Here is a 56,554-nt window from a genome sequence, read left to right as displayed (position 1 = left end):
GACGGTGTTCATCCGGCAGGCCGATCCACTTCTTGATCGACCATTTGGGTACGGCAGGGAAAGGTTGATCCTGATCCACGCGGGCATACATTGGGCAGAGAATATCTGTTGCGGCACTGTTGGCTCCGCCACCTTCGTATTGTACCGGGCGGGTGGGATCCTGGCTTTTCACCCAGCGGTAGAGCGCGTCATGGTTGCTGCCGTGCCCAGACTCGTTGCCCAGCGACCAGATAATGATGCAAGGGTGGTTACGATCCCGCTGCACCATACGCGTTACACGTTCGCTCATTGCCGGTAGCCACAGCGGATCGTCAGACAACCGGTTCATTGGCTGCATGCCGTGGGTTTCAATATTGGCTTCGTCAACCACATACAACCCATAGCGGTCGCACAAGCGGTACCAAAGCGGGTGGTTCGGGTAGTGTGAACAACGCACCGCATTGAAATTGTGCTGTTTCATTAACAGAATGTCATGGCGCATCAATGCCTCATCCATGACCTGACCGTGCTGCGGATGATGTTCATGGCGATTGGTTCCGCGGATCAATAACGGCTGCCCGTTAAGTTTCAGCAGGCCATTGCTGATGTCTACCTGACGGAAGCCGACGTCGTAAGCTTCTACCTCGATGATTTCCCCTTCCGCCGACAGCAGAGCAAGCGTTGCACGGTACAGCGTGGGGCTTTCCGCGCTCCATAACGCCGGTTGTTCTAACGGCAAGCGCAGAGTGGTGCGATCGTCATAGGCACCCCGTTCGTCGATAATCTCGCTGCCGAACGCCTGGGTTTTCTCCCCCACGAGCTGGCCATTGCGCCACAGCTGCAACTGCACCCGGTGCTGCGTGGGTCGATTGACCTGTACTTCTGCCACCAGTTCGCCACGGCGAAAACTGTCGTAAAGCGGGGTGGTAATGCGAATATCGCACAGATGCGTGGCCGGCTTATGCAGCAGGGTAACGTCGCGGAAAATCCCGCTCATACGCCACATGTCCTGATCTTCCAAATAGCTACCGTCACACCAGCGCAACACCATCACCGCTAGCCGGTTTTCGCCCGCCTGCAGCCAGGGGCTGAGGTCAAACTCGGCGGGCAGGCGGCTGTCTTGTGAATAACCAACCCAATGGCCGTTGCACCACAGATAAAACGCCGAGTTGACGCCGTCAAAAACTATGCGCGTTTGTCCTTCAGCCAACCAAGCGGGTTCAACCGTAAAGAACCTGGAATAGCAGCCGGTCGGGTTCTGTTCCGGCACTAGCGGCGGATTAACCGGAATGGGATAACGCACGTTGGTATAGATTGGCGCGTCATAACCGGCAAGCTGCCAGTTGGATGGGACGTTAACCCGGTCAGCGTTGCTCAGATCCTGCCGCAGCCAGGCTTCGGGCACCGCCTGTGGGCGGGTGAAATAGCTAAAGTGCCAGGCGCCGTTCAGCGTTTTCTGGCTGTTGCTGGGGCTATCGTCACGCGCCGCGTTCAGATCGCGCCAGCTCGCAAAAGGCGGGTGCGCAGCCAGCCGTCGATAATGGGTGCAGGCCGGATTTTGCCAGTCACGGCGGGCAATAAGGTCTTTCAGGGAAGGCGGGGGCAGTGCACTCATCGGCGATCGTCCTGTCGGCGGTTTAGAGGGACATCATGCCAAATAAGATGCTGAGGAGTACCAAAAAAGTAAAGCGGTTACATTCAAGCTTGCAGGGCCGATCAAATAACCGCTTATTCAGGGGGCGGCAAACGGTAAATCCGCTGTGGGCGGCCCACCTTGCCGTAAATGATTTCTGCGCGTAGCTGTTGTCTGGCGGTGCAAAACTCCAGATAGCGGCGTGCAGTTGTGCGGCTTAACCCCATTTTTTGCGCAACGCTTTCAGCCGTGTGGCTCTCCGAAGGCGTCTCAAACAAGGCGCGGATTTTAACCAGCGTCAACTCATCGATGCCCGCTGGCAATGCCGTCTGAGGCTCACCACGGGCATAGGTATTGAACATCTGATCGATACGACGTTGATTAAGGCGTGCCTTATCCTTCAGCGCCTGGTGCCGCTGGCTAAAGCGTACCAGCGTGTGGGTCAGACGATCATAGGCCAGCGGTTTGATCAGGTAGTCAAACACCCCATGGCGTAATGCTTCGGCGACGGTGTCCATATCGCTGGCGGCGGTGATGAATACGATACCGCCGGTATACCCGTTCAGCGTCAGTTCGCGCAGTAACTCAATACCCTGGCCGTCAGGCAGGAAGTTATCCAGCAGGATCAGATCCGGTTTGAAGCGGTCGGTCATCATGCGGGCCTGCGCCAGGGTGCCGGCCAGCCAGATTTGCCGGCAACCGCCGTTCTGCCGGATAAATTCTGCATGCATCTCCGCCAACGGCGTTTCATCTTCAACGATCAGTATGTTCAACCATTCCATAGTCAACCTACGATTGAAATAAATATGCTAAGTAAATGTAAGTGAATTGCACCATCAAATAAAGATTTTCTCAGTAATAAACACCATAAAAATAATTAAGTAAATAAAGAACATTAAATAACTTATTAACCGAAAGGTGTTTGTGAAATAGGTCAATAATTCGCTATTTTTTTCTGTTTACCATTGTTTTATTAAATGCTGCTTACGATTTTATCTTCATGGTTTTTAAGGTTTTAATTGCCTTTAAAAATGTTAATTCACATTATTTTTTGTATTTATTTTGTTATTTAATAGTTAACCCAGAGAGCGTGTTATGTTGGGCGATACCGTATTTAATCGAGTCAAAAGGTCAGATCACAAAAGTATCGCGCAGATTAATGCTTTCCTGCGCAGTAACGATCTGAATATTGACACCACGGTTGAAATATTTATTACCGTTACGCAAAACGATAAGTTGGTCGCCTGCGGCGGCATTGCAGACAATATTATCAAATGCGTCGCCATCAGCCCGCAAATGCGCGGTGAAGGGCTGGGGCTGACGCTGGCAACCGAGCTGGTGAATCTGGCGTATGAACGCCATCACACCCAACTGTTTATCTACACCAAAATACAAAATGAGCCGCTGTTCCGCCAGTGTGGTTTCTACCCGATTGCCCAGGTGCCGGGCATCGTGGTGTTGATGGAAAATAGCCCGTGCCGTTTAAAACGCTATGCAGCACAGTTGGCAGAGCAGCGTCGGCCGGGCAATACCCTTGGCAGCATCGTAATGAACGCCAACCCCTTTACGCGCGGGCATCAATATTTGGTGCGCAAGGCGGCAGAAAAGTGCGACTGGCTGCACCTGTTTTTAGTGAAGGAAGACACCTCACGTTTCAGCTACGAAGACAGACGGCGGTTGGTGTTGGCGGGCACGGCGGACATTCCCAATCTGACCGTGCATGAAGGCTCCCAGTACGTCATTTCACGTGCCACATTCCCCTGTTACTTCATTAAAGATCAGGGCATTGCCGACGACTGCTACACCGAAATCGATCTGAAGATCTTTCGTCAGTATCTGGCACCCGCGCTGGGTATCACCCACCGTTTTGTCGGCAACGAACCCTTCTGCGCCGTCACCGCAAAATACAACCGCGATATGCGCTACTGGCTTGAAACCCCAGCCTTGCCCAGCCCGCCTATCACGCTGGTAGAAATTGAGCGTTTGCAATATCAGGGCGTGGCGATCTCCGCCTCTTGGGTCCGCAAACTGCTGGCCGCGGGCGACTTTCACGCTGCCGCGCCGCTGGTTCCGCCAGACACCCTTTACTACCTGCAAGATTTGCAAACGCAGCGCCGGGCCAAACCGACGGCAAAACCCTTTGAATCCGCACAATCAGGTGAAAGATGAAAATTATCCGAGAAGCAATGGCCGGCACGCTGGAATCCAGTGATGTCATGGTACGCATCGCGCCCGCAGAGGGGCCGGAACACGATCTGCTGATCGCCAGCAGCGTGGAAAAACAGTTCGGTGAAGCCATTCGACAAACGCTGCTGGAGGTGTTGCAGCACTACCAGGTGGAGCCGGTGCAGGTAATGGTTGACGACAAAGGCGCACTGGACTGCGTGCTGCGGGCCCGGCTGGAAACCGCGCTGATGCGCGCCAGTGACAATGGTCAATTGCCGTGGGGGGTGCGCAATGAAAACGCTGAATAAACACCGCGTGCGCCGCAGCATGCTGTTCGTGCCCGGTGCCAATGCGGCGATGGTAAGCAACGCCTTTATCTATCAGGCCGACGCGCTGATGTTTGATCTGGAAGACTCGGTAATTCTGCGCGAAAAGGACGCGGCACGGCGGCTGGTGTATCACGCGTTGCAACACCCGCTGTATCAGGAAGTGGAAACCATAGTGCGCGTTAATGCACTGGATTCTGCCTATGGGCTGGCGGATTTACAGGCGGTGGTACGCGGCGGGGCGGACATCGTGCGCCTGCCGAAAACGGACAGCGCACAAGACGTGGTGGACATGGACCGTGAAATTGCGGCTATCGAGGCCGATTGCGGCCGCCCGGTGGGCAGTACCGGTCTGCTGGCGGCGATTGAATCGGCGGCGGGTATCACTCAGGCGGTGGCCATTGCCCATGCTTCGCCACGCCTGATAGGCATCGCGCTGGGGGCGGAAGACTACGTGCGTAATTTGCGTACCGAACGTTCGCCAGAGGGCATTGAACTGCTGTTTGCGCGCTGCTCGCTGCTGCAGGCGGCACGGGCTGCCGGTATTCAGGCCTTCGACACCGTGTATTCCGACGCCAATAACGAGGCGGGTTTCTTGCAGGAAGCGGCGTTGATCAAACAGCTTGGCTTCGACGGCAAATCTCTGATTAACCCTCGGCAGATTGAACTGCTGCACAACCTGTATGCGCCTACGGCCAAAGAAGTGGCCCATGCCCAGCGGGTGGTGGATGCCGCTGCAGCGGCAGAACAAGAAGGGCGTGGGGTGGTGTCGCTCAACGGCAAAATGGTCGACAGCCCGGTGATTGAACGTGCGCGGCTGGTGTTGCAGCGCGCAGCGCTTTCCGGCATTCGCGAAGCGTCGGCTCAGCACGGGGAGGAAGCATAATGAAACGTCAACAACGACTGATGACTCTGAATAACCTGGCGGATCTTCGCTGCTATCAGGATGTCTCCAAGGCCAACCAACAGGCGCGCAAGCCGCGTGATATCAAACGCTGCGACACGCTGGAACAGGCGGTGCGCCGCAGCGGTTTGCAGGACGGCATGACCATTTCTTTCCACCATGCGTTTCGCGGCGGCGATCTGGCGTTGAATCAGGTCATGGAAACGCTGGCGGCGATGGGCTTTCGTAACCTGACGCTGGCCTCCAGCTCGCTGAGCGAATGCCATGCGCCGCTGGTGGGTCATATCCGTAATGGCGTGGTGAACCGCATTTACACCTCCGGCCTGCGCGGTCCGCTGGCGGATGCCATTTCGCGCGGCCTGCTGGCCGAGCCGGTGCAAATCCACTCCCACGGTGGCCGGGTAAACCTGATCGAATCCGGTGAGTTAACGATAGATGTCGCTTTCCTCGGCGTGCCGGCGTGCGATGAATTCGGCAATGCCAATGGCTACAGCGGCGAAGCCTGCTGCGGCTCGCTGGGCTACGCCAAAGTGGATGCCGACGCTGCGGGCACCGTAGTGCTACTCACTGAAAAAATCGTGCCGTACCCGCATCATCCGGCCAGCCTGGCGCAGGATCGGGTTGATCTGATCGTGCAACTCGAGCGAGTGGGCGATGCCGACAAGATTGGTGCTGATGCGACGCGGATGACCTCCAACCCGCGTGAATTGCTGATTGCCCGCCGTGCCGCTGAGGTCATCGCCGGCTCCGGCTACTTTACGGAAGGGTTCTCGCTGCAAACGGGTACCGGCGGTGCCTCATTGGCGGTGACGCGTTTTCTGGAAGACAAAATGCGCGCACGCGGCGTGCGGGCGGGTTTTGCGCTCGGTGGCATCACGTCGACCATGGTGGATTTGCATGAAAAAGGGCTGATCGCCAAATTGCTGGACGTGCAGAGCTTTGACCGCGCGGCGGCGATGTCGTTAGCGCGTAACCCGAATCATATCGAAATCAGCGCCAACCAATACGCCAATTTCAGCTCGAAGGGGGCCTCGGTCGATCGGCTTGACGTGGTGGTGCTGAGCGCATTGGAAATCGACACTGGCTTTAACGTCAACGTGCTGACGGGCTCCGACGGCGTGCTGCGTGGCGCCTCCGGCGGTCACTGCGACACCGCCGCGGCTGCGCGGCTGGCAATCATCGTGGCGCCGCTGGTACGTGGCCGCATCCCAACGCTGGTAGAGCAGGTGACCACCTGTGTGACGCCGGGTTCCAGCATTGACATTTTGGTTACCGATCACGGTATTGCCGTTAACCCGGCGCGACCGGAGCTGGCACAGCGGCTGCAAGAGGCTGGGCTGCCGGTGGTTGGCATCGACTTGCTGCGGCAGCGCGCGCTGTTGCTGACCGGTGAGCCGCAGCCGATCACCTTTACCGACAAGGTGGTGGCCGTGGTGCGCTACCGCGACGGTTCGGTGATCGACGTGGTGCATCAGGTGGCGGAGTAACCCTATGTCTCGTGTCCCGCCCGAACTGGCGGCCAACCGCGCAGTGAGCCTGCCGGAACTGCTGACCAGTCGCGAATGCCGCCAGGCCCGGCAACAGGCCTGGCTGTCGCAACATCAATCCACACTGCTGGTGCTCACGCTGGTGGTGCCTGGTGCGATAAAAGACAGCGGGCTGACGCGCAATATCTTCAACCTGGGGTGGCTGGCGCTACAGCAAATGTGGCGCCAGCAGGGTTGGCAGTGCCTGCATGCAGAAACGCTGGCGCTGTCTACCGGCTGCGAAGGTTTTATGGCGCTGCACGCCGATGCCCAACGGGTAAAGGACTGCGCCATTCAACTGGAGGTGCAGCAGCCTATAGGCCGCTTGTGGGATATCGACGTTCTGGACACGCAGGGACGCATTTTGTCGCGTCGCAGCCTGGGATTGGCGGAACGCCGCTGCCTGTTGTGCAGCCAACCGGCCAAAATCTGCGCCCGTCAGCGGCGGCACAGCAGTGACGAGTTACTGCAAGAAATGGAAAGGATGCTCAATGATGCGCTCTCACCCCGTTGATCACGCCAGCTGCACGCCTCAACCCGCGGTTAGCGGCTTCGCTCATACCGCCTACCGTGCGCTGTTGGTGGAAGTGAACCTGACACCCAAGCCGGGGCTGGTGGATCGCCATAACAATGGTGCCCACCGGGACATGAATATTGGCCATTTCTACCGCAGCGCCCGCGCTATCGGCATCTGGCTGCCGCGTTTTGTCCGTCAGGGGCGTGATGATGCATGTCGTCCGGTTGCCGAGCAGCTCCTACGGCTGCGCCCACTCGGCCTGGCCTGCGAAAACCACATGTTCCAGGCCACCGGCGGCGTTAACACCCATAAAGGCAGCGTATTTTCGCTCGGCCTGTTGTGTACCGCTTTCGGTCGCTTGTCCCAGCAGCAAAAAATCATCGACGCCGCCACTTTGTGCGCCGAAGTGGCGGCAATCTGCCGCGGTTTGGTGAGTAGTGAACTGCAACAGCACAACGCATTGCAGACCGCGGGGCAAAGGTTATTTGCCCTGCACGGCCTGAGCGGTGCGCGCGGCGAGGCTGAATCCGGCTTCGAACGGGTGATTAACGGCGCGCTGCCGTTGTATCTGCAGCGCCTGAGTGCCGGGTGCGATGAGCAGACGGCGCTGATGGACAGCTTGCTGTGGCTAATGGCCAACAACGATGACACCAACGTGGCCTCGCGCGGCGGTATCGAAGGCTTGCGCTGGTTGCAACAACGTGCCGCTGGACTGTTACAACAGGGGGGCGCGCAGGGTGAACAGGGTATGGCGCGTCTGCGGCAGTTCGATACGGACTGCATCGTACGCAACCTCAGCCCCGGTGGCAGCGCCGACCTGTTGATCGTCACCTGGCTGCTGGCTCAGTTACCGAACTAAAAACAATAACTCGTCTTCAGGAGGATCTTATGTCCGAAACCAAGGAAAAAATCTGGAAAGCGCTAACGCCTCTACTGGTGTTGGCGATCCTGCTATGGATACCCACGCCCGACGGTATGCCGCCGCAGGCATGGCGTTATTTTGCCATCTTCGTGGCGATGATTGTCGGTATGATCCTGGAGCCTATTCCGGCGACGGCGATCAGCTTTATCGCCGTGACCCTGAGCGTGCTGAGCGCCAACTGGGTGCTGTTTGGTGCGCAGGAATTGGCAGAGCCCGGTTTTAAAGCCGGTAAAGAGGCGCTGAAATGGGGGCTGGCAGGGTTCTCCAGTACCACCGTCTGGCTGGTATTCGGTGCGTTTATTTTTGCACTCGGGTATGAAGCTACGGGGCTGGGACGACGCATTGCCCTGTTTTTGGTTAAGTTTATGGGCAAACGAACGCTGACGCTTGGCTATGCGGTGGTGATCATCGATATCCTGTTGGCACCTTTCACCCCATCCAACACTGCGCGTACCGGCGGTACGGTTTTCCCGGTGGTGAAAAACCTGCCGCCGCTGTTTGACTCCTTCCCTAACGATCCCTCTTCGCGGCGCATCGGCGGTTACCTGATGTGGATGATGGTAGTGGGTACCAGCATCAGTTCCTCAATGTTCGTTACCGGTGCCGCACCCAACGTGTTGGGGATTGAGTTCGTCAGTAAGATTGCCGGGGTGCATATCAGCTGGATGCAGTGGTTCCTGGCGTTCCTGCCGGTTGGGCTGTTGCTGTTGATCATCGCGCCGTTGATCTCCTATTACCTGTACAAACCGGGTGTAACCCACAGTAGCGAAGTGGCGACCTGGGCGGATACCGCGTTGGGTGAAATGGGCAAGTTGACGCGCAAGGAATACACGCTGATTGGTTTGGTGCTGCTCAGCCTGTGCCTGTGGGTGTTTGGCGGTAAGGTGCTCGACGCAACAACGGTTTGCCTGTTGGCGGTCTCGCTGATGTTGGCGCTGCACGTGGTGTCCTGGAAGGAGATCACCAAATACTCCAGCGCCTGGAACACACTGGTTAATCTGGCGACGCTGGTGGTGATGGCCAACGGCTTAACGCGCTCCGGTTTTATCGACTGGTTTGCCCAGACCATGAGCACCCACCTGAACGGCTTTTCGCCCAATATGACGGTAGTGGCGCTGGTGCTGGTGTTCTATTTTGCTCACTACCTGTTTGCCAGCTTATCCGCACACACCGCCACTATGCTGCCGGTGATCCTGGCTGTCGGCAAAGGCTTGCCGGGGGTACCGATGGAGCAGCTCTCGATGTTGCTGGTGTTGTCGATCGGTATCATGGGCGTACTGACACCCTACGCGACCGGCCCAGGGGTGATCATCTATGGCTGTGGCTACGTGAAGTCGAAAGATTACTGGCGTATGGGCGGTATTCTCGGCGTGGTGTATATCGCGGCTCTGCTGTTGATCGGTTGGCCAATCATGCGTTTGTGGCTGTGATGTCCTAAATTCTCAGCGGCCATCGGCGTATGGCCGCTGAGCAGACCTGTGCCTGTGATGCCCATCACACACTTTCAGCGTTAACCTCTCCATCATAGCGAAGCAATAGCTAACACATTAAAAATAATCATAATCCTGGAGCCTCTGCGGATGAAAATAAAAACCTTATTGCTGTGCTTGCCGTTATTAATGACCGGGACTGCCCTGGCGGAAACCAACGACTATCAGCTGGAACAGGTATTGGTGATGAGTCGCCATAACCTGCGAGCCCCGCTGGCCAACAACGGCAGCGTGTTGGCGCAATCCACGCCTAAAGCCTGGCCAGCCTGGGAGACGCCGGGTGGCCTGCTGACCACCAAGGGCGGGGTGTTGGAAGTGTATATGGGGCACTATTTTAATGCGTGGCTGAAGCAGGCCGGGTTACTGCCGCAGGAAGGCTGCCCGACCGCCGGCAGCGTTTACGTCTATGCCAACAGCTTGCAACGCACGGTCGCGACCGCGCAGTTCTTTACCAACGGTGCTTTCCCGGGTTGCGATGTCGGCGTGCATCATCAGGACAAGATGGGGGAGATGGATCCGACCTTCAACCCGATCATCACTGACAATAGCGAGGCGTTTAATCAAAAGGCGCTGGGTGCCATGAATGCCGAACTGGCCTCGTTGAAACTGGACGCAGCCTATAAGCAATTGGAAAAAATCATTGATTATAAAGACTCCAGCGCTTGTAAAACCGACAAGCACTGCGATCTGACCAAAGAAGCCAGCAAAATGAGTGCGGTACCGGGTAAAGAGCCGGGCGTGGCCGGGCCGCTGCGAGTGGGTAACTCGTTGGTGGATGCCTTTATGCTGCAATATTACGAAGGCTTCCCGATGAAGGAGGTGGCTTGGGGCAAAATCACCACGCCACAGCAGTGGAAGCAGCTGGCGCAGTTGAAAGACGGCTATCAGGATTCGCTGTTCACCTCGCCGGTGGTGGCACAGAACGTCGCCAAGCCGCTGCTGACCTACATCAATGGCGCATTGATTGGCGAACGCAAGCCGGACTCGCCGAAGGTGACGGTGCTGGTGGGCCACGATTCCAACATTGCGTCCTTGCTGTCGGCGATGGAGTTCCAGCCGTACCAACTGCCGCACCAATACGAGAAAACGCCGATTGGCGGCAAGCTGGTGTTCCAGCGCTGGCACGATAAGAAAAACGATCGCGATTTGCTGAAGATTGAGTACGTGTATCAATCTTCCGATCAGTTGCGTAATGCCACCCCGCTGACGCTGAAAACCCCTCCGCAGCGCGTGACAATGGCGTTAAAAGGTTGCCCCGTTGATAAACAGGGCTACTGCGCCTGGAGCGACTTCGAAAAAACCATGAAAGACATTCTGTAATCCTGCCGTTCCTCTCCTTCGGTTGCGGGGGAGAGGAATAATCATTGTTGCCCTTGGGTTCGGCGTCTAAAATTAGCGGTCGGCGTACTCACCATGGATGACACGTGTTCTCATCTTTTATCCCCAGCATTGAATGGTTGCACCTGAACGATTATCCGGGGCAGGTCGCGCGCTGCCGATTTTCATTGGCAAACTATCAGGACAGCTGTTTCGCTGATATAGGCATGACGATCCCCGATCATTTAACGAAAGCGGTGCCAAAAAGGCGGGCTGAGTATTTGGCCGGGCGTTATTTGGCGCGGGCATTGTTGGCGCCGCAGGGATTTGCTGATTTCACCTTGTTGCGCGGTGAAGACCGTGCGCCGCAGTGGCCACCGGGTATTGCTGGCGCTATCAGCCATAATGCGGATACTGCGCTTTGCGCCGTGCATCTGGAGCCTGGGTTGGGGGGGGTAGGTGTAGATGTCGAAACGCATATGCCCACTGCGCGGGCTGAAGAACTCTGGGGGGCTATCGTGAGTGAAGCAGAGTACGACGTGATACGCACTCTGCCATTGCCCTTTAACCATGCGTTGACGCTGGTATTCTCTGCCAAAGAAAGCCTGTTTAAAGCCTTGTATCCGCAGGTGCGCAGCTATTTTGATTTTCTCGATGCGCGGCTGGTGGCACTCGATACACAACGCCAGGCCTTTGAGTTAGAACTGCTCAAACCGCTCACACCGTCTTGCCATATCGGCCGCCGTTTCAGCGGGCGTTATTGGCAAGACGGTGACGACGTCACAACCTTTATTTTTGTATAAATTACAATTTAATCAATTGATTAAGTGCGTTGCACTGTCACGTCAGGCGCTAGATCCGCCTTCTGCGCAACAGATGGCGGGCACCTTCCGACACCAATAACAGCACCGCCAGCCAGATGGGGATATAGGTCAGCCATTCATCCCGGCCGATGCTCTCGCCCAGCAACAGTGCCACTACCACCAACAATACCGGTTCCACATAGCTCAGCAGACCGAACAGGCTGAACGGCAGCAGGCGGCTGGCGAGGATATAGCATATCAGCGCAGCGGCGCTGATGACCCCCAGCAACGGAATTTGCCAATAGAGTGTTGGGCTGATACTCAGCGCCGCCAACGGCCCGTCTCCGCCGAAGGCGAACCCGGCCGCGACAGGCAGCATCAACGCCAGCTCACACCACAACCCACCAAGATTATCGGTGCCGAAACGGCGGCGCAGAATAAAGTAAACCGGATAGCCCAGCGCCACCACCAGTGTGGTCCAGGAGACGCCGCCGACCTGATAGAGTTCATTACCGACGCCAATAATGGCGCAGGCTACCGCCAGTTTTTGCAGCAGCGAAAGCCGGTCACGGAATATCAAGCGGCCTGCAAGCACCATTGTCAGTGGCAGCAGGAAATACCCGAGCGAGACCTCCAGCGCTTTGCCATGCAGCGGTGCCCATAAAAACAGCCAGAGTTGAACCCCCAACAACGCCGAGCTCAGCGGCAAAAACAGCAGGCGGCGCGGCCGTTGTTTTATCCAGCGTAGCGTCTCGTTCACCCTGCGCCAGTCGGCGGAAAACACCATAAACAGCGTTAAAAAGGGGACCGTCAACAGCGTCCGCCAGCCAAAGACTTGCTCGCCGTTGAGCGGTGTGAGGGTCGACGTGTAGTAATACATCACGCCGAACAATATCGAGGCGATGACGGAAAGCACTATCCCTTTGATCACAAGCATCCTGAAAAGTTATTGATTTGATTGCCGGTACTCTAGAGAAGTTTAGCGCCGACAACAATGCTGCGTATCACACTGGACAATCGCCGATGACGGGGTAGAATTGATACTGTGTATTAATACAGGTGTTTTACAATGACGCTCGATCTTTTTGAAGACGCTGTACCGCCGCCGTGGCGCGAACAGATCGCCCCGGGTGCGGTGGTGATGCACGGTTTTGTGCGCGATCATGGCCCGGCGTTGCTGGCTGCGGTTAATGGGGTGATCGCCCAAGTACCCTGGCGGCATATGACCACGCCGGGCGGCCACGTGATGTCGGTGGCAATGAGCTGGTGCGGTAACGGCTGGAGTAGCGACAGCCGCGGCTACCGCTATTCTGAACGTGACTCGCGCAGCGGTAAACGTTGGCCACCGATCCCGGATATCCTGATGGCGCTGGCAGATGAAGCGGCGCAACAGGCGGGCTTTGCCCCCTTTGTACCGGATTCTTGCTTAATGAACCGCTACGGTCCAGGCAGCAAACTCTCATTGCATCAGGACAAAGACGAGCATGATTTTGGCTCGCCGATCGTCTCCGTTTCACTGGGGTTACCGGCGGTGTTTCAGTTCGGCGGCATGCAGCGCAGCGATCGGGCTCAGCGCATCCCCTTGGCGCACGGCGACGTGGTGGTGTGGGGCGGTCCGTCACGCCTGTGTTTTCACGGCATAATGCCGATCAAAGAGGGCTACCATTCATTGGTGGGGCCACACCGTATCAATATCACTCTACGCAAGGCGCTTTAGCTGTGGCTCTTTAGCCAGACACGCGACCAGATAGTCGATAAACACCCGCAGCTTGGGTGGCAGGTGTTGATTGGGCGCATACAACAGCCACAGGCCACCGTGGTAACTGCTGAGGAAGTCCCATTCCGGCAGTACTTGCACCACCTCACCGCTGTCCAACGCCTGTCGGGCCGTAAAGTACGGCAGGCTGCCAATGCCAATATGCTGTTTTACCGCATCCAACCTTACGCCAGTATGGTTAGCGGCATAGCGACCGCGCACATTGACCGCTACCGTTTTACCGGCTCGTCGGAACTTCCAGCGGGCATCGTTGGGGGTTTCCCCCAGGTAAATGCAACTGTGGTGCGCCAGATCTTGCGGGTGTTGTGGCGTGCCATGCTGCGCCAGATAGGCGGGCGTGGCACACAGGAGGTGTTCGATAGTCATCAACTGCCGGCCGATCAAGCCGGGTGACGGCCGCTCGGTAATGCGCAGAGCCAGATCGACCCGATCGTCAATTAAGTCCATATAACGGTCTTCCAGCCGCAGGCGGACGTCCACCTTGGGATAACGGCGTAAAAATGCCGGTATATGCGGGTGCAACACAAAGCGGCCCACGGCCTTGGGCACGCTGACGCTGATCAGCCCCTCTGGCTCTACCGTCCCGCGTCCGCTGAATTCCATCACCGATTGGGCGGCGTCCAGCATGCTGCGACAGCGTTGAAACACCTCTTCACCTTGCTCACTCAGGCGTAGCTTGCGCGTTGTGCGGTGCAGCAGTTGTAATGCCAACGCCTGTTCCAATTTGGCCAGGCTACGGCTGGCGGCAGAAGGGGAAGTGCCTAATCGGCGAGCGGCGGCGGAAAAACTGCCGCTCTCTACGACCTGAACAAATACAGCCATTTCGGCCAGCAGCGAATGAGAGAGATTTGTGCTCACAGCGCAAAGGTCCATTGTAATGTTGACGGATTATCCTTTGATTATGGCACGAATATAATAGGCTCCCTATTCAGGAGAAAAACCATGACCGAACGGCTTTATTATTACAGCGACGACTTACAAGGCGAAGCGCAGGTGCTGGCCTGCACCCCGATTGAAGAGGGTGGATACGCGATAGAGCTGGACGCCACGCTATTCCACCCGCAAGGCGGTGGGCAACCGGCCGACGGCGGTCAACTTGGTACTGTCCCGGTATTACGCGTGGCACAGCAGGGCGACAAAGTGCTGCATTTTACCGCTGAACCCTTGCCCACAGGGCCGGTGAAGGTACAGATTGAGGGTGAACTGCGCCGATTGCATACCCGTTGGCACTCTGCCGGGCACCTCATCGGTTGGTTGGGTGAAACGCGTGGTTGGCAACCGGTGAAGGCACACCACTGGCCAGGCGAAGGGCGGATCACCTTTGCACCGGGCGCGGAGCCGCAAACGTTGGATCAGGATTTCCTGCAAGCGGAACTGGCGCGGCTGATTGCGGCAGATTTACCGCGTAAGCAAGTGGCGGTTGATGGCCTGCGTCAGGTGGGGTTTGGCGCGTTGCCGACCTATGGCTGCGGTGGTACCCATGTGTCTTCGCTGGCCGCGCTCGGCACCGTCAACATCACTGCGCTAAAAGTGAAAAAAGGGCAACTGATTGTGCAGTACGAATTGGCTTAAAACCCTTTCCGGGCGGCTATTTTGCCGGCCCGGCCTGCCGTAGCATGGTGCAGAAGGCGCACTGGCATCCCGCCTGCGGCAGCGCTGCGCAGGTGCCGATGTTGAGTGCTTGCGCGTCCATTGCGTGAAAACCATAAAATATATTCTCGATATTATTTTCCGCTGTGCGCGCCTGTTCTGGCTGCGGTTCAGGCACTTTGGACTGAAACGCGTCTGCCCGTCCGGCCAACAGACCAAGGAACAGCAGCGAAAGCTGAATCTTCATTTTGCATCTCCCGGTTTGGTTTCTGATACGTTATAACAAAACACCCTTTCTGCCAACCGTCGTCGCCTTGTGCATTTTCCACCATTGGTTAGCGAAATTAGTTCGTTCAACTCACCGCCGATTTGGTTTGTTATCTAACCCATAACATTCCGAAATAAAGAAGGCGTGACATACGATGTTTAATTTCTCTTTCAATAGATTAACCAGCGGAATAGCCGTGGCACTGGGCTTGCTGACGGCCATGACACCGGCACTGGCGTCGGTGCAGGGCGGCACGCTTGTCTACCTGGAACAGCAGGCGCACACCAACCTTTATCCGCCTTCCGGCGGCTTCTACCCCAACGGCGGCATCCTCAACCAAATCACCGACAAACTGACCTACCAGAATCCAAAAACGCTGGAGATTGAGCCGTGGCTTGCCGTGTCCTGGAGCAGCAACGCCGACAAAACCGAATACACGTTCAAGCTGCGACCGGGTGTGACGTTCTCTGACGGTACGCCGTTGGACGCCAACGCAGTGGCGAAGAATTTCGATACCTATGGCTTGGGCAACAAAGAGAGGCGTTTGCCGGTATCCGAGGTGATCAATAACTACGATCGCAGCGAAGTGATCGACCCGCTAACCGTCAAACTTTACTTCAAACGCTCATCGCCGGGTTTTTTGCAGGGTACCGCCACCATTGGTTCCGGCCTGGTTTCTCTCAGCACCTTAAACCGTAACTATGACGAGCTGGGCGATGCGCGCCATATTATCGGTTCCGGCCCGTTTGTGGTCAGCGGCGAGACGCTGGGACGCGAAGTTGATCTGAGCGTGCGCAAGGATTACCGGTGGGGCCCAACCAAACTGGCCCAGCAAGGGCGCGCTAATCTGGATAGCATTAAAGTGATCGTAACCGGTGAAGACAGCGTGCGTATTGGTGCGCTGCAGGCCGGGCAGGCGGACTTTATCCGCCAGATCCAGGCCTACGACGAGAAGCAGACGCAAGATCAGGGCTTCATTATCTACGCGGCCCCAACGCGTGGCGTCAATGACAGCGTCGCCTTCCGCCCGGACAACCCATTAGTGAGCGATCTGCGCGTGCGTCAGGCGTTGCTGCACGCCACGGACAGCAAACAGATCGTCGATACGCTGTTCTCGGTTAACTACCCGCAGGCCAAATCGGTGATTGCCTCTTCCGCCGCCGGTTTCGTCGACCTGTCCGCCAAGCTGAGATTCGACCCGGAGCTGGCCAACCGTTTGTTGGATGAGGCAGGCTGGAAAAAGGGCAGCGACGGCCTGCGTGAGAAGGGCGGCAAAAAACTGCTGCTGAACATCTATGAATCGCTGCCGCAGCCGCAGAACAAAGCGGTGCTACAGCTCGTTTCGCAGCAGTGGGGCAACGTGGGGGCGCGGCTGAACATTCTGGCAGGCGACGCTGGCAGCAAGGTAGCCGATAACCTGGATCCACAAAAAACGCCTGCGGCGGTAGTGGAAGTGGGACGGGCGGATCCCGACGTGATTAAAAGTCAGTTCTACCCGACCAACCGTGATGCGTTGTTGCAGCAAGGTGGGACGGGCAAAAACAGTACGTTCAACGATGACAAGCTAAACGCGTTGCTGCTGGGTATCGCTTCTGAGGTGGACGCACAAAAACGCCTGCAAATTGCCGGCGAAGCGCAAAACTACCTGCTCGATCAGGCCTATGTGATCCCGTTCTTCGAAGAACCGCAGGTGTTTGCCGGCGCGCCTTATTTGAAAGGGATCAGTTTTGAAGCTGTCGGCCGCCCGAGTTTTTACGGCGCCTGGTTAGAGAAACACTAAGGGGGCCACGATGAGCCGATATTTGGCACGGCGTATTGGGCAGGCGCTGCTGGTACTCTGGGCGACCTTTAGCCTGTCGTTTATCTTGCTGCAGGTGCTGCCTGGCGACGCCATTTTGATTAAATTCCAGAACCCGGACATGGGCTTAAGCCCTGCGCAGATCGCCGATATGCGTGCCGCCTATGGTGCCGACGTGTCGCTGTGGCAACAGTATTTACACGCACTGGGCAACGTGCTGCGTGGTGACCTGGGCTATTCCATCCAGGCCGGCGTGCCGGTCACCGAACTGTTGGCCACTCACCTGCCTGCTACGCTGCAGCTGGCGATACTGGGGTTTACATTGGCGCTGATTCTGGCATCGGCCATTGCCTTTCTTTCCAATTTGACCGGTTTTGGCTGGCTGAGAGCGATACTGCAGTCGTTGCCGTCGCTCTTTGTGTCGGTACCCACCTTCTGGTTGGGTATCGCGCTGATTCAGATTTTCTCGTTCCAACTCAAACTGATCCCGGTAATTAATCCCGGTGAGTGGCAAGGGCTGATTCTGCCGATTGTCACGCTGGCAGTGCCGATCTCCGCGCCGTTGGCACAGATCCTGATCCGCAGTATTGATCAGGTGCAGACCCAGCCGTTTGTCGCCGTAGCCCGTGCCAAAGGTGCCAGCCGCAGCAGGGTGCTATGGCGTCATGTCGCCCGCAACGCCATGCTGCCTACGCTGACGATTGCGGGCATTCTGCTTGGCGAGCTGATTGCGGGGGCATTGATCACCGAAACCGTATTTGGTCGCAGCGGGTTGGGTCAGCTCACCTTGCAAGCGGTACTTAATCAGGATGTCGCGGTGCTACAGGCCGTTGTGGTGATTTCGGCCGCCGCTTTCGTCACCCTTAATCTGCTGGTGGATCTGCTGTTCCCGCTGTTGGATCCCCGCCTGAAAACCCACACAGGAGCCGCCGTATGAGCAGTCTCTCTTTTGAGAAAGCTATCGTGCCGGAGCGTGATCTGGGCAGCATGGAAAGCGAAGGTTCGTTACCGGCCAGCCGGCCAAGCCGTCGCCGTGTGTCGTTGACGTTGCTGCTGGCCTGGGCCGTGATCGTCATTGCGGTATTGTGGGCGCTGGCTCCACAGTTATTTACCGCGTACAGCGGTACCGAAGGCATTGCCGGTGCTCAACGGTTGGCGCCGGGAGGCGCGCACTGGCTGGGTACCGATCAACTGGGGCGCGATCTGTACGCACGCATTGTCTACGGCGCTTCGCAGACGCTGTCCGCCGCGCTGGTGGCGGTCGCTCTGGGCTTGTTGCTGGGTACATCGCTTGGGTTGATTGCCGGTGCGCTAGGGGGGATCGCCGATGAGGCCGTGATGCGCTTCATCGATGTGTTGCTGTCGATCCCCGGTCTGCTGCTGTCGCTGAGCATTATTATTTTGTTGGGGTTTGGCACGGTTAACGCGGCAATTGCCGTCGGGATCACGTCTGTCGCCAACTTTGCTCGGCTGGCACGCGCAGAAGTGGTGCGGGTACGTCACAGCGATTACGTTGAGGCGGCCTATGGCAGTGGCGGCAGCTTTTGGGCCGTGCTGTGGCGGCATATCTTGCCGAACTCACTGACCTCGGTTATCGCTTTCTCGGCGCTGCAATTTGGCAGCGCCATTCTGGCGATCGCCACGCTGAGCTTCCTGGGCTACGGCACCCCGCCGCCAACGCCGGAATGGGGGCTTTTGATCGCCGAAGGGCGCAACTACATTTCGACCGCCTGGTGGCTGACGGCCTTCCCGGGGCTGGCGGTGGTAGCGGTGGTGTTGGCAGCCAACCGCATCAATCGCGCATTAGGGAGACCCCAAGCATGAGCCTTCAGACTGCATTACAGCGATCGTCGGTTGTGCCGGTGTTGGAATTGGATCAGGTATCGATAGCCTACGGCAGCCAGCCTGTGGTTCATCAGGTATCGTTCTCCATTCAACCGGGAGAAGTGGTGGCGCTGGTGGGCGAGTCAGGGTCGGGAAAAACGACCACCGCGCAGGCGATCATGGGTTTGCTGACAGAAAATGGTCGTCTGGAGCAGGGGGCCATCCGTCTCAACGGTACCGATATCAGCCACTGGTCGCCACGGCGTTTGGACGCTGTGCGCGGCGCGCAAATCAGTTTGATCCCGCAGGATCCGTCCAGCTCACTCAACCCGGTGAAAACCGTTGGCGAACAGGTGGCGGAGATCCTCAACATTCATTGTCGGTTGCCACGCAAACACGTCCAGCAGCGGGTGGTGGCATTGTTGACCCGAGTAGGGTTGACGCACCCTGAATTACGCGCTCGTCAGTACCCGCACGAACTTTCCGGTGGCATGAAACAACGCGTTCTCATTGCGATTGCCATTGCTTTGCAGCCGGCGTTGATTATTGCCGATGAGCCAACCAGTGCACTGGATGTGACGGTGCAAAAACGCATTCTCGATCTGATTGATGAGTTACGTCAGGAATGTGGTACGGCGGTGTTGTTGGTGACCCACGATCTGGCTGTGGCGGCGGAGCGTGCCGATCGGCTGCTGGTGTTTCGTCATGGCCGGGTACAGGAGCAAGGGGCGACCGCCGAGGTGCTGCGTGCACCTGCTTGTGATTATACCCGCCAGCTGTTTACCGACGTACCGTCGTTGGCCCGCGCCGCGCCGCCACCTGGCCATGTCTCGCAAGAACTGGCGATCCAGGTCAATGGGCTAGTGAAACATTTCCGCCTGGATGGCACTGGTCGCAAAACGCACCCTGCGTTGGATCAGGTGTCCTTCAGCGTACCGCGCGGCACCACGCATGCCTTAGTGGGGGAATCCGGGTCAGGCAAGACCACGCTGGCACGTTGTTTACTCGGTTTTCAAAGGCCGGATTCCGGGCAAATTATGATCGATGGCGTCGATTTCACCCAGTTGAAAGGCGAAGCGTTGCGGCAGTTCCGCCGCCGTATTCAACTGGTGTATCAGAATCCATTCGGCTCGCTCGATCCATCGCAAACCCTGTATCAGGTGATTGAAGAACCGCTGCTGAACTTTGAACCACTGAGCAAAGCAGAGCGTTATCGCCGGGTGCGGGATTTGTTTGAACGGGTTGCGCTACCGAATGAATTGCTGAGTCGTAAACCCCGTGAACTCTCCGGCGGTCAACGACAGCGGGTGGCTATCGCCCGGGCGCTGGTGTTGCAACCCCGCGTGCTGGTGCTGGATGAGGCGACGTCGGCATTGGATGTCCGGGTACAGGCGCAAATCTTGCGGCTGTTGCAGGATCTGCAGCAGGAGTTGGGGCTGACCTATTTGTTTATCTCACACGATCTGGCCACGGTGCGGCAGATCTCACACAGCGTTTCGGTCCTGCACCGCGGTGTTCAGGTGGACAACGGTGCGACCGGCGATCTGTTCGCCATGCCGGGCAGTGATTACACCCGGCAGTTGATTGAGGCCATTCCCGGTCGGCAGTTTTATGCCGAACCGCCTAAGGTTGAGGATGCAGTCTATGAGCAGTAAAAGACTCGGTTTTTTTACACGGTTACTGGATCAAGGCAGTGCGCAGCAGCGCTATCGGCTCGCGACCGAACAAATCGTGCATGCCGAACGGGCCGGGTTTGATAGCGCCTGGGTGGCACAACACCATTTTCATGAGGATGAGGGGGGCTTGCCTTCCCCGTTGGTATTTCTGGCGCAGGTGGCGGCGCGTACCCGCGATATTCGGCTGGGAACGGGGGTGATCACGCTGCCGATGGAGTCCGCCATTCGAGTGGCAGAGGACACCGCGGTGCTGGATCTCCTGTCCGACGGCAGGCTGGAAGTTGGCATCGCGGCTGGCGGTACGCCTTCTTCGTTCAGTGCCTTTGGTTTCGATGCCACGCAGCGCCACGCGGTATTTGCGGATAATTTCAACACGCTACTGCGCGCCTGGCGAGGAGAGGACTTGGGGGGCGGGGACAACCGCCTGTATCCGGCTGCACCGCAGTTGGCGGAACGGGTCTGGCAGGCCACGTTTTCGGTGGAGGGGGGCGAACGCGCCGGACGGGCCGGTGACGGTCTGATGCTATCGCGCACGCAACCGCGCCCGGCGGATACCCCCGACCTGCCGTTAGACGAATTGCAGAACCCGATTATTGACGCCTATCTGGCAGCGTTACCGGCGGGCATCGCGCCGCGCATCATGGGATCGCGCACCGCATTGGTCACTGACAATGGCCAGCTGGCGCGCGATCTGGCCGCGCAGGGGCTGGGCCGTGGGCTTGAACGCCTGCGTGCCAGCGGCCATCGACCGTCCGATGAGTCGTTTGATGGGCTGATCCGTGCCTTTGACGTGCATCTTGGCAGTCCGGATCAGGTCATTGCTTCGTTGCAGAAAGACAGCGCGCTGGCGCGGGTGACGGACCTGGCGTTTCAGGTACATTCCATCGATCCGCCGCACGCCCATATTTTGCGCTCGATTGAACTGATCGCTCGCCATGTCGCCCCTGAACTGGGTTGGCAACGCCGCACACCCGCGACGGTCTCCTATGAACATCACGCTGAGGAAAAGGTATGACTGCAACATGGAACAACGACGATCTGCTGGCCGTGTTGGCAGAGATTACGCCTGGTTCTGCGCTGGCACAGGCAAGAGCAACACGGCAGGCGGCAACAGACGCGATTCAGGCCAGTTACCTGGCGCTGTTTTTCCCCGCAGACGCGGGGGGCTTTTCCGTAGCGCAGCGGTTGCACATCGCGCAGCGTATCAGCGAATGGCATGCAGACAAGCGACTCTCCGCGCATTATGCGGCGTTGCTGCAACAACGGGATGGTGCAGAGGAGGGGCCGTATTTGCAGGCCGCCCTGGATCATGCCGAGCGGCTGGCGTTTAAACCCGCCAGCGCCGACGCGCAGCATCTGCAGGGGCTACAACAGGCGGGTTGGACGCTGGACGCTATCGTCACCCTGTCGCAACTGATCGCGTTCGTCAGCTTCCAAAGCCGGCTGCTGACGGGGTATAGGTTGCTTGGCGGTAAGCCGGTAGAAGAGGACAGTGTGGGTGCGCCAGTCAGAGCAGGCCGTTGGCGCACCGAATCGGCCACGCTGAGTGGTCGCCATGCGCCGCCAGCGTTTACTCGGCAGGAACTGGGGTGGGAGCCTTGGATCGCCGCTAAACCACTGGCAGAATTTGACGCATCAGGCCAGGCGCTGTTGACGCGCTTTGGGCATAGCGATTCAGAATATTTCCGTCTGTTGGCCCGCAATCATCCGGTGTTGGAACAGCGGACGCTGGCGGACCGCGCGATTTTCTACACCTCGGGCGGGCTGGAGCGTAAAGATCGTGAACTCGCGGCGACGGTTGCGAGCAAGGTCAATGGCTGTATCTATTGCGCGTCGGTACATGCTCGCAAGGCAGCGCAATTGTCTAAGCAGACGGATGAGGTGCAGCGTTTGCTGGACATCGCTCCGGGAGAGGTATTGAGTGAAGGGCAAGGGGCGTCGTGGCGCGTGCAAATAGACTTTGCCGCGGCGTTGTCCGCCACGCCGCCACAGGCTAATGCCGTTCATCTGGCGCAACTGCGCGGGCTGGGGTTGGATGAGGTGTCCTTGCTGGATCTGGTGCAGTCAACGGCCTTCTTTGCCTGGGCGAATCGGCTGATGCTGACCCTTGGAGAACCCTTCGACGATCGGTAAAGCAAGTGCAAAACTCACGTTGAAATAACCGGGGATACGTTATTCGCCCCGGTATAATTAAAATAATAATTACCGTTCCCTACAGATTATTAACCTGATTAACAAATGCACACATCTCTTGTCATTATCATGACGAATAATTCAAATTGAAAAAATTGCTCCATCCCCCTCAATGCTTAGATACTCAGCCCATCAGTGAATTTAATTCAAAAATAGACAGTTAATGTTGGCTGGACGCATTTTCGATGGGATAGGGCGCGATGGGAAGTTTTTTTAAGCAGGTATATCGTTATTCTCATGCACGGCCTTATCGGCATAATGAAAACCTCTGGCCGTACGTGAAAATTGAGCGTGCAGAGAGCGGAGAAATTGCGGTATTAGCGTATAAAAGACAGACAGTGCCCATAGCGACGTTGTCAGCATTGAAAGACAGTTGTCAGGGGCCGGTATTGCTCACCGCAACAGGGCCTTCGGTAAAAAAGATGTGCTTTAGCAACATCCCGGATATGCCGGCGATCGGCGTCAATGGTGCCTATTCCTTAAGCAAACAGGTCAGCTTCCGCTTTTACGTTATTGTCGATATGGGCTTTATCGATCGGCGGCCGGATATTATCCAGGATATTATCACTGAGCCTGACTTAATCCTGTTTACGACGGTACACGGCGTGGCGAAAATAATCGACCGGTTCACATTGACCGGGGTGAAGTGCCGGTTTGCCGTGGTTGAGGATGCAGCCTTCAAAATTTATAACCCGAAAATCAATCCGTTGGCGCTGTGGGAACATTATCGCCACGATCCGAGCGTTGATTTCTCGCCTGCATGTAAATCCATCGCATTTAGCCATGACATTCGGCATGGCATTTTCGATGCCGGGACCGTGGTGTATTGGGCCTTTCAGATAATTGCCTTTTTGGGCTTTAAACAGCTCTTTATTGCAGGGCTGGATATGAACAATTTCCATTTGCCACGCTTTTATGAAACCCCCGAAAACCAATTGCCAACCTTTTTACCAGAGAAGGTTGATGATTTGATTATCCCGGCTTTTAGCCATGCCGGAGAAAGCATGAAAATAAAAAATATTGTTATAAGAAATTTTTCTTTGAGCAGTGCCATTGACACAAGTATTTTTGAAAAGGTTGATTGCAATGATTTTTTCAAGAAGAACTGATGTCACGGCATTGATCTCTGTTTACGCTTTTCTGGCCTTCTCTTTTTTCAGCGCTATTTTCTGCGGTTTTACCCGGGTTAATAATTTATTCCATATCGCGGCATTTTTCTTCCTGTTTAGGCTGTGCACCAGGACAGCGTTTCGGCAAGCCTGGCATAAAAGACGATCGGCCGTCGTGGGGTTCGTGTTGGCCGCATGTTTTCTCACCTATTACTCGGCCAGCAATCTCTGGGGGGGCACACCGGGTAATATGGTCTCCACCTTGACGCACAGCGTTTATATTCTGATTTATCTTGCTCTGTTGGTCACCGTGTTGGAGAGCCCTCACCGTACTCTTTTGCTGTGCTGCGTGATTGCTGGCATCACTGTGCTATGTCTTTACCTGACCTGGGTTGATTACCGGGTAATTTATGCCCTAAGAGAAACGTCAGACGCCAATCCCGGCCCGCGCAATGTGATAGACCTTGCTGGTTATGCCGCGTTGGGGATTATTTTAAGCCTAGTGGTATTTCGTGATACCCAACAAAAAAAGGTGCTGCTGTCGATCCCGGTGCTCTTTGCTTTTATGGTCTTAACGCAAAGTCGTGGGCCTTTAATCGCACTATTGTCCTCGCTGGCATTAACCACATCCTACCTGGCGCTGAATAAAAAAACGGCTGTTTCCATTGTGGCGGTGCTGATACTTGCCATTGGCGCGGTTGTGTTTTCACCGATTGGCGAGTTGCTGATTACGCGTTTTGGTGAATTGTATCAGCAGAGTTTTGTACGGATGAGTATTTGGCGACACAGCGGGTTGCTGATAGCGCAGGCGCCCTTTTTTGGCTATGGGTTTGATAAAGAACTGACCTTCACCAATTACACCGGCGAGTTTATTCATACCACACATAGCCTGTACCTGGGGGCATTACTCAAGGGTGGGTTAGTCGGGTTTGGCTTGTTTGCAGGATTATTGGTGTTTGGTGCGGGGCTTGCTGTCCGTCATCTCAACGCCGGGCGACGCCTGGAGGCCACATTGTATTTCTTCATGCTGATTTTCTATTGCTCACAGGGCATGTTTGTCATCGCCAATCCGGCCGAGTTTTGGTACCTGTTTTGGTTCCCGCTGGCCACGGTGTTTGCCCAGCCTGTTCCACCGGACAACCGATCAACCGAGTTGTAACGCGTTCGTCACTTTGTCAAAGACCTGCTGCTCTGTGATGATGCTAAGCGGCTGGCGGCGTTGGGCGGCACTGAGCTGTACCCTATCTGTAGGGACGTACATGACCTGGTGCAACGCGCTATTTTGATAGGGGCCGGTATGCTGCGGATTGGCCGTGACAAACAGGCTGACGGTGGGGGTTTTGAGGGCAATGGCCAGATGCAAGGGGCCGGTATCGCCGGTGACCAGAACTTGCAGGTTTGACATCACCCCCAGCAGCTGCGGCAGGGTCGTTTTACCCATATGGCTGACCACGCGTTGTTGCTCTGAGGCGGTCAGGCCGGCCATAAATGCCTTTTCGATAGCGAGCTCTTTCGGGGTGCCAATTAACTCAATCTGGTTGTGTGGCGAGTGCGCCAACAGCAGCTTTGCCAGTTGGGTAAAGCGTTCGACGGGCCAGCAGCGCGACGTCTCGGAAGCCCCCATTTGGAAACCAATCAGGGTGTTACCGGCGGTTTTATTCACCGCTGGAAACTCAACGGGGATAAACATCTCGGTATTGTCTGTACGGCAACCCAATTGCGCCACCAGATCCAACTTGCGCTGAATTAAATGCTCGCCAGTGCTACGGCTGACTCCGGTCAACCAAGGTTCCATGCCGGTGGCTTTGTTGCCGTAAGCGTCTTTGAAGACATATTGGCAACCGGCAGTAATGGCGGCAATGACATCGTAAGGCGATTTGGAGTGGAGGATGATCGCCAGTTCAGGCTTATGTTTGCGCAGTTGGTGAATAATACTGAGGATGTCTTTTGCTTTATGATCCCAATAAATAACATCATCAAAGTATTGGCTTGTCGCGACCAGCTGTTTGTTTTTATGGCTTGAAATAAGGGTGAGGCGTGCCGCCGGGTAACGTTCACGCACTGCGCGAATAGCGGGCGTATTAAACATGAGATCGCCAAGTGCGGTGGTAGAGAAAATAACAATGCGATTAAACGTCAGGTCAGGATGAAAACCGGCTTTATCTTTAAGGTTGCCGCCAAACCGGGTGTAGACCTGCAAAAAGGCGTTGGCCGCCGTTATTTTCCATTGTTTTGACATCTTATTTCACTTTGAGTTGATTGGCGTACCGGCCTGACGGGCACATCATATGATGTTTATCCTGACGGGCCAATGGGCGGCAATATATTGCTACATATACTTGCGCAACCTTAATAAAGGGGCAGCGGGCTGCCCCTTTACCGCATCAACGTTGCCAAACTTGTGGGCCGGAAACGACACCCGCCCTGGAGGGCATGCCTGGATGGGCTGCAACAGGAACTCCTGCGCTGCGCGATAGCACAAAATAAAAGTTTTGCTGGCGTGAGTCGTGGGAATATCAGATAACGTTGCTATTCCCTACCCATGAGAGAGATGTCCATGAGCCAGCCAAGAATTTCCGATCACCCGATTGATGCGCAGTTTATTGAACGCTGGTCGCCGCGCGCGCTGGCGAATGATCCTATCGACGATGCAACCCTGCTGAGCTTCTTTGAAGCGGCGCGCTGGTCGCCTTCAGCGTATAACGTTCAGCCATGGCGCTTTGCCTACAGCAAGCACGGTTCGGCCAGTTGGGACACCTACCTGGATTTCCTGGTTGAATTCAACCGCGGTTGGGCGCAACACGCTTCAGCGCTGGTGGTGATCATCTCCAAAACCACCAGTCTGAACGGTGAAAAAGAAGTGAGCAACCCAAGCCACGCCTTCGATGCCGGTGCCGCATGGGCCAATCTGGCGCTACAGGCGCATTTGAAAGGCTGGTTGACCCACTGCATGGGGGGCATCCATCACGATAAAATCAAGGCTGCGCTTAATCTGCCGGACAACTATCAGGTGCATGGCATCGTGGCTATCGGTAAAGCGGGGGACAAATCCCGTCTGCCTGAGTTTCTGCAGCAAAAAGAGATCCCTTCAGGGCGCTTGCCACTCGAGCAGACCGTGGTGGAAGGGCTGAACTTTACCCTGTAAACATTCTGTCAGAAACTCATCGGCCCGCAAGATCGCCTTCTGCGGGCTTTTTTATGCCGTAAGATGATGAGTAGAACTTTGTGAGTATGTTCATGGCCACAATCATCGTTATATAATATTTTATATAGCGAAAGTGAATAGAAAAGGGAGGGGCCATGAACAATCACTTCGGCAAGGGGCTGATGGCCGGTTTGAAAGCGCAAGACGCCAGCCCACCTGGCCAACTATCCCGGTTCTGCTGTGACTACAAACGGGGTTTCGTGTTGGGATATGCCCACCATTTGGCAGAAAGCTTGGGGGACGAAAATCAGGCGGCGTTCGAGGCCGGGTTACTTTGCCGGGCCTACGATCTCAACGGGGAACTGATGAGCGAGTTCTTCTCGGGCGGTGCCAATCGCCTGGCCGAAAAGTTTTTCTGCGCAGGGTATAACCGGGATCCGCAAAGCTAAGCGCAACACGCCTAAGGCCTGGCGGGCTCAGGCCTTGTTCATCACCACCACCAGGTAAATGCAGGTTTCAGCGCTCTCATTTTTGAACACACAGTCGGTGGGCGGGCCAAGTTCAAGGCAATCACCTTCAGCCATCTCATGGCGAATTTCACCTTCCTGAAACACCAACGAACCTGACAACACCCAAAGCAATTGCCGCATAAACGCGTAGGCCGAGGCCGGCATGGGGATCTCTGCGCCCGCAGGCAGTTCGATGCGTACCAGATCGAGCGGCATATCAGACTGTGGCGACACGTGGCGACGGATGTAGCCGCTGTCGGGATCGACCCAAATCGGCTGGTCCTGCTGGCGCATCATCCGGCCTTCCTGCGTTTCCGCCCGGGCAATCAATTTGGACATGCTCAAACCGAACGCGCCGGAAAGCCGCCCCAGCAACATCGCGGTAGGGCTGCTGTCTCCGCGTTCAATTTTGTGCACCATGGCGCGCGAAACGCCGGCCCTCTCGGCCAGATCGGACAGCGACCAATGGCGTGCTTCACGTTCGATGCGGATCCGCGCACCGATGCGTTGATTTAGGTTGTCTAATTTATTATTCATATCGTAGTATGATAGTGGACGGTCAACCAAGAGGTCAACATGCTTATACGTAACGCGACTATAACCGATAGTGCAGGCATTGCCGCTATCTATAACGACGCCGTGCTCAATACCACGGCAATCTGGAACGAATGCAGCGTCGACGCGGCGAACCGTGAGGCATGGATGGCGGAACGGCAGGCCGCGGGCTATCCGGTGTTGGTCGCGATTAATGAGGCGGGCGAGGTGATGGGTTATGCCTCATTCGGCGACTGGCGGGCTTGGGACGGTTACCGCCACACTGTCGAGCACTCGGTTTATGTCCGCAAAGATTGCCGTGGCGGCGGAGTAGGCAAAACGTTGTTGATCGCACTGATTGAGCATGCGCGGGTGATTGGCAAGCATGTCATGGTGGCGGGTATTGAATCCGGTAACCAGGCGTCCGTCCAGTTGCACCTCAATCTGGGCTTCGAGATGGTCGGACGGATGAGCGAAGTCGGCGCCAAGTTCGGCAAATGGCTGGATTTGACCTTCTTACAGTTAAAGCTCGATGACAGCAACGCGCCGCCGGCCCGCTAATCGCGCCGTAAATCCAGGATCGCTATGAATATCATGCTATTGCTGCTGGTGGCTGCCGGGATCAGTTTGGTTATCCAGAACCTGTTAATGGTGCGCATTACTGAAAGCGTGTCGACGGTGTTGATTACGCTGGTCATCAACTCTAGCGTCGGCCTGTTGCTATTGATGGGGCTATTGTTCGCCAAAAATGGCGTGAGCGCGTTAGCGGAGGTGACCGGCGCGCTCAGGGTTTGGATGCTGTTGCCCGGTTTACTGGGATCATTTTTTGTTTTCTCCGGCATCCTGGGCTACCAGAAGCTGGGGGCGGCGACCACCATTGCCGTATTGGTTGCCAGCCAACTGGTCGCAGGGTTGATGGTGGATATCTACAAAGCCGGGCCTGCCGCACTGCGCGAAAACGTGCCAGCGCTTTTGGGCGGCGTGTTGTTGGTCATTGGCGCTTTTCTGGTGGCGAGACGAAGTTTTTGAACGTGGCAAGGCCCGCCCGGTTTTCCGAACGGGCCAGCCGAAAAGGGGCTAATAGGTGAAAGCGGCCCGGTGTTTGCGGATAAATTCAGGCCAACGAACCGGTTCTCTGCCGGCTATCGCCGGGAAGTTGTCGAAAGTCTCTTCGACACCGGGAATATCGCGTTCGGCAATGCGCCGCAGGTTGTCGCCCACGCAGTTCATATAGGCCATTTCGGCACCGGACTGCCGCATATTTTCCAGGAAAATCCGGGGGTCAAGCGCTTCATAGCGGAACGGCTGGCCAAGTATTTCGGTCATCATGGCCGCGATCTCGCCATAAGACTTGGCGTCATAACCCAGACGATAGGTTTTACCCGCGTGCTCTTCAGGGTGCAGCAGTGAACAGGCCGCTGCCCGCGCAACGTCCTCACCATCCACCCAACTGAAGGGGGCATCGCCGGTGTATTGCTGAATGATGCCGTTGACGACGGCCGGAACGCCGCCGTAGCCGATCACATTTTGCATAAAGCACTCCGGCCGCAAATGCGTAAAGGAGAAACCCAAAGCTTCAATATAGCGTTCGATCAGCTGATGCCAGGCCCAGTGTGCAATCGTGGTGTCGTCACGACCGCAGGCGCCCAGGTGCACAATATGCTGTACGCCGGCTTGTTTTGCCTTATCGAGAAACACTTTGCTCTGACGCAACATATCGACGGTGTAGCCGGTTGCCAGAAAGACACGGTCAATGTTTTGCAGCGCGGGCGCCAGCGTGTCTTCTTTATCAAAATCCATAATGACAGTGCGAATGTTTTGCGCCTCAAAAGGCGCCGCTTTTTGCGGGGAGCGCACGGCAGCGATCGGCGTGATGGAAGGATCCTCCTGGAGAAAGCGCAGAGTATCCCCCCCTATCTGGCCGGTGGCACCGGTAATCAGCACCCTGGGTTTCGTTATGCTCATGAGTAAACTCCTTTTGTGTGTGACTGAATAAGGCATGGGCCTCATGCCTGGCGATAGAGAGGAGTTTACTGAGAAAAATATTCCTATTTAGGCTATAAATTACCAAGTTTATGGAATTAAATTCATTAATGTGGCGGGTTATGTATTCTTCAGAAAGACTGAAAGGTATCGACTTATTTGTCTGCGTGGCGGATATGGGCAGCTTTACTGCTGCGGCTGAACGCATGAATTTAACCACCTCGGCCATCAGTAAAGGTATTGCACGTTTAGAAGCGCGGTTGCAGGTTCGTCTATTTCATCGCACGACGCGGCGATTGTCACTGACCGATGCCGGGGTGAGGTTTTATCGCACCTGTACCGGTGTGCTTGGCGAACTGGAAGAGGCGGAGCTTTCAATGCAGGCCGAAAGCACCCAACCACAGGGAAAGGTGCGTATTGATCTGCCAGCTTCCTACGGCCGTCTGCATGCGTTGCCGGTGATCCTTAAACTGATCGAGGATCACCCATTGTTAATGCCGCATATTTCTTTTTCCGATCGCTTTGTTGATCCTGTAAGAGAAGGCATCGACATTATCGTGCGTATTGGTGGCGCGGATATTTGGCCAAATACCTTGGAGCATTGCTATCTGGGCGCCCAACGGCATATTTTCTGCGCTTCGCCAGCCTATTTGAAAAAGCGTGGCGCGCCGGCAACCGCACAGGATTTAGAGAATCACAGCTGCGTGGTTTACGGTGAGGGAAACGGTCTGCCCACGCCTTGGCATTTTGCCGGCGTACACCCCAATAGCAGCGAGAAAAAGGTGTTGCCCGGGCGGGTGGCAATCGGCGATGCGGAAGGCCAGCTTACCGCAGTATTGGCCGGGCACGGTATTGCACAATTGCCCACCTGGCTGGTGAAGCGACAGCGTGAAGAGGGCACTTTGGTTGAAGTGTTGCCCCATTTGGCAACCGATGGGCTACCGATTAATTTGGCCTGGCTCAAAAGCCGTCAGGCATTACCTAAAGTCCGTGCTTTGTTGACGATCCTGACCGAGAATTTGGGCCCGTCAGGCAGTCAGTTGAGCCCAGTTTGACGCCGAGCAACCTTTCATTAAGCCCTTAGGAGAAGGATCAGGAGACGGTGAGTTTTTTTACTTCCCTGAATCCTATTTTATTCCTTAATTTTTACGGTACTTATCGTACATTCAAGTCGCTTGGTCAATTTCATAGCAACTGAATCTAACGGTGAGGAAGCTAAGTGGTGAAGCATGTCTCGGGAATAAAGACGAAAAGGCGGAGTGTGACGCAGACTGATGCAACGAACACTAACGATTGCGGGTGGAAAAGCGAAAGCCCACTCAGGTTTTCCTGAGTGGGCTCAAAGGGGAGTCTCTGGACGTAAACGCCGGGTGACGTTATTTCGCCGAAAGCTCTCTCCGGATGATTTCTGCTCCTGCGCTTAAGGCATTGAGTTTGCCCGTGGCGACCTGACGAGATAAGGGAGCCATGCCGCAGTTAGTAGAAGGATAAAGCTTGTCGGCATCTACAAACTGGAGTGCTTTGCGCAATGTATTGGCGACTTCTTCCGGTGTTTCTATGGTATTGGTTGCCACGTCAATGGCCCCAACCATCACCTTTTTACCGCGAATCAGTTCAAGCAGGTCCATTGGGACATGCGAGTTATGACATTCCAGCGAGATGATATCGATGTTAGATGTCTGCAGTTTGGGGAACGCCTCTTCATATTGCCGCCACTCTGTGCCCAGCGTCTTTTTCCAATCGGTATTGGCCTTGATGCCATATCCATAGCAGATATGTACGGCTGTTTCACATTTAAGTCCCTCAATGGCCCTTTCTAATGCGGCGATCCCCCAATCGTTCACCTCATCAAAAAATACATTAAAGGCCGGCTCATCAAACTGGATAATATCGACGCCGGCAGCTTCTAATTCTTTTGCTTCTTGATTGAGAATTTTTGCAAATTCCCAGGCGAGTTTTTCGCGGCTTTTATAGTGGTTGTCATAAAGCGTATCTATCATCGTCATAGGGCCGGGCAGGGCCCATTTAATCGGCTGCTTGGTGAGCTGACGTAAAAACTTGGCATCTTCGACAAAAACAGGTTTTTGACGAGCCACCGCCCCCACGACAGTCGGTACACTTGCATCGTAGCGATTACGAATTTTAACGACCTGACGCTTTTCAAAATCAACGCCGCTGAGGTGTTCAATAAACGTCGTGACAAAGTGTTGGCGCGTTTGCTCGCCGTCACTGACAATGTCGATGCCTGCACGCAGTTGATCTTCCAGAGATAAACGCAGAGCATCTTGTTTCCCCTCAACTAACTCTTCATTTTGCAACTTCCAGGGGGACCAAAGTGTCTCTGGTTGCGCAAGCCAGGAAGGTTTAGGCAAACTGCCAGCCGTTGACGTGGGGAGTAATATTTTCATAGTAGATGACCTTTTATTTTCTGTTAATCAAAGCGCGCAGTTAGCGGACCATTGTTCAAGAATATTTTTGTAGGGTTTGATAAAGTGCTCTTCAGTAAATTTTCCCTGCTCAATAGCTAACTGGCTGCGTTCTTCCCGGTCATAAACAATTTTTGTTAATGAATGATCCTGGTGGTTCAGGCTGGGTTGATAATATTGCCCTGCCGCAGAATTACTATTGTAAATCTCAGGTCGGTAAATTTTTTGGAAAGTCTCCATCGTACTGATAGTGCTGATAAGCTCAATATCAGTGTAATCACTCAATAAATCACCAGAGAAATAGAAGGCCAAAGGTGCAACGCTATTTTTAGGCATGAAATAACGAACCTGCAACCCCATTTTGTTGAAATATTTTTCAGTTAAAGATGAATCATTCTGCTGGTATTCGATACCTAATACAGGATGCTGGTTCCCCGTCTGGTAGTAGGTGTCTTTACTTGAGACACTTAAACATATCACAGGCGATTTTTTAAAGTTCTCTTTGTACTCATGTGAGTTAACGAAGTATTTAAATATGTTCCCGTGCAAGCTACCAAAATCATCTGGGATGCTAAAGTGGGGTTGGTTATTATTGTGTTCTAACAGCAATACGCTGAAGTCATAATCCCGCACGTAAGAAGAGAAATTGTTCCCCACAATGCCTTCAATGCGTTCGTTATTTTTCTTGTCAATAACATTTGTTTTCAATATTTCAATCACAGGGAAGGTATTGCCATTGCCTGCAATATTCATCTCAACAGAAATGATTTCAAGTTCGACTGAGTAGCGGTCCCCTTTAGGGTTATCCCAATGCGCTAATGTATTGAAGCGATTATTGATCATCACCAAGGTGTTGCGTAAATTCTCTTGGCGATTTTTCCCTCTGGCCAAGTTAGCAAAGTTGGTCGTAATGCGCGTACCTTCTGAAGGGTTATAGTTCTCATCAAAAGGAGTGCTCTTAATCGTAAATGTGAAGTCTTTATTCATCCTAATCTTGCACCCTGGTTCTGACATGAAAAATGAATTTATTTCTTGATTAGCCCGAGGTTACCGGCTTTCTCATTCATCAGTCTTTATGTTGTCAATACGTTAATATTGTATAATTTATGCCAGAGCCATGAGATGAGTGAAAGCGAGTTAATTTCATTACGACATGAGTCATATTCATGATCTGGGGGATGGGTGGGGCTGACACCCTCGCAGAAGCCCCTGGCCTGAAAGAGGCCGCGTGGGGAGCGGTGGCATGTGCGTGCGCAGCCATGCGCAAAAGCACACTCTTTGCATTATCACCCCAGGTCAGCGGATTCCCGTGAAACGCGTCCCGATAGCGCCTCTCGACGATGGCACTCCGACTGGGATCGCCCTTGCCAGCAACTTTACTATATGTAACTAAATTACAAAGGTTTTTCTGTCAGGGCAACGAGAATGACCACCCAGAGTGGTGGGTAGCATAAGCCCGGTTTGCCGAGCCTCAGTACGGGCGATCGTAACTAGGCTATATCGTGTAAAAGACGTGTGCGGCACACGTCCAGAATCTCATCAGCCAGAGCTGAATTATCCGGGCAGGCGCGGGAGAGCACCAGAGCGCCAACCAGATGCGCAATGGTATTAATCAGGTCAGCGCGCGTTTCATTTTCACTGCTTAAAACTGCCAGCTGGCGTTCAATCCCTGCCGCAAACATCTCCCTGATTGGCTCAGACTGACGGGCCGTATCAGTACCAAGTGCCGACATCACGCAGCCACTTCCCATCTCATCTCGGTGGCGGCGGGAGAGGTAGTATTCAACAAATTTTTCCCGATCGACGCCTGCTGTGTTTTCTGCGGAGCGTGTAAAACCGCAGTTCATCGCCTCTGCCATCAGATCAGCCTTAGAACCAAAGTGCTTGTAGAATCCGCCGTGGGTTAACCCCGCCGCTGACATCAGTTCCGCCACGCCCACGCCGTCAAAACCACGTTCACGAAAAAGTTCTGATGCGGTTTCAACAATACGCGTCCGGTTTTCTCGAACCTGCTCTTTCGTCACTTTCATGCTTTTTCGCCCTCCAAAAATAGGGGGTAATTATACATTGATGATGACCATAATCAAACCGGTTGACATTATAGATTATGATCATCATCATTAAATCCATCCCTTAACTCACGGTCGCCCCTTTATCGTCAGTCCGGATCGGGTCGAAAGGCTGAAAACGGGCGCACCGCTGGCGCAGAGGGATACACCAATTAGCCCTCGCTTACCGGGGACAACAGGCAGTCACGGTTCTGCATCGCAGGGTGCGGATTTTGTTAACTCATTAATAAAGAAGATCAACATGACTAAAGCTTCAGTTCTCATCACAGGCGCATCCACGGGTATTGGTGCTGTTTACGCTGAGCGATTCGCACGACGGGGACACGACCTTGTGTTGGTCGCCCGTGACAAAACGAGGTTAGAGGCGCTTGCCGACCGCCTGCGGCAGGAAACGGGCATTTCGGTCGATGTTCTGCCTGCCGATCTCACCCAGGCGGCGGATTTAGCGACGGTTGAAGCCCGCCTGCGTGAAGACACGCAAATTGGCATTCTTATCAATAACGCGGGAATTGCGCAGTCTGGCAGTTTTACAGAGCAGACGCCTGAATCGATAGAAAGCCTTATCGCGCTCAACGTCACCGCCCTGACGAGACTTGCCAGCGCTGTCGCACCACGTCTGGTAAAAGCCGGGGAAGGTTCGATCGTCAATATCAGTTCCATCGTCGGCCTCGCCCCGGAATTTGCAATGACGGTTTACGGTGCGACCAAAGCCTTTGTCCTTTTTCTGTCTCAGGGAATGAATCAGGAGCTGTCGGGCAAGGGCATATATATCCAGGCGGTGCTCCCTGCCGGTACTTACACGGAAATTTGGGATCGTGCGGGTATCGACATCAGTAATTCATCAAAATTTATGGAGGTGGGTGAGTTAGTGGACGCAGCGCTGGTGGGCTTTGATCGCCGTGAACGCGTCACCATTCCGCCGTTACACAACGCGGCACGTTGGGACACGCTCGATGCTTCGCGTCAGGCGCTGCTTTCCGACATCAAACAAGATGAAGCCGCTGAACGATATAAAGCGCGGTAGTCAATGGGGGGCGCTGTGCAGAACGGTCTTCCTGCTGTTCTGCACGGCGGTAAATCCGGCATCAATACAAACTTCCTTGGCAACGTTAATCGAGCTGTTCCTGGGTGCCGCATTTTTATTCAGCAATAGGGCCCCTATGAAAAATGTTACTGACACACCACAGGGTAAATAACAAATGAAGACCAGGAAGATGAAAGCCTTTACGTTTAAACGCTATGGTAAATCCCCTGAACTGGGATTCGATGACGTGGATTATCCTTCTCCTGGTGCCGATGACATCCTGGTGAAGGTATACGCCGTTGGCCTGAACCCGATTGACAATATGATCCCAACCGGGATGTTTAAGCCGGTATTGCATTTTAAGCTTCCTGCGACGCTGGGCAGCGATTTGGCCGGGGTCGTCGTTGCCGTGGGGAGTCGTGTGACCCGTTTTATTCCGGGTGACGAAATTTTTGCCAGTATTTTCGATACAGAAACGGGTTCCCTTGCCGAATTTGCCCTGGTCCCTGAAAGCGCTGCGGCCAGGAAACCCGCAAACCTGGATTTCGTGCAGGCGGCTTCGTTCCCTATGGTGAGCCTCACGTCCTGGCAGGCGCTCACAGAACGAGCCAAGCTGCGGCCAGGCCATAAGGTGTTCATTCCCGCAGGCTCCGGAGGTATTGGCAGTTTTGCCATCCAGTTGGCGAAGCACCTTGGCGCAAGCGTGGGAACGACAACAAGTACAGATAATGTCGACTGGGTAAGCCGTCTTGGGGCAGGCGAGGTGATTGATTATAAAAAGCTGGAATTTGAAAACGAACTCAGTGGCTATGATATTGCTCTGGGTACCCTCAGAGGCGATGCGATCGAAAAATCCACCCAAATTCTTAAGCCTGGTGGAAAAATTGTTTCCCTCATCGGGCCGTTAGATGCTGCTTTCGCACGGGACAGGCACTTAAACGTCTTCCTGCGCTTTGTGTTTGCCCTGATGAGCCATAAAATCATGCGTCTCTCAAAAAAGCGCGGGTTGACCTACTCATTTCTCTTCGTGCGTCCCGATGGTGACCAACTTACCCAAATCGCCAAAATTATAGAAGCGGAACAAATCAGGCCCGTGATCGACAAGGTATTCCCTTTTGCAGAAGCGGAAGAAGCTCTTGCCTACCTTGCTCAGGGGCATGCGAAGGGAAAAGTGGTTGTTAAGGTGCAGGAGTCATAACACGTAAATCTGAATCTGTTTAAAGAAAAGAGATAGGATCAATCTGCACTAATTTGACGGTATATCAGGGCTATTAAGATAGTTAAATGATGGCCTGAATACATGTCTGCTTAGCAGCCCCAAAATCCCAAAGCAAAACGCCCGCTTAAGTTTCCTTAAGCGGGCGTCTCTAATATGGCTCCTCTGACTGGACTCGAACCAGTGACATACGGATTAACAGTCCGCCGTTCTACCGACTGAACTACAGAGGAATCGTGTGAACGGGGCGAATAATAGCGGGGTGGCTCGGGCTTGTAAAGCCTGAAAACGCCTTGCCGTTTCGTTTGCTGCAAGATTATTCAACTTGCTGCTTTTTATCGCTTTTATTGATGCACGGCTGTGCGATGATCCAGGGATGCCCCTTTGGCACCCCTGTTATGCCTTATATTGGTGCACAGGGTTGTTTCCCTCCTCCGTGTCATTTGGAGTTTTTATCGACGGCAACATCATTTTTTCTTATTTTTCCGTCGATTAGTTCATGCATCCTCTTATTGTGTCGGTCTGGCCCGGATTTTGCTGCAGCTCTTCTCATTCGCAGTTAAGGGGTATGACGGAGGCAATATGAATTTCAGACGTCTGAAGTATTTCGTGAAAATCGTCGATATCGGCAGCCTGACTCAGGCGGCAGAGGTGCTGCATATTGCTCAGCCAGCGCTCAGCCAACAATTGGCCACGTTGGAAGGGGAGCTGAAACAGCAACTGCTGATCCGCACCAAACGTGGCGTGATGCCGACCGAAGCCGGCAACATTCTTTATGCGCATGCCCAGACCATTTTGCGTCAGTGCGAACAGGCGCAAAGTGCGGTCAACAGTGCCGGGCAGGCCATGAGCGGTCATGTTTCCGTTGGGTTGGCACCGGGTAGCTTGGCGTCTCAACTGGCGCTGCCGTTGCTACAGGCGGTACGCGATCAGCACCCGGGTATTTTGCTCAGCCTGAACGAGAATATCGGTTCGACGTTGGCCGGGCAGGTCGCCAACCAGAATCTGGATATGGCGGTCATTTACGGCACTAAAATGCCCGCGGGCCTGCAGGCCACGGCATTGATACGGGAAGATCTCTATCTGGTGGCGACGCGGGCGGTCCCTAATCCCGGTAACAGTGTTGATCTGCTGGACGTCGCACGACTGAATTTGTTCCTGCCACGCGAGGGGGATGTGGTGCGAAGCCAGGTGGATGAAGCCATGGCGGTGCGCAAGCTGGCTGCCAACGTGATTGGTGAAATTGAATCCTCCGATACCCTGAGCGCGGCTATCGCCAGCGGTCTCGGTGCCACCATTTTGCCGGAGTCGGTGGCGCGCGCAATGATTGGCCCCGCGAAGGCGTGGATGGCACGCATCAATGCCGCCTCGCTAAACGTACCCTTGTCGTTGTGTATTTCCGGCCAGCAGTCGCTGTCGGCGCCCGCGTTAGTGGTGAAGGATATTTTATTGTCAATCGCCGCCAGCCGCAGTCAGGAAAAACGCGTGCTGGCGTTGGTGCAGTAAATCAGGACAGGCCCCGATGGTGAGCGTGCCGGGTCAGGTGCGGTTTTCACCGCCCCTGACATTGTCGCCAACTAGCTGAGTTGATAATGGCTGTCCGGCCGTGCCGCTGGCGGTAAATCGGTCTCGTCGTTCATCTCGCGCAGGTTGATCTCAATGGCGTTGCACATGGCATTAAGTGGCAGATCGTTGGCGGCGGTGCCGAACGGATCTTCCAGTTCTTCTGCCAGGGAATCGAGTGAGATGAAGGTATAGGAAATGAATACCGACACCAATGGCGTCATGTAATGCAGATCCGGTACCAGTGCGAAAGGCAACAGCGTACAGAACAGGTACACCGTCCGGTGAACGATCAGGCTGTAGGCGAAGGGGATCGGCGTATTGGCAATGCGTTCACAACCACCGAGGATCTCGGACAGTCGATTGAGGTTCTGATCGATACTGTGAAACAGCACGTCAGACAGCTGTGCCGATTGCCGCTTCTCACCCAGCCATTGGCCCATCATCAGCAGCAGCCTGTTGCAGGGGGACGTGCTCGTCTCAATCGGCCGTAAATCAGCGTTGGGTAACAGGCGTTGCAGATCGGCACTGATATCGGTGCCGCGCAGTTGGTGTTTCAGGCAGTAGCTGAACGCCATCAGCAGGGCCGCAAATTCACGCGCAGCCTCATCCTGCTGAGGCAACAGGCTTTTAATCTGGCGTAACAGCGAGCGCTGTACGATCAACAAGCTGCCCCATAACAGCCTTGCCTCGGTGAATCTCGCATAGCTGACGCTGTTGCGAAAACCGAGGAAGATGGCGATCGCCACGCCCAAAAGACTGAAGGGGGCCAGCGTGAGTTTGACGCCCAGATGTTCGTACCATTGAAAACACAGCACGGCAACGATCGACATGGCAATGTTAAGGCTGAGACGAAACAGAATTTTGGAGAGCACCGAACCGTGCCAGACGAAAAGCCGTCTGAACCAGTGTTGCTGAGGTCTGACAATCATATGAGTGGTAACGACTGGGGAATGGGAGCCGCTGTTGTAACAGATATGAGGCGTAGACATCAACGATCTGCGGATGAAAAGTTAAAGATCCGCATTCTGCGTAATGCGGATTACTTACGGTGTTTTTGAGAGCGCTCAAGGCTATTTCGGTCGATAAACGTCAGATGTACTATGAAGCTCATGCGCCCCGACCGAGCAAGGGGCCGTAAGCGCGGCCCCTTGCAACCCGCGCTCTTGCCCACTCAGACGGTTGGCTACGCCAACGGCTCTCACTTCATCACACCGCATCACGGCCGGCTACGACAGGCGTCCCTGCCTGTCTCGCCTGAAACCGCCGTCCATGGCGGTTTCGCCTATGCGTGGTTCTTGCGTTCGACGTCTTCAGGGCGCCCAACACCGTGCTCATCGCATCATGTTCACTGTCTTTCATCACCCAACGTCACACTGAGGGCATGGGTTGCCCAGTGGTTGTCAATGCGGGGGTTGACCTTGGTGCGCATCACCGGCTGCCGGGTCCGCGCCTTCGGCTCCTCCAATTGCCATTCATTGCGGTGGCAGAGAAAGGCAGGATATTTAGGGCAATGCTACCTGCACTGAGCCTGCAGAAGCCGAAAAAATGCCGACCAGGCTTAACCGATCGGCATTGCGCAAAAGCGGGCTTTTCATCGCCTGTCAGTTAACGGAACGGCGGCTCGTTAAAGGTCCGCAGTTTACGGGAGTGCAGACGATCGCCTTCGGCACGGAGCAAATCAATGGCGCAAATGCCGATTTGCAGGTGCTCTGAAATTGCCCCTTCATAAAAGCGGTTGGCTTGGCCTGGAAGCTTGATTTCACCGTGCAGCGGTTTGTCCGATACGCACAGCAGCGTGCCGTAGGGCACCCGGAAACGGTAGCCCTGAGCGGCAATGGTGGCGCTTTCCATGTCGACGGCGACCGCGCGGCTGAGGTTAAAGCGCAGCGCCGAAGCAGAATAGCGCAATTCCCAATTGCGATCGTCGGTGGTCACTACGGTGCCGGTACGCAGACGCTGTTTAACTTCTTCACCTGGCATGCCGCTGACCATTTTTGTGGCGTCGTACAGGGCACGTTGCACTTCGGCAATGCTGGGGATAGGGATATCCGGCGGTAACACGGAATCCAGCACATGGTCATCGCGCAGATAAGCATGAGCCAATACGTAGTCACCAATCGACTGACTTTCACGCAGGCCGCCGCAGTGGCCGATCATCAACCAGGCGCTTGGTCGCAGTACCGCCAGGTGGTCGCAGATGGTTTTTGCGTTGGACGGACCGACACCGATGTTGATCAGCGTGATGCCCTGACCGGTACGTGAGATCAGATGGTAGGCCGGCATCTGGTGGTTTTTCCAGGCCAAGTCGGAAACGGCCTGATCTGGCGCGGTCGTTTCCGGCGTGATGTAGATGCCGCCAGCACTGGACAGCGCAATATAAGGGCTGGCCGGGTCGGCGATTTCGGCGCAGGCCCAGCGGACAAACTCGTCCACGTAGCGGGTGTAGTTGGTGAACAGCACGAAGGGCTGAAAATGCTCTACCGGGGTGCCGGTGTAATGGCGTAACCGCGCCAGCGAGAAATCGGCGCGTAAGGCATCAAAATGCGACAGCGGGAAGGTGCTGGTGGCGTGAAACAGGCCGTCGGCGGTTTCATCGCCTATTTGCGCCAACTCGGTTGTCGGGAAATGTTGCGCCAGGCTGGCACTCATCGAACGATCCAACATCAGGTTGGAACCGTCAATCACGTAAGGGAAAGGAATTTCCTGCTGTGAGGGCCGCACTTCAATATGCGCATCGTACTCACCCGCCAGCATCGTCAATTGCTCGGTCAGATAATGGCGAAACAGCTGCGGGCGGGTAATGGTGGTGGTGTAGCAGCCGGAATGGGTGAAGCGGCCGAAGGCGCGGGTTTTGCTCTGGCCAGACTTTTGCCCATCCCAACTGACACGCAGTTCGGGGTAAACAAACAGCCCTGCGGCGCGGGTCTGCGCGTCGGGTAACCCGCCGTGATTGATAAAATCCCCCACTGCCTGGCGCAGTGCTTCAACCGAGGCGTCATACAGCGCTTCCAGTTGTTCGATCGCCTGAGTGGGGGTGAGGCCGGTGCCGGATTGCTGACTGCTCATACTCTCTCCTTGGTTCTCCCGCGATGCGGCGGGAGGCAGGCGGATGCCAATATCAATTCACAGCAACAGGTTAGCTGAATATGGGCGAATAGAATACGGGGAAAAGAAAAAGCAGCGTTCGCATTTACTCCCGGGGGATTTGCTGCAGGGGGCGAATACATTCGCCCCGATTAACGCGGGCGCCGCATGCGGCGCCCTTACAAGGTGATGCTCAGGAGGCGGGGGCGGTTTGTTCTATCTTCAGCGACACCAGGCCAATGCCCAGTTTCTTCGGGGTAAAGCCACCACTGGCACCTTCCTGCGGTTCAGTCGGCGTCGGTGGCGTGATACTGATGTTCTGTGCGCCGCCGGGGTTGTCGAAGCGCAGGGTTACGGTGGTGTCCTGCTCGGTGAGCGTCACAAACTGTTCCTGCTCGCCAACGCGCACGGAGATCGGCTCGCCAACGTTTTTACCGTAGGCGCGAGCGCGTAGCACCAGATCGAAGGCGGGCGGCAGAGGGGCGACATAATCGATATTCACCGCCGGTGCCAGATTGGCATCTGACCAGCGGCCCCAGTCTTCAACGCTGGAAACCCCGGTGATGGCCTTCACGTATTCCGGCATGCCCGGCAGCATAAATGCGATGGCATCTGCCTGATATTTAACGGCGGCATCGTCCACATTCAACCGTTCTATGGCGCGTTGATAAGCGGCAACGCTGTCTGCTTCTGGCCCGCTAAAGTTGACCTTGCCGCGGTAGTTCCCCCCTTTGGCCTGTACGATCTGCGGCGGGGCTGCCAGATTGCCTGATGCGACGCAGGTTTCGGTGCTCAGTGCCATTTCAGGTGCCCATACCCGGCCAATTTCATAACATTTGTCGACCCAAACGAATTTTTCACCTGCGCCCAAGCCAGCAAGCTGCTTTTTCAGCGGCGTGGACAGATAAACGTTAAACATCGGTTCAATTTTGTTATCTGCCACTTTCAAGATAAATGGCACCTTAAAGGTGATACCGGAGAAAGTAAAACTGTTGCCTTGGTTACCCAGGGTGAAGTTGTCAATACGGTTTGGGAAGCCCCATTGTTTCACTACCGCCGGTTTCCAGGCGTTGATCTTCTCATCGATATTCATGAAAACAGTAGACAGCGTTGGGCTGGAGAAGCTGCTGCGGCCAAGGCCTATGTAGTTATCGCCGCCCATCACGTCCAATACCGTGGCGCCGTTGTCCAACGTGCTGCGTTTTTCGTTATGCAGCGCGGTCTGTGGGCGAGTGCCGTCAATGATAAAGAACAGGTTACGGCGTTTCTGTTTGGTCAGAACGTCATAGGCGGTGTTATTCATCGCCAGATGATCCGAAGACACCACGATGACGGTGTTTTTGAAATAGTCGGATGCCTTGATTTTATCGATCAGCGCCGCGATATGCTGCTGGCTACAGGCTACCGCGCTTAATGAACGGTTCTCTTTGTTCTGCCAACTGAATGTGTTTTTGCTGCAACTGGCGGAGATAAAGCCATCCGGGTGGTGGGTGTCGACGGTCAGTGCAAACAGTGAAAACGTTTTATTCTGCTTAGACAGTTCAACAAACTTGTCGAACACCACATCCAGAACGGTATCGTCGTACCAGCCCCAGTCATTTTTGTAACTGGGATCGCTGACCTGCCCACGCAGTTCTTTGAAGCCGTAGGCATGATCGAAACCGTGCGATTTTAGAAAGGTGTCTTTACCGGCGAAGGCCAGATCGGCGCCCTGATAAAAGTAGTTATCATAACCGGCGGACTTCAGTACATCGCCCAGACAGACGTTTTCCGGGTAAAAGGTAGACACGGCGCTGGAGGCGTTACCGTCGAAAGGGGCAAACAGCGGGATGCCACACTGTGAGGCCACCATGCCGGCAATGGTATAACCGGTGCCTGGCAACTGTTGGGTGTTGCTGAAGTCGATGCTGTTTTCACGATGTTGGTTCAGTTCGTCAGCGAGGCCGGGGAAAAGTTGCTGATCGAAGTAGGTTCTTTCCAGACTCTCTGCATAGATATACACCAGGTTCGGCGCTTTGCCCTGTACGCTTCTTTTGGGGGCTTTGTAATAGGTATCAAAATCGCTGGTGTCCCCGCTGATCTGGCTTCTGACCAGTAGGGAGATATCCTGAAAGGCGGGAGTAGTGCCGACGGAAAACAAGGCCAGCAATACGGCGATCACACTGTATACCACACTGCTGCTTTTCGCTTTGCGTCGCACCAGGCTCCAGGTGAGTACGGCGAAGATCAGCGCCAGTACCGCCAACAGGCCGATAAACGGCAGCAGGTATTTGCCGACGCCGGCACCTTTCAGGCTGCTGGTGAGGGTGTAAATTACCGCGTCGGTGATGCCGTCACCGGTAAAGTAGTTGCTGGCGATCAGGACAACGTTGAGGATCAGATAGCTGCCCAGCAGCGTCAGCAGAGTGGCAAGCCACCAGCGGTTGGCAGCGCCCCGGGTCCGGTAGATTAAAATTGAGGCGATAAAAAGTGCAAACGAGATTAATGCTGAAACCATCCACCGTACCCTGTCTGATTAAAAAGAAAAACTTTAGTGCTCTGGTCAACGCCGCTGACCGCTGCCGCCGCGAGAAAGAGGAGGGTATAGCGCATTGAAACCGTCAGAGCAATGCGTGTTTGCATCGCTCTGCTGGCTCAGAGTGTGATTGGCGATTTTTGTGACAATAGTGTGACACTAATCACGCCAGCGAAAAGGGAAGGGCATCATAGAGAAGGGCGCAGTTCATAGGCTGCGCCCGATAACGGCTTAATGCAGTTCCACCGCGTATTGTTCCACGGGGGTGATTTTCTTGATCAACTTGTTGTCGAACAGGAATTGTTCGTAGGCTTGATAGCGCGCTTTATCCAGCTTGGCCGGATCGCGGGCAAACAGCGGCAAGCTGGCTTGCCATGCCTGTTTGTTCAGCGCGGTATTCAGTTCCGGATGGGCTTTGGCGAATGCTAGCCAGCTTTCCTGCGGATGGGCGTGCAGGTAGTCGCCGCCTTTTTTTAGTGCCGCGAGGAATTTTTTGATTTTCGGCTCAGTGATGGTGTCGCGATTGGCGACGATGATCAGTTCGTCGTAGGCGGGGACGCCGTAGTCTTCCACGTTAAACACCACCGGGTCTTTCCCCTGTAACTTCAATTCCAGCGCTTCAATATTGCGGTACCCGCCGATCACCGCATCGACCTGGCCTGCCAGCAGGGCGCTGGTCAGTTGGAAGTTAACGTTAATCAGTTTGGTGTCATTGGGGTTGAGATGCTCATGTTCGAGCATGGTTGCCAGCGTGGCCTGTTCAATGCCGCTGACCGAATAACCGATTTTTTTGCCCTTAAGCCCTGCCGGGGTGGTGATGCGCTTATCCAGCGTAATAACGGTATTGAGTGGCGAATTAATCAGGGTTCCTATGCGCACCAGCGGCAAGCCCTGGTCAGCGAAGAAGTGCAACTGCGGTTGATAGGTGATGGCAAGATCGGCCTGTTTTGCCGCCACCAGACGTGGCGGTAGCGCCGGGTCGGAAGGTGGCACTATCTTGACGTCGAGGCCCTCGGCCTTGAAGGCACCGATCTGATCGGCCACCATTATCGGCGCGTGATCGGGGTTGATATACCAATCGAGCACCAGCGTCAGTTTTTCAGCGGCGGTTGCTTGCCCGGCCAGCGTAGCGCTGAGCAGCAGCCCGCAGAGGGTCTTTTTAATCATGGTTGGTTCCTTATTATCAGTTATTTTCCGGTACCCAATCGATCAGGCGCAGCAGCAGCGCGTCCACGGTCACCCAGAGCAAGACGGTCATCAGCACCAGAATAAACAGCGCGGCAAAACAGACGTCAGTCTGCATGCGCGCATTAGCGTTAAGCATTACGTACCCCAAACCTTCCGCCGAGCCGACCCATTCGCCGATGATGGCCCCTATCGGGGCGACGGCGGCGGCCATGCGCAGCCCGGAACCGAAGGCCGGCAGCGCCGCCATCAGCCGAACGTGCCGCAGTTGGGCCCAGGGTGAGGCGCGCAGGGTACGTGCCAGATCGAGATAGTCGTTATTGACCCGCCGCAGTCCATCAAAGAAGGCGGAGGTTACAGGGAAGAAAATCACCAGTACCGCCATCACCACTTTGGCGCTCATGCCAAAACCAAACCACAGCACCAACAACGGGGCCAACGCAAACACCGGGATCGCCTGGCTGGTCAGCACCAAGGGCATCAACCAGCGTTGCAGGCGGGGGGAAAAAATCATGCACAGTGCTAACACGGCCCCCAGCAATACCCCTGCCAGCAGGCCGCAGGCGATTTCTGACGCCGTAATCAACGTGTGATAAGCGAGATAAGCCCGGTCATTCCAAAGTGCCTGCGCGACCGCAGAAGGTGAGGGCAACAAAAAGGCGGGAATATCACCCAACGTTATCCCTCCCCACAGCAGTAGCAGGCCGGCAAATACCGTCAGGCTGCGGCGCATCCGCGACAGGCGGCTTTCACTCAGCGGCTTCATTCGGCGGCCCTCACCAGTTGTAGCAGTAGCTCGCTTTGGCTTTTCAGCAGTTGAGGGTCGTCCGGTGCCCGTGGCGGCAAGCCTTCAATGACATGGCTGTCGTCAATGCCGGCGGGATAGCGTGACAGGACCAGCAAGCGGTGACTAAGGCGGCAGGCTTCCATCGGATCGTGGGTGATCAGTAACACGGTATGCTGCGCAAGCAGATCGGCGGCAAGCTGCTGGATTTTGGCGCGGGTAATGGTGTCCAGCGCCGAGAAAGGTTCATCCATCAAGACGATCGGTTGGCGTTCATACAGCGTGCGGGCGATGGCTGCACGTTGGCGCATGCCACCGGACAGTGCCGCAGGCAAGGCGCTGCCATAACCGCTCAGGCCCACGCGTTCCAGTAAATGTTCTGCCCAGGCGCGGTCGACTTTTTCACCCCGCAGCCGTGCACCGAGGCTAATGTTCTGATCAATGGTCAGCCACGGATAGAGCAGATCCTTTTGCCCCATGTAGGCGATGCGTCCTACGATCGGTAAGCCATCGCTGCCGGTGACCGTGCCGGACGTGGGTTTCGCCAACCCGGCAATGATCTTCAGCAAGCTGGTTTTACCCGCACCGCTGGCGCCGAGCAACGCCACAACATTGCCGCCTGCAATATCGAAATTTAGCCGGTCGAAAATCACCTGCTGACCAAAACGCAGGGTCAAATCCCGGACCTGAATTCCTGGTCTGGTCCCCTCATTCGGGGCCTTGCCGATGCTCATTGGGCATTCAACCCCATTTGCCAGAAGGCAGATTCCAGCCGGGTGGCGGTGGTGAAAATGGTCGACAGTTCGGCCAGGCGGCTTTCAGCCCCACGTTGGTGGCCCACGTTTTCCAGCAGGTCGAGTGCGGCCTGCACCCCAGATAAATAGGCGGGGTCACCATAGTTACGGATCCATGAGGCATAAGGGTTGCCTTCCATCACGGTGGCGGGATCGTTAAGCAGCCGCAGACCTATTTCGGCATAGCCGGCGACGCAGGGCATCAGAGCGGCCAGCAGATCGAGTGCATCACCGGCGTGGCCGATATCGAGCACATAGCGGGTGTAGTTAAGGGTTTCCGCGGCCTCTGGTTCGGCGGCAATGTCGGGTTCGCTCAGCCCCCAGTCTGCGCAATAGGCCAGATGCAAAGGCAGTTCGGCGACAATGGCATTGAGTGAGGCGGTGGCTGCACGCATCTCCGGCAGAGTACGCAGTTTGCTGACCAGCAGCGCATAGGCGCGGGCAAAGTGAATCAGGAACAGGTAATCCTGTGTCAAATAGCGACGGAATGCCGGCTCAGGTAGGGTGCCTGCGGCCAGTTGCTGAATAAAAGGGTGTTCGACGTAGTCCTGCCAGTGGCGACCAGCCTGCTGGCGCAGCCGTCCGTAAAGACCATTTTCAAATTGAGGGGTAAACATGGGACCTCCAAAAGTGTGTGGAGATCCGGGCGCGCTGAGGTATGAACAGGCAATGACTGATGGTGTTATTGCCGACCCGTCCCTTCGCTGGCATGACCCAGATCAGGTTCAAAGGGTTCGGCTTGCGCCATCTCAGCCCGTAACAGGACACCCCTCGGAGGAGCTTGTTATACGATATTTACTTTTTGATTACAACGGGCGGGCGGTTGCGTTGGGCAACGATGAGGGCATTTTTCGGCAGCCAAAAACGGTTCGTTTAGTGCGGTCGCACACAATTTTTCTGGCCTGAGGAGGGGCATTTTTGTCACTGTAACTCGGTCATAATTGAATCTAAGGGCTACTCCTATGAAGAAAATTGGATTTCTCTCGTTTGGTCACTGGACGCCGTCGTCACAGTCGGGTACCCGGTCTGCTGCGGATGCGTTATTGCAATCCATCGATCTGGCCGTCGCGGCAGAAGAGCTGGGGGCGGACGGAGCTTACTTCCGCGTGCATCACTTTGCCCGTCAGCTTGCTTCGCCGTTCCCGCTGCTGGCTGCCATTGGGGCAAAAACGCAGCGTATTGAGATCGGCACCGGCGTGATCGACATGCGCTATGAAAACCCGCTTTATATGGTCGAAGACGCGGGTGCTGCTGATTTGATCTCCGGTGGACGGTTGCAACTTGGGATCAGCCGCGGCTCACCTGAGCAGGTCATTGAAGGCTGGCGTTACTTTGGCTACACGCCTGCAGAAGGCGAGACTGAAGCCGACATGGCGCGTCGCCATACCGACGTGTTCCTCGATGCGCTGCGTGGTGAAGGCTTTGCCGAACCGAATCCGCAGCCGATGTTCCCCAACCCGCCCGGTCTGCTGCGTGTTGAGCCTTTCTCCGCGGGTTTGCGGGATCGGATCTGGTGGGGGGCCAGCTCGAACGCCACGGCAGTCTGGGCGGCGAAACTGGGAATGAACCTGCAAAGCTCAACGTTAAAAAATGACGAGACCGGCGAGCCGTTCCACGTGCAGCAGGCCAAGCAGATCCGTGAGTACCGTGCGGCCTGGAAGGCGGCAGGGCACCAGCGTGAGCCGCGCGTGTCGGTCAGCCGCAGTATTTTTGCGCTGATGAACCAGCAGGATCGCAGCTACTTCGGCAACAGCGGCCAGGATAGCGATCAGGTGGGGTATATCGATCAGCAGACGCGGGCCGTATTCGGCCGCAGTTATGCCGCTGAACCGGAGTTGTTGATCAAACAATTGGCGCAGGACGAAGCGATAGCCGAAGCGGACACCTTGCTGTTGACCGTGCCGAACCAGTTGGGCGTCGATTATAACGCCCATGTGATTGAATCCATCTTGACCCATGTCGCTCCGGCGTTGGGGTGGCGCTAAACGCCAGAACGCTTCTCAGCGAGAGAAGCGTTGTTGACTTATTTTGTCTTATTTGTATTTTAAGGACATGCATACATTCCTGATTATCGTCCCTGAAGGGGGCATGTTGTTTGAGTCGGCGGGCATCGCCGATATTTTGATGCAAGCCAACCGCTTGAGGCCTGATGACGCGCCGCTCTACCAGATGGCGATAGTCACCACCCAGTCTCACCGGGTGGTGCATGGTTCCTCCGGCTTGAATCTGTTGGCCGATCACCGCCTGGCGGATCTCGAACCTGAGGAGGAACGCGATACCATCATCGTGACCGGCAAAGGGGCGACAGCGGAAGAAAGTGCCTATGTGGTCGATTGGTTGCGTCGCGCAGCCCCTAAAGCGCGACGTGTGGCGTCAGTTTGCGGCGGGGCCATGCTGCTGGCCGAGGCCGGTTTGCTGGATGGGCGCCGGGCAACCACGCATTGGCGACTGCTGGAAACGTTGCAGGCTCGTTTCCCCAAAGTGAAAGTCGAAAATGGGCCGATCTACGTGCAAGATGGCGCTGTCTGGACCTCCGGCGGGGTCAGTTCCGGGTTCGATCTCACCCTGGCATTGGTGGAGGATGATTACGGATTCGTGCAGGCCCGTGAAGTGGCGCAAGATCTGGTGATGTTCCTGCGCCGGCCCGGGGGGCAGGCACAGTTCAGCCGTTATCCATTGAATCAGGCTAAAACGCCCGGTCCGATTCGTGATCTCCAGTCCTGGATCCTGGAAAACCTGTCCAGCGATCTTGGTGTCGAGAAACTGGCAGAACGGGTCGCCATGAGCCCGCGAAACTTTACCCGCGTGTTCACGCGTGAAACCGGCATTTCACCCGCTAAATTTGTTGAAGAAGGGCGCCTGTATCTGGCTCGGCAACGGTTGGAGCAGAGTGCTGAAGGTATTGAGCAAATCGCCATGAACTGTGGGTTTGGCAATGGCCTCAATCTGCGGCGCGTTTTTGAACGGCATTTGCACCTCACACCGACCGAGTACCGCGAACGTTTTCATTCACGCATTTTGGCGTAAATTGATCTATAAACGTCATTTACGACAATGTCTCTCCGGCTTAGATTTACAGCAAAGCCAATAACGAAGGAGTAGAACATGGTCAAAGTAGGCATTAATGGATTCGGCAGAATCGGCAGGAATGTTTTGCGTGCTGCGTTAGGTCGCAGTGACTTTGAGGTTGTGGCGATCAACGATTTGACCGACAGCAAAACCTTGGCGCATTTGCTGAAATACGACTCGCTGTCGGGTACCTTGGCAGCCAGTGTCGAAGCCGGTGAAAACCAACTGCTGCTCGATGGTCGGCCAATTCATGTTTTCTCCGAAAGAGATCCGGGCGCAATCCCATGGAAAAGCGTGGGCGTTGATGTCGTCATCGAAGCGACGGGGTTCTTTACGGACAAAGCCAAGGCCGAAGTGCACATCACGAAGGGTGGGGCCAAGCGAGTGATTATCTCGGCGCCAGGCAAGGACGACGATATAACCATAGTGATGGGCGTTAATCAGGACCTGTACGATCCGGCCAAGCACCGCGTAGTCAGTAACGGCAGTTGCACCACCAACGGTTTGGCCCCTGCGGCGCAGGTGCTGCATCAGGCCTTCGGGATTGAATACGGCCTGATGAATACCACACACGCTTATACCAATAGCCAGGCATTGCATGACCAACCGGAAAAAGACTTGCGTGGCGCTCGCGCCGCAGCAGAGTCGATTGTGCCTTACTCCAGCGGGGCGGCCAAAGCGCTCGGCAAGGTGATCCCTGAACTCGATGGCCGTCTGACCGGTTATTCGCTGCGGGTGCCGGTGCCGGTGGTGTCTATCGTTGACTTAACGGTGACGTTGAAACGCGACGTGACGGCTGAAGAGATCAACGCCGCGTTCCGTCAGGCTTCGCAGTCGGGCCCTCTCAAAGATATTTTGGGCTACAGCGATGAGCCTTTGGTATCGAGCGATTATAAAGGCGATCCGCGCTCATCGATTATCGATGGGCTGTCAACGTTGGTTATCGGTGGCAATCTGGTCAAGGTTTTGGCTTGGTACGACAATGAATGGGGCTTCTCCAACCGTTTGGTTGATCTGGCGGTGTTGATGGAAAAACGCGGCTTGTAGGCTCTAAAAGTAAGGGCGCTGCATGCTGCGCCCTTGAGCATACTCAACGGGTTAAATCGGGTCGAACATGTTCGACCCGATTTAACCCTTAAACAGATTTGTTAGCAGTATCAACTACAGCTGCGCGATCTGCATTAAATCTTGTTTGGCCCCTGGAGCCACCGCCAGCACCGGCCCACCCCGGAGCAAATGTTCCCCTTCGGTATTAAACGGATGCGTCCAGCCGCCGGCTTCGTTGACCAGGCAATATCCCGCCAGACAATCCCAGGCATGCATATAAGGTTCGTAGTAACCCACCAGACGCCCTGCTGCAACCCAAGCCAGCATCATGGCACCCGAACCATTGCGGAAGAAATTGCCACCGGCCGCGGTGATCCCGGCGGCGATCTCACCGACGCGTTCAGGCGTCACATAGCTGTTGGCACCAAAACCGGTGACGTGGTTTTGCATCGTGCGTTTTGGGTCTACGCGCAGCGGTTTGCCATTGAGAGTGGCCCCCGCGCCGCGCGCCGCGATAAAACATTCTTGCTGGCAGGGTGCGACGATCACGCCGATCACCGGTTCGCCGTGGTGAATCACGGCAATAGACACACACCAGTTTGGCATACCGTTAACAAAAGGGCTGGTGCCATCGATGGGATCCACCACCCAGGTGTAACCCGACTCACCGGGCTGCAGGCCAAACTCCTCCCCCAAAAAACCGTCCTGCGGAAACTGGCTGGCGATCTGTTCACGGATCAACAGTTCAACTTCGCGGTCAGCAATGGAGACCACGTCCTGGGCATCGCGTTTGGTTTCAATCACCAGGCTCTCGCGGCGGTTAAAATAGTCCAGCGCTTTACTGCCTGCGGCGCGTGCCGCCTGTTCGGCCAACAGCAGGCGCTGGGAAATGGGCTCATTCATGTTTGATCCTTAACGTTGTGAGGCTCACTGGGCAATCAGTGCCAGCCCCTGAGATTTGAAATCAATGGCCACGCGTGTGGCGGGTGCCAACTGGCGTTCCATCTGAACGTCGACAATAAATAGCGCACCGAGATCGGTCTTCACTTCATATTCAATATGGTCCCCAAGCCAGGTACTGTGGGTTATCTCCCCGCTCAATGCACCATCCTGCTCCGGCTGCAGGGTAATAAACTGCGGGCGCACCGACAGTTGCGCGGTGCCGGGACGTGCTTTGGCACCCGGTACCCGATACTGGCGACTGCCGAGGGTGATCAGTGCCTGACCATCTTCGACGCGCTCAATGTCACAGGGCAGGATATTGGCCTCGCCCATAAAGTCGGCGATAAACACGGAAGCTGGTGAATGATAAAGCTCCTGAGGCGCACCCTGTTGGGCAATATGCCCTTCTTTCATGACGATAATCTTATCGGAGACCGCTAATGCCTCTTCTTGATCGTGGGTGACGTACACCGCAGTGAAACCAAGGCGCTGCTGCAAATCACGAATTTCAGTGCGGACACGGCGGCGCAAACGTTCGTCAAGGTTGGATAATGGCTCGTCGAGCAGCAACACCTGCGGTTCCAATACCAGCGCACGCGCTACGGCAATACGCTGCTGCTGTCCGCCAGAGAGTTCGGCGGGGAGACGTTGGCCCATCTTTTCCAGACCGACCAGTGTGAGCCCTTCGCGTGCCCGGTCCTGCGCTTCTTTACGCGGCAGACCGCTGGCAAGCAGGCCATACATCACGTTGTCCAACGCGTTCATATGTGGGAACAACGCATAGGATTGGAACACCATTGCGACGTCGCGTTCGTTGGCGGGCAGGTGCGTGACGTCCTTGCCGCCGATCAGAATACGGCCAGAGGTTGGATGCTCGAGGCCTGCCAACAGGCGCAGGGTAGTGGTTTTGCCACAGCCAGACGGACCGAGCAGTGTGACCAGCGTGCCAGGTTCGACGGTGAGTGACAGGCCGGGTACGGCGGTGAAATCGGCAAATTGTTTGGTGACGTTTTCAAACACCACCGAGCCGGAACGAATGGCAGTCATACGGCATTCTCCTGATGTAGAGCCGGTGGAGGCGTCACCGGCGGTGTGGCAATACGGATTGCGCGACGCAGGCGGCGTTCGCCGACCAGTAACTGGAAGGTGAGGATCACCGCCAGCATCACAACGATAAGCACCGAGGAGTAGGCGATAGCCACGCCGTATTCCCCATTTTCGACCAACCCAACGATGTAGGACGTGGCCATGTTGTACTGGGCGCTAACCAGGAAGATCACCGCGCTGATGGAGGTAATGGCACGCACGAAGGCATAGACCAGAGCCGCGCTGATCGCCGGTTTCAACAGCGGTAAAATCACTTTGCGCAGGGTGCGGAAACTGCTGGCGCGCAGCGTCAGTGAGGCTTCATCCAGGCTACGATCCAGCTGGCTCATGGCGGCAATGCCACCGCGCACACCCACCGGCATGTTGCGGAACACAAAACAGGCGACCAGAATCAGGGCGGTGCCGGTGATCTCCAGGGGGGGCAGGTTGTAAGCCATAATGTAACTGACGCCGATGACCGTGCCGGGAATGGCAAAGCTGAGCATCAATAAAAACTCAAAGGTTTGGCGACCGGCAAATTTCTGGCGCACGATCAGCCACGCAGTGAGCAGGCCAACGATGGCGGTGAGCGGCGCGGCGATCAGCGCGATTTCCAGCGTCGTCCAGAATGAGTTCCAGGCGACACCGGTCCAGACTATCTGGCCACTGTTCCACTGGAAGCCAAAGGCGCGCGCGTAGTGGCCCAGCGTCAGGCTGCTGTCGAGCCCCCATGACTGGACGAAACCGCCGATCAGGATCATGCCGTAGATGACCAGCGTGAACAGGCCCCAAGGGATCACCAGCGCGTATACGCCGTAACGCAATCCACGCGGCAGCCCGCAATGCATCCCGGAATCCCCTTTACCGGTCACGGTCGCGAAGTTTTTCCCCGTTAACCACAGGCGTTGCAGAATAAAGGCGCTAAGGGTGAAGCACAGTAGGATGATGGCCAGCACCGCGGCACGGCTCGGATCGTTCTGTGCACCCACCACCGAGAAGAAGATCTCGGTCGACAGCACGCCGTGGCTGCCGCCAAGCACCATCGGATTACCAAAATCCGCCATGCTTTCGATAAAGCTAATGAGAAAAGCATTGGCCAGACCGGGTGCCATCAGCGGCAGTGAAACATAGCGGAAGGTGCGCCAGCGGTTCGCACGTAGCGTTTGCGAAGCCTCTTCCAGCGAGGGGCTGACCCCTTCCACCACGCCAATCAGCACCAGGAAGGCTATAGGGGTGAAGGACAGTACCTGGGCAATCCAGATACCGGTCAGCCCGTACAACCAACGGCCGGGCTCAATGCCAAACAGGCTGGCGAGCAGTTCGGTGACGACGCCAGCGCGGCCAAACAGCAGCATCAGCGCCAGGCCAATCACAAAGGGGGGCGTAATGATTGGCAGGACGGTGAGTAAGCGCAGTCCTTTCTTGAATGGCAACGGCGTGCGCGTAGCCGCCAGCGCAAAAGCCAGACCGAGCAGCGTGGAACCGCTGGCCGTCATGAGCGCTAACGTCAGGGTACGCCAGGCGGTTCCGCAGCTGCCACCTTTCAGGCAACTGAGGCTCCAAATCGCCGGGTCTTGCATATTGGCGATCAGGCCATCGGGTTTAAAGGAACCGTCCACGTCCTGCACGGAAGCGACAAACATGCTCAGCACCGGGTAAAGTACAAAGGTGGTTACCAGTGCGACCAGCAGCACAATGGCCGCGACCACAAAAGCATCGCCTTTCAGGACGCCGCGTTCGGCGAGCGCAAAAGAGAACAGCAGTAGAAAGGCGGTGATGAGCAAAATAGCACCTGCGCCAAACGCAGGTTGGCCGTCGCTGAGCGCCCCAAACAGATGTTCGCTCCATTGCCAATTCCAGCCGCTGTAGCCGATGGCATGGCCTTCAAACAGCAGAAAAACGACGCCGACAGCACTGGCACACAGCAGTAATTGTGAGCGCAAGCGGCTCACTGGCAGCACACGCGCCAGTGCGCAAACCAGTAACATCAGCAAGGCAATGGTCAGCCAGGGGCGCTGAAATACCAGAATTTGCCACAGTGCCGGTGCGCTTGCCTGATCCTGCCACAGCGTACTTAGCCAGCCAAAGTCGAAGAACCCGGCTTCCAGGCTGTACCAAGGCAGTAGCAGCAATGCCAATGCGCCCAGCACAAGAGCCCCGTTAAGGCGGCGGTTTTGAGCATTCATCGTAACCTCGAGAGTTCATATTTCCTTCACCCTGCGTTACACGGGCGAGTGTTGCCTCGCCCGGCCTATTGCAGAGCGCATAACATGTGTAAGGAAAAGGACGTGAATTATTGGGCGCTGGCGCCGATCTCTTTATCCCAGCGGCTGAGCAGTGCTTTGCGTTTATCTGTCGCACCGTAGGTTTTGAAGTCGTAATCGATCAGTTTGATGTTCTCAAAACGTGGCGCATATTCGGAAATCGCCGCGTTGCGGTTAGAAGGCAACTGGAAAGATTTGGCATCTTTCATATGTGACTGTGCGTCCGCACTGAGCGCCCAGTCGTACCACACCTTGGCCTCACTGAGGTTACGTGCGCCTTTGACGATAGACATGGAGCCAATTTCAAAACCGGTGCCTTCGCAAGGCGCGACCGCTTTGATCGGGAAACCATCGACCTGCATCGCCACGGCATCATGCATAAAAACGATGCCGATGGTCGTTTCACCGCGCGCGGCTGCTTTCACGGGTGCCGAGCCAGATTTGGTGTACTGCGAGATATTGGCGTTGAGTTTTTTCAGATAATCGAAGGCCGGTTCTTCCCCCATGATTTGCACCAGTGTGGCGAGGGTGTTGTAGGCGGTACCGGACGAGTTCGGGTTGGCCATCTGGATCTCGCCTTTATAGGCCGGATCCAGCAAATCGCTCCAGCAGGCGGGGACCTTGAGCTTTTTATCTGCCAGTAGCTTGGTGTTGTAACCCCAACCCAGCGCCCCGGCGTAGACGCCAACGGTACGGTAACCGGCACTTTCGGCCTGTTTGCGCGCCCAGTCGTGCTGTTGATCAAGCAGTGGGGATTTATAGGGTTGAGTTAAGCCTTCGTCGGCGGCCTGCATGTGCGGATCGCCGGTGCCGGCCCACCACATATCGGTGCGCGGGTTGCGGGCTTCGGTACGAATACGCGCATAGGCTTCGCCAGCGGAAAGGCGCACCATGCTGACTTTGATATCCGGGTGTTGTTTCTTAAAAAGATTGGTCATCTGTTCGCAGACCACCACATCGGCGGAGCAGATCATGTTTAATTTCCCAGCGGCGAAAGCAGGTGAAGCAGAGAGTGCAGAGCCAGCGGCGAGGGCCGCTATCAGAGTAACGCGATGCATGGTGTTCTCCTTGGTTGTGTAGGGTGGCGATACGTTGTCGCCTATTTTTTTTGCACGTGTGTGCAAATAACTAGAGGATAAAAATTGTGCTGTCAATCGCGTTATGAAACAATTCAACCTTTGCGTCACAAAAATGAAACATTTTAACCGATAAAAATTTGCACAGCTTTGCAAAGTACGGCAAACTTTTCTCAGAGCACAAACGGATGGATGTGAAAATGGCAGCGGACAAGGCGATGATCAGTGCGAAAGACGTGGCGGAATTGGCCGGGGTCTCCCGCTCGGCAGTCTCACGGACTTATACGCCCGGCGCCAGCGTGTCAGCAACGACCCGTGAAAGGGTGATGCGAGCGGCGGAAGAGTTGGGTTATCACGTGAATCATTTGGCTCGGGGGCTAGTGCGTAACCGTAGCGGCATTGTCTGCCTGATCGTTTC

General features: G+C 55.5%; 53 protein-coding genes, 1 tRNA gene and 1 riboswitch (1 of these 55 cut by a window edge). Of the genes, 31 read left to right on the top strand and 23 right to left on the bottom strand.

Annotation, left to right across the window (positions count from 1 at the left end):
* On the bottom strand, window positions 1-1,594 hold the 5' portion of the coding sequence (locus AC2FCQ_RS19105) for a beta-galactosidase (RefSeq protein WP_490308851.1). 1,490 nt of this gene lie to the left of the window's left edge; 1,594 of the gene's 3,084 nt are visible here — the first part of the coding sequence; its start codon is at window positions 1,592-1,594; its stop codon lies off the left edge, out of view.
* Window positions 1,595-1,707: 113 nt separating this feature from the next.
* Window positions 1,708-2,394 carry a two-component response regulator DpiA gene (gene dpiA, locus AC2FCQ_RS19100; protein ID WP_209635947.1) on the bottom strand — a complete coding sequence of 229 codons (687 nt, stop codon included), beginning with the start codon at window positions 2,392-2,394 and terminating at the stop codon, window positions 1,708-1,710.
* Between the two features lie 313 nt (window positions 2,395-2,707).
* Here dpiA and citC point away from each other — a divergent pair, with 313 nt between their 5' ends.
* The 9 genes from citC (at window position 2,708) to AC2FCQ_RS19055 (ending at window position 11,583) form a co-directional block, all read left to right on the top strand.
* Window positions 2,708-3,781, top strand: a complete 1,074-nt coding sequence (gene citC / locus AC2FCQ_RS19095; protein WP_490308852.1) for a [citrate (pro-3S)-lyase] ligase — start codon at window positions 2,708-2,710, stop codon at window positions 3,779-3,781.
* Window positions 3,778-4,086 (top strand): citrate lyase acyl carrier protein, encoded by a 309-nt coding sequence (gene citD / locus AC2FCQ_RS19090; RefSeq protein ID WP_209635944.1) that lies wholly within the window; start codon window positions 3,778-3,780, stop codon window positions 4,084-4,086. Before citC ends, citD begins: the two co-directional genes overlap by 4 nt.
* Window positions 4,070-4,990, top strand: coding sequence for a citrate (pro-3S)-lyase subunit beta (citE, locus tag AC2FCQ_RS19085; protein WP_209635942.1), 921 nt, complete (start codon window positions 4,070-4,072; stop codon window positions 4,988-4,990). Before citD ends, citE begins: the two co-directional genes overlap by 17 nt.
* Window positions 4,990-6,495: a citrate lyase subunit alpha gene (gene citF / locus AC2FCQ_RS19080; RefSeq protein ID WP_490308853.1), complete on the top strand. Its 1,506-nt coding sequence runs from the start codon at window positions 4,990-4,992 to the stop codon at window positions 6,493-6,495. The genes citE and citF overlap by 1 nt, the downstream gene beginning before the upstream one ends.
* Before the next feature lie 4 nt (window positions 6,496-6,499).
* On the top strand, window positions 6,500-7,048 hold the full coding sequence (citX, locus tag AC2FCQ_RS19075) for a citrate lyase holo-[acyl-carrier protein] synthase (RefSeq protein WP_209635938.1): 549 nt from the start codon (window positions 6,500-6,502) through the stop codon (window positions 7,046-7,048).
* Entirely contained in the window at window positions 7,029-7,910 is an 882-nt protein-coding gene (gene citG / locus AC2FCQ_RS19070) for a triphosphoribosyl-dephospho-CoA synthase CitG (RefSeq protein WP_490308877.1), read from the top strand. Before citX ends, citG begins: the two co-directional genes overlap by 20 nt.
* Before the next feature lie 29 nt (window positions 7,911-7,939).
* Window positions 7,940-9,403: an anion permease gene (locus AC2FCQ_RS19065; RefSeq protein WP_209635936.1), complete on the top strand. Its 1,464-nt coding sequence runs from the start codon at window positions 7,940-7,942 to the stop codon at window positions 9,401-9,403.
* A 150-nt stretch (window positions 9,404-9,553) separates the two neighbouring features.
* The gene (agp, locus tag AC2FCQ_RS19060; protein WP_209635934.1) at window positions 9,554-10,783 is read left to right on the top strand and encodes a bifunctional glucose-1-phosphatase/inositol phosphatase; all 1,230 of its coding nucleotides are present in this window, start codon (window positions 9,554-9,556) and stop codon (window positions 10,781-10,783) included.
* Between the two features lie 104 nt (window positions 10,784-10,887).
* A complete protein-coding gene (locus tag AC2FCQ_RS19055; protein WP_490308854.1) occupies window positions 10,888-11,583 on the top strand; it encodes a 4'-phosphopantetheinyl transferase family protein in 696 nt (231 codons plus the stop codon).
* A 49-nt stretch (window positions 11,584-11,632) separates the two neighbouring features.
* On the opposite strand, the gene rarD is transcribed toward AC2FCQ_RS19055, so the two are convergent.
* Window positions 11,633-12,514 carry an EamA family transporter RarD gene (gene rarD, locus AC2FCQ_RS19050; RefSeq protein ID WP_209635930.1) on the bottom strand — a complete coding sequence of 294 codons (882 nt, stop codon included), beginning with the start codon at window positions 12,512-12,514 and terminating at the stop codon, window positions 11,633-11,635.
* A 138-nt stretch (window positions 12,515-12,652) separates the two neighbouring features.
* On the opposite strand from rarD, the gene alkB reads away from it, so the two are divergent.
* Window positions 12,653-13,300: a DNA oxidative demethylase AlkB gene (gene alkB, locus AC2FCQ_RS19045; protein WP_490308855.1), complete on the top strand. Its 648-nt coding sequence runs from the start codon at window positions 12,653-12,655 to the stop codon at window positions 13,298-13,300.
* Here the strand turns inward: alkB and AC2FCQ_RS19040 are convergent.
* Window positions 13,283-14,218, bottom strand: coding sequence for a LysR family transcriptional regulator (locus AC2FCQ_RS19040; protein WP_265554145.1), 936 nt, complete (start codon window positions 14,216-14,218; stop codon window positions 13,283-13,285). The genes alkB and AC2FCQ_RS19040 overlap by 18 nt on opposite strands.
* Window positions 14,219-14,302: 84 nt before the next feature.
* Here AC2FCQ_RS19040 and AC2FCQ_RS19035 point away from each other — a divergent pair, with 84 nt between their 5' ends.
* Window positions 14,303-14,932, top strand: a complete 630-nt coding sequence (locus AC2FCQ_RS19035) for an alanyl-tRNA editing protein (protein WP_209635923.1) — start codon at window positions 14,303-14,305, stop codon at window positions 14,930-14,932.
* A gap of 16 nt (window positions 14,933-14,948) precedes the next feature.
* On the opposite strand, the gene AC2FCQ_RS19030 is transcribed toward AC2FCQ_RS19035, so the two are convergent.
* Window positions 14,949-15,197: a hypothetical protein gene (locus AC2FCQ_RS19030; RefSeq protein WP_490308856.1), complete on the bottom strand. Its 249-nt coding sequence runs from the start codon at window positions 15,195-15,197 to the stop codon at window positions 14,949-14,951.
* A gap of 241 nt (window positions 15,198-15,438) precedes the next feature.
* Between AC2FCQ_RS19030 and AC2FCQ_RS19025 the strand changes: the two genes are divergently transcribed.
* The 8 genes from AC2FCQ_RS19025 (at window position 15,439) to AC2FCQ_RS18990 (ending at window position 24,977) form a co-directional block, all read left to right on the top strand.
* Window positions 15,439-16,998 carry a TIGR04028 family ABC transporter substrate-binding protein gene (locus AC2FCQ_RS19025; protein WP_490308878.1) on the top strand — a complete coding sequence of 520 codons (1,560 nt, stop codon included), beginning with the start codon at window positions 15,439-15,441 and terminating at the stop codon, window positions 16,996-16,998.
* 10 nt (window positions 16,999-17,008) lie between these two features.
* Entirely contained in the window at window positions 17,009-17,953 is a 945-nt protein-coding gene (locus AC2FCQ_RS19020; protein ID WP_404759288.1) for an ABC transporter permease, read from the top strand.
* Window positions 17,950-18,840, top strand: coding sequence for an ABC transporter permease (locus AC2FCQ_RS19015; protein WP_404759289.1), 891 nt, complete (start codon window positions 17,950-17,952; stop codon window positions 18,838-18,840). The genes AC2FCQ_RS19020 and AC2FCQ_RS19015 overlap by 4 nt, the downstream gene beginning before the upstream one ends.
* Window positions 18,837-20,495, top strand: coding sequence for a dipeptide ABC transporter ATP-binding protein (locus tag AC2FCQ_RS19010; protein WP_490308857.1), 1,659 nt, complete (start codon window positions 18,837-18,839; stop codon window positions 20,493-20,495). The genes AC2FCQ_RS19015 and AC2FCQ_RS19010 overlap by 4 nt, the downstream gene beginning before the upstream one ends.
* Complete coding sequence (locus tag AC2FCQ_RS19005) at window positions 20,485-21,531, top strand: putative FMN-dependent luciferase-like monooxygenase (RefSeq protein ID WP_490308858.1); 1,047 nt, start codon at window positions 20,485-20,487, stop codon at window positions 21,529-21,531. The genes AC2FCQ_RS19010 and AC2FCQ_RS19005 overlap by 11 nt, the downstream gene beginning before the upstream one ends.
* Window positions 21,528-22,649 carry an alkylhydroperoxidase domain protein gene (locus tag AC2FCQ_RS19000; protein ID WP_490308859.1) on the top strand — a complete coding sequence of 374 codons (1,122 nt, stop codon included), beginning with the start codon at window positions 21,528-21,530 and terminating at the stop codon, window positions 22,647-22,649. The genes AC2FCQ_RS19005 and AC2FCQ_RS19000 overlap by 4 nt, the downstream gene beginning before the upstream one ends.
* Before the next feature lie 260 nt (window positions 22,650-22,909).
* On the top strand, window positions 22,910-23,818 hold the full coding sequence (locus tag AC2FCQ_RS18995) for a sugar glycosyltransferase (RefSeq protein WP_209636135.1): 909 nt from the start codon (window positions 22,910-22,912) through the stop codon (window positions 23,816-23,818).
* A complete protein-coding gene (locus AC2FCQ_RS18990; protein WP_490308860.1) occupies window positions 23,796-24,977 on the top strand; it encodes an O-antigen ligase family protein in 1,182 nt (393 codons plus the stop codon). The genes AC2FCQ_RS18995 and AC2FCQ_RS18990 overlap by 23 nt, the downstream gene beginning before the upstream one ends.
* Here the strand turns inward: AC2FCQ_RS18990 and AC2FCQ_RS18985 are convergent.
* A complete protein-coding gene (locus tag AC2FCQ_RS18985; protein WP_490308861.1) occupies window positions 24,963-26,057 on the bottom strand; it encodes a glycosyltransferase family 9 protein in 1,095 nt (364 codons plus the stop codon). The genes AC2FCQ_RS18990 and AC2FCQ_RS18985 overlap by 15 nt on opposite strands.
* Before the next feature lie 318 nt (window positions 26,058-26,375).
* Here AC2FCQ_RS18985 and AC2FCQ_RS18980 point away from each other — a divergent pair, with 318 nt between their 5' ends.
* The gene (locus AC2FCQ_RS18980; RefSeq protein ID WP_209635902.1) at window positions 26,376-26,963 is read left to right on the top strand and encodes a nitroreductase family protein; all 588 of its coding nucleotides are present in this window, start codon (window positions 26,376-26,378) and stop codon (window positions 26,961-26,963) included.
* A gap of 155 nt (window positions 26,964-27,118) precedes the next feature.
* Window positions 27,119-27,412: a DUF2623 family protein gene (locus tag AC2FCQ_RS18975; RefSeq protein WP_209635900.1), complete on the top strand. Its 294-nt coding sequence runs from the start codon at window positions 27,119-27,121 to the stop codon at window positions 27,410-27,412.
* A gap of 27 nt (window positions 27,413-27,439) precedes the next feature.
* Here the strand turns inward: AC2FCQ_RS18975 and AC2FCQ_RS18970 are convergent, their stop codons facing one another.
* On the bottom strand, window positions 27,440-28,009 hold the full coding sequence (locus tag AC2FCQ_RS18970; protein WP_404759294.1) for a helix-turn-helix domain-containing protein: 570 nt from the start codon (window positions 28,007-28,009) through the stop codon (window positions 27,440-27,442).
* Between the two features lie 39 nt (window positions 28,010-28,048).
* On the opposite strand from AC2FCQ_RS18970, the gene AC2FCQ_RS18965 reads away from it, so the two are divergent.
* Window positions 28,049-28,567, top strand: a complete 519-nt coding sequence (locus AC2FCQ_RS18965; RefSeq protein WP_490308862.1) for a GNAT family N-acetyltransferase — start codon at window positions 28,049-28,051, stop codon at window positions 28,565-28,567.
* Between the two features lie 18 nt (window positions 28,568-28,585).
* Window positions 28,586-29,035, top strand: coding sequence for a DMT family transporter (locus AC2FCQ_RS18960; protein WP_404760264.1), 450 nt, complete (start codon window positions 28,586-28,588; stop codon window positions 29,033-29,035).
* Between the two features lie 48 nt (window positions 29,036-29,083).
* Here the strand turns inward: AC2FCQ_RS18960 and AC2FCQ_RS18955 are convergent, their stop codons facing one another.
* Window positions 29,084-29,971, bottom strand: coding sequence for an SDR family oxidoreductase (locus tag AC2FCQ_RS18955; RefSeq protein ID WP_265554116.1), 888 nt, complete (start codon window positions 29,969-29,971; stop codon window positions 29,084-29,086).
* A gap of 140 nt (window positions 29,972-30,111) precedes the next feature.
* On the opposite strand from AC2FCQ_RS18955, the gene AC2FCQ_RS18950 reads away from it, so the two are divergent.
* Window positions 30,112-31,044: a LysR family transcriptional regulator gene (locus AC2FCQ_RS18950; protein WP_490308863.1), complete on the top strand. Its 933-nt coding sequence runs from the start codon at window positions 30,112-30,114 to the stop codon at window positions 31,042-31,044.
* Window positions 31,045-31,365: 321 nt separating this feature from the next.
* Here the strand turns inward: AC2FCQ_RS18950 and AC2FCQ_RS18945 are convergent, their stop codons facing one another.
* The 3 genes from AC2FCQ_RS18945 to AC2FCQ_RS18935 form a co-directional block, all read right to left on the bottom strand.
* Window positions 31,366-32,397, bottom strand: a complete 1,032-nt coding sequence (locus tag AC2FCQ_RS18945) for a methionine synthase (protein WP_265554112.1) — start codon at window positions 32,395-32,397, stop codon at window positions 31,366-31,368.
* Between the two features lie 27 nt (window positions 32,398-32,424).
* The gene (locus AC2FCQ_RS18940) at window positions 32,425-33,402 is read right to left on the bottom strand and encodes a DUF1852 domain-containing protein (RefSeq protein ID WP_490308864.1); all 978 of its coding nucleotides are present in this window, start codon (window positions 33,400-33,402) and stop codon (window positions 32,425-32,427) included.
* 503 nt (window positions 33,403-33,905) lie between these two features.
* Entirely contained in the window at window positions 33,906-34,445 is a 540-nt protein-coding gene (locus AC2FCQ_RS18935) for a TetR/AcrR family transcriptional regulator (protein WP_490308865.1), read from the bottom strand.
* Window positions 34,446-34,725: 280 nt separating this feature from the next.
* Between AC2FCQ_RS18935 and AC2FCQ_RS18930 the strand changes: the two genes are divergently transcribed.
* Together AC2FCQ_RS18930 and AC2FCQ_RS18925 are read left to right on the top strand one after the other, a co-directional pair.
* On the top strand, window positions 34,726-35,508 hold the full coding sequence (locus AC2FCQ_RS18930) for an SDR family NAD(P)-dependent oxidoreductase (RefSeq protein ID WP_490308866.1): 783 nt from the start codon (window positions 34,726-34,728) through the stop codon (window positions 35,506-35,508).
* A 175-nt stretch (window positions 35,509-35,683) separates the two neighbouring features.
* A complete protein-coding gene (locus AC2FCQ_RS18925; protein ID WP_490308867.1) occupies window positions 35,684-36,706 on the top strand; it encodes an NADP-dependent oxidoreductase in 1,023 nt (340 codons plus the stop codon).
* Between the two features lie 175 nt (window positions 36,707-36,881).
* Here the strand turns inward: AC2FCQ_RS18925 and AC2FCQ_RS18920 are convergent.
* Window positions 36,882-36,957 (bottom strand) — tRNA-Asn (locus AC2FCQ_RS18920).
* 349 nt (window positions 36,958-37,306) lie between these two features.
* Between AC2FCQ_RS18920 and nac the strand changes: the two genes are divergently transcribed.
* Window positions 37,307-38,230: a nitrogen assimilation transcriptional regulator NAC gene (nac, locus tag AC2FCQ_RS18915; RefSeq protein WP_404759300.1), complete on the top strand. Its 924-nt coding sequence runs from the start codon at window positions 37,307-37,309 to the stop codon at window positions 38,228-38,230.
* 71 nt (window positions 38,231-38,301) lie between these two features.
* On the opposite strand, the gene AC2FCQ_RS18910 is transcribed toward nac, so the two are convergent.
* From AC2FCQ_RS18910 to tenA, 7 genes are all read right to left on the bottom strand, one after another.
* Window positions 38,302-39,219 carry a bestrophin family protein gene (locus AC2FCQ_RS18910; protein ID WP_209636133.1) on the bottom strand — a complete coding sequence of 306 codons (918 nt, stop codon included), beginning with the start codon at window positions 39,217-39,219 and terminating at the stop codon, window positions 38,302-38,304.
* A gap of 676 nt (window positions 39,220-39,895) precedes the next feature.
* The gene (locus tag AC2FCQ_RS18905; RefSeq protein WP_209635881.1) at window positions 39,896-41,356 is read right to left on the bottom strand and encodes an AMP nucleosidase; all 1,461 of its coding nucleotides are present in this window, start codon (window positions 41,354-41,356) and stop codon (window positions 39,896-39,898) included.
* 211 nt (window positions 41,357-41,567) lie between these two features.
* A complete protein-coding gene (opgB, locus tag AC2FCQ_RS18900) occupies window positions 41,568-43,871 on the bottom strand; it encodes a phosphatidylglycerol--membrane-oligosaccharide glycerophosphotransferase (RefSeq protein ID WP_490308868.1) in 2,304 nt (767 codons plus the stop codon).
* A 249-nt stretch (window positions 43,872-44,120) separates the two neighbouring features.
* The gene (locus AC2FCQ_RS18895; RefSeq protein WP_209635878.1) at window positions 44,121-45,056 is read right to left on the bottom strand and encodes an ABC transporter substrate-binding protein; all 936 of its coding nucleotides are present in this window, start codon (window positions 45,054-45,056) and stop codon (window positions 44,121-44,123) included.
* 16 nt (window positions 45,057-45,072) lie between these two features.
* A complete protein-coding gene (locus AC2FCQ_RS18890) occupies window positions 45,073-45,840 on the bottom strand; it encodes an ABC transporter permease (protein WP_490308869.1) in 768 nt (255 codons plus the stop codon).
* Window positions 45,837-46,592, bottom strand: coding sequence for an ABC transporter ATP-binding protein (locus AC2FCQ_RS18885; protein ID WP_490308870.1), 756 nt, complete (start codon window positions 46,590-46,592; stop codon window positions 45,837-45,839). The genes AC2FCQ_RS18890 and AC2FCQ_RS18885 overlap by 4 nt, the downstream gene beginning before the upstream one ends.
* Window positions 46,589-47,269 (bottom strand): thiaminase II, encoded by a 681-nt coding sequence (tenA, locus tag AC2FCQ_RS18880; protein WP_209635870.1) that lies wholly within the window; start codon window positions 47,267-47,269, stop codon window positions 46,589-46,591. Before tenA ends, AC2FCQ_RS18885 begins: the two co-directional genes overlap by 4 nt.
* Before the next feature lie 62 nt (window positions 47,270-47,331).
* Window positions 47,332-47,434: riboswitch (TPP riboswitch) on the bottom strand.
* Between the two features lie 180 nt (window positions 47,435-47,614).
* On the opposite strand from tenA, the gene AC2FCQ_RS18875 reads away from it, so the two are divergent.
* The 3 genes from AC2FCQ_RS18875 to gap all read left to right on the top strand — a co-directional run bounded on the left by AC2FCQ_RS18875 (window position 47,615) and on the right by gap (window position 50,768).
* The gene (locus AC2FCQ_RS18875) at window positions 47,615-48,637 is read left to right on the top strand and encodes an LLM class flavin-dependent oxidoreductase (RefSeq protein ID WP_209635868.1); all 1,023 of its coding nucleotides are present in this window, start codon (window positions 47,615-47,617) and stop codon (window positions 48,635-48,637) included.
* Window positions 48,638-48,704: 67 nt separating this feature from the next.
* Window positions 48,705-49,679 (top strand): GlxA family transcriptional regulator, encoded by a 975-nt coding sequence (locus AC2FCQ_RS18870; protein WP_265554098.1) that lies wholly within the window; start codon window positions 48,705-48,707, stop codon window positions 49,677-49,679.
* Between the two features lie 78 nt (window positions 49,680-49,757).
* Window positions 49,758-50,768 carry a type I glyceraldehyde-3-phosphate dehydrogenase gene (gene gap / locus AC2FCQ_RS18865; RefSeq protein WP_209635864.1) on the top strand — a complete coding sequence of 337 codons (1,011 nt, stop codon included), beginning with the start codon at window positions 49,758-49,760 and terminating at the stop codon, window positions 50,766-50,768.
* Window positions 50,769-50,882: 114 nt separating this feature from the next.
* On the opposite strand, the gene AC2FCQ_RS18860 is transcribed toward gap, so the two are convergent.
* From AC2FCQ_RS18860 to AC2FCQ_RS18845, 4 genes are all read right to left on the bottom strand, one after another.
* Window positions 50,883-51,671, bottom strand: coding sequence for an inositol monophosphatase family protein (locus tag AC2FCQ_RS18860; protein ID WP_265554094.1), 789 nt, complete (start codon window positions 51,669-51,671; stop codon window positions 50,883-50,885).
* Window positions 51,672-51,695: 24 nt separating this feature from the next.
* Window positions 51,696-52,757 carry an ABC transporter ATP-binding protein gene (locus tag AC2FCQ_RS18855; protein ID WP_209635860.1) on the bottom strand — a complete coding sequence of 354 codons (1,062 nt, stop codon included), beginning with the start codon at window positions 52,755-52,757 and terminating at the stop codon, window positions 51,696-51,698.
* The gene (locus AC2FCQ_RS18850; RefSeq protein ID WP_209635858.1) at window positions 52,754-54,982 is read right to left on the bottom strand and encodes an ABC transporter permease; all 2,229 of its coding nucleotides are present in this window, start codon (window positions 54,980-54,982) and stop codon (window positions 52,754-52,756) included. The genes AC2FCQ_RS18855 and AC2FCQ_RS18850 overlap by 4 nt, the downstream gene beginning before the upstream one ends.
* Before the next feature lie 107 nt (window positions 54,983-55,089).
* On the bottom strand, window positions 55,090-56,118 hold the full coding sequence (locus tag AC2FCQ_RS18845) for an ABC transporter substrate-binding protein (RefSeq protein WP_490308871.1): 1,029 nt from the start codon (window positions 56,116-56,118) through the stop codon (window positions 55,090-55,092).
* A 218-nt stretch (window positions 56,119-56,336) separates the two neighbouring features.
* Here AC2FCQ_RS18845 and AC2FCQ_RS18840 point away from each other — a divergent pair.
* The coding region (locus AC2FCQ_RS18840; protein WP_490308872.1) for a LacI family DNA-binding transcriptional regulator at window positions 56,337-56,554 on the top strand (218 nt) is incomplete at its 3' end.

This window comes from Serratia sp. CoH_134_PS_4, assembly GCF_058190535.1.
Note: the sequence above shows the minus strand (reverse complement) of the source record. Positions and strands in the feature narration are given on the sequence as shown.

What these genes read in the sequence shown, in the direction of transcription:
- AC2FCQ_RS18955 (WP_265554116.1), bottom strand. Translation starts at nt 29,971, where the DNA reads ATGAGCATAACGAAACCCAGGGTGCTGATTACCGGTGCCACCGGCCAG.
- citX (WP_209635938.1), top strand. Translation starts at nt 6,500, where the DNA reads ATGTCTCGTGTCCCGCCCGAACTGGCGGCCAACCGCGCAGTGAGCCTG.
- agp (WP_209635934.1), top strand. Translation starts at nt 9,554, where the DNA reads ATGAAAATAAAAACCTTATTGCTGTGCTTGCCGTTATTAATGACCGGG.
- opgB (WP_490308868.1), bottom strand. Translation starts at nt 43,871, where the DNA reads ATGGTTTCAGCATTAATCTCGTTTGCACTTTTTATCGCCTCAATTTTA.
- citF (WP_490308853.1), top strand. Translation starts at nt 4,990, where the DNA reads ATGAAACGTCAACAACGACTGATGACTCTGAATAACCTGGCGGATCTT.
- AC2FCQ_RS18950 (WP_490308863.1), top strand. Translation starts at nt 30,112, where the DNA reads ATGTATTCTTCAGAAAGACTGAAAGGTATCGACTTATTTGTCTGCGTG.
- alkB (WP_490308855.1), top strand. Translation starts at nt 12,653, where the DNA reads ATGACGCTCGATCTTTTTGAAGACGCTGTACCGCCGCCGTGGCGCGAA.
- citE (WP_209635942.1), top strand. Translation starts at nt 4,070, where the DNA reads ATGAAAACGCTGAATAAACACCGCGTGCGCCGCAGCATGCTGTTCGTG.
- AC2FCQ_RS19005 (WP_490308858.1), top strand. Translation starts at nt 20,485, where the DNA reads ATGAGCAGTAAAAGACTCGGTTTTTTTACACGGTTACTGGATCAAGGC.
- AC2FCQ_RS19010 (WP_490308857.1), top strand. Translation starts at nt 18,837, where the DNA reads ATGAGCCTTCAGACTGCATTACAGCGATCGTCGGTTGTGCCGGTGTTG.
- citD (WP_209635944.1), top strand. Translation starts at nt 3,778, where the DNA reads ATGAAAATTATCCGAGAAGCAATGGCCGGCACGCTGGAATCCAGTGAT.
- AC2FCQ_RS19015 (WP_404759289.1), top strand. Translation starts at nt 17,950, where the DNA reads ATGAGCAGTCTCTCTTTTGAGAAAGCTATCGTGCCGGAGCGTGATCTG.
- AC2FCQ_RS18910 (WP_209636133.1), bottom strand. Translation starts at nt 39,219, where the DNA reads ATGATTGTCAGACCTCAGCAACACTGGTTCAGACGGCTTTTCGTCTGG.
- AC2FCQ_RS18990 (WP_490308860.1), top strand. Translation starts at nt 23,796, where the DNA reads ATGATTTTTTCAAGAAGAACTGATGTCACGGCATTGATCTCTGTTTAC.
- AC2FCQ_RS18850 (WP_209635858.1), bottom strand. Translation starts at nt 54,982, where the DNA reads ATGAATGCTCAAAACCGCCGCCTTAACGGGGCTCTTGTGCTGGGCGCA.
- AC2FCQ_RS18985 (WP_490308861.1), bottom strand. Translation starts at nt 26,057, where the DNA reads ATGTCAAAACAATGGAAAATAACGGCGGCCAACGCCTTTTTGCAGGTC.
- AC2FCQ_RS18890 (WP_490308869.1), bottom strand. Translation starts at nt 45,840, where the DNA reads ATGAAGCCGCTGAGTGAAAGCCGCCTGTCGCGGATGCGCCGCAGCCTG.
- AC2FCQ_RS18845 (WP_490308871.1), bottom strand. Translation starts at nt 56,118, where the DNA reads ATGCATCGCGTTACTCTGATAGCGGCCCTCGCCGCTGGCTCTGCACTC.
- AC2FCQ_RS18940 (WP_490308864.1), bottom strand. Translation starts at nt 33,402, where the DNA reads ATGAATAAAGACTTCACATTTACGATTAAGAGCACTCCTTTTGATGAG.
- AC2FCQ_RS18995 (WP_209636135.1), top strand. Translation starts at nt 22,910, where the DNA reads ATGGGAAGTTTTTTTAAGCAGGTATATCGTTATTCTCATGCACGGCCT.
- citG (WP_490308877.1), top strand. Translation starts at nt 7,029, where the DNA reads ATGCGCTCTCACCCCGTTGATCACGCCAGCTGCACGCCTCAACCCGCG.
- AC2FCQ_RS18965 (WP_490308862.1), top strand. Translation starts at nt 28,049, where the DNA reads ATGCTTATACGTAACGCGACTATAACCGATAGTGCAGGCATTGCCGCT.
- citC (WP_490308852.1), top strand. Translation starts at nt 2,708, where the DNA reads ATGTTGGGCGATACCGTATTTAATCGAGTCAAAAGGTCAGATCACAAA.
- AC2FCQ_RS18935 (WP_490308865.1), bottom strand. Translation starts at nt 34,445, where the DNA reads ATGAAAGTGACGAAAGAGCAGGTTCGAGAAAACCGGACGCGTATTGTT.
- AC2FCQ_RS18975 (WP_209635900.1), top strand. Translation starts at nt 27,119, where the DNA reads ATGAACAATCACTTCGGCAAGGGGCTGATGGCCGGTTTGAAAGCGCAA.
- dpiA (WP_209635947.1), bottom strand. Translation starts at nt 2,394, where the DNA reads ATGGAATGGTTGAACATACTGATCGTTGAAGATGAAACGCCGTTGGCG.
- AC2FCQ_RS19065 (WP_209635936.1), top strand. Translation starts at nt 7,940, where the DNA reads ATGTCCGAAACCAAGGAAAAAATCTGGAAAGCGCTAACGCCTCTACTG.
- AC2FCQ_RS19025 (WP_490308878.1), top strand. Translation starts at nt 15,439, where the DNA reads ATGACACCGGCACTGGCGTCGGTGCAGGGCGGCACGCTTGTCTACCTG.
- AC2FCQ_RS18980 (WP_209635902.1), top strand. Translation starts at nt 26,376, where the DNA reads ATGAGCCAGCCAAGAATTTCCGATCACCCGATTGATGCGCAGTTTATT.
- AC2FCQ_RS19020 (WP_404759288.1), top strand. Translation starts at nt 17,009, where the DNA reads ATGAGCCGATATTTGGCACGGCGTATTGGGCAGGCGCTGCTGGTACTC.
- AC2FCQ_RS18860 (WP_265554094.1), bottom strand. Translation starts at nt 51,671, where the DNA reads ATGAATGAGCCCATTTCCCAGCGCCTGCTGTTGGCCGAACAGGCGGCA.
- AC2FCQ_RS19000 (WP_490308859.1), top strand. Translation starts at nt 21,528, where the DNA reads ATGACTGCAACATGGAACAACGACGATCTGCTGGCCGTGTTGGCAGAG.
- AC2FCQ_RS18970 (WP_404759294.1), bottom strand. Translation starts at nt 28,009, where the DNA reads ATGAATAATAAATTAGACAACCTAAATCAACGCATCGGTGCGCGGATC.
- AC2FCQ_RS18905 (WP_209635881.1), bottom strand. Translation starts at nt 41,356, where the DNA reads ATGAGCAGTCAGCAATCCGGCACCGGCCTCACCCCCACTCAGGCGATC.
- gap (WP_209635864.1), top strand. Translation starts at nt 49,758, where the DNA reads ATGGTCAAAGTAGGCATTAATGGATTCGGCAGAATCGGCAGGAATGTT.
- tenA (WP_209635870.1), bottom strand. Translation starts at nt 47,269, where the DNA reads ATGTTTACCCCTCAATTTGAAAATGGTCTTTACGGACGGCTGCGCCAG.
- AC2FCQ_RS18885 (WP_490308870.1), bottom strand. Translation starts at nt 46,592, where the DNA reads ATGAGCATCGGCAAGGCCCCGAATGAGGGGACCAGACCAGGAATTCAG.
- AC2FCQ_RS18870 (WP_265554098.1), top strand. Translation starts at nt 48,705, where the DNA reads ATGCATACATTCCTGATTATCGTCCCTGAAGGGGGCATGTTGTTTGAG.
- AC2FCQ_RS19030 (WP_490308856.1), bottom strand. Translation starts at nt 15,197, where the DNA reads ATGAAGATTCAGCTTTCGCTGCTGTTCCTTGGTCTGTTGGCCGGACGG.
- AC2FCQ_RS18945 (WP_265554112.1), bottom strand. Translation starts at nt 32,397, where the DNA reads ATGAAAATATTACTCCCCACGTCAACGGCTGGCAGTTTGCCTAAACCT.
- AC2FCQ_RS18930 (WP_490308866.1), top strand. Translation starts at nt 34,726, where the DNA reads ATGACTAAAGCTTCAGTTCTCATCACAGGCGCATCCACGGGTATTGGT.
- nac (WP_404759300.1), top strand. Translation starts at nt 37,307, where the DNA reads ATGAATTTCAGACGTCTGAAGTATTTCGTGAAAATCGTCGATATCGGC.
- AC2FCQ_RS18925 (WP_490308867.1), top strand. Translation starts at nt 35,684, where the DNA reads ATGAAGACCAGGAAGATGAAAGCCTTTACGTTTAAACGCTATGGTAAA.
- AC2FCQ_RS18895 (WP_209635878.1), bottom strand. Translation starts at nt 45,056, where the DNA reads ATGATTAAAAAGACCCTCTGCGGGCTGCTGCTCAGCGCTACGCTGGCC.
- AC2FCQ_RS19035 (WP_209635923.1), top strand. Translation starts at nt 14,303, where the DNA reads ATGACCGAACGGCTTTATTATTACAGCGACGACTTACAAGGCGAAGCG.
- AC2FCQ_RS18875 (WP_209635868.1), top strand. Translation starts at nt 47,615, where the DNA reads ATGAAGAAAATTGGATTTCTCTCGTTTGGTCACTGGACGCCGTCGTCA.
- AC2FCQ_RS18855 (WP_209635860.1), bottom strand. Translation starts at nt 52,757, where the DNA reads ATGACTGCCATTCGTTCCGGCTCGGTGGTGTTTGAAAACGTCACCAAA.